Source organism: Geodermatophilus bullaregiensis (genome assembly GCF_016907675.1).
Lineage (GTDB): Bacteria > Actinomycetota > Actinomycetes > Mycobacteriales > Geodermatophilaceae > Geodermatophilus > Geodermatophilus bullaregiensis.
Genome location: NZ_JAFBCJ010000001.1, coordinates 1946160 through 2003830, shown reverse-complemented (window position 1 = coordinate 2003830; position 57671 = coordinate 1946160). Strand labels below are relative to the sequence as shown.

Sequence of the window (57671 nt, the reverse complement as noted above, 5' to 3'; positions counted from 1 at the left end):
TCGGCGTCTTCGCGGTCCTCGTGCTGATGACGCTGTTCGCGATCGTCTTCGAGCGCAAGGTCGTCGCCCGCATGCAGCAGCGCTCCGGCCCCAACCGGGTCGGCCCGCGCGGGTCGCTGCAGAGCCTGGCCGACGGGCTCAAGCTGGCCTTCAAGGAAGACATCATGCCGGCGCTGGCGGACCGGCCGGTCTACTTCCTGGCCCCGGTCCTGGCCACCGTCCCGGCGTTCCTGGCCTTCTCGGTCATCCCGCTGGGCCCGATGGTCAGCATCTTCGGCCAGCGCACCCCGCTGCAGCTGACCGACGCCCCCATCGGTGTCCTCATCGTGCTGGCCTGCTCGGCGATGGGGATCTACGGCATCGTGCTGGGCGGCTGGGCCTCCGGCTCGACCTACCCGCTGCTGGGCTCCCTGCGCAGCGCGGCGCAGATGGTCAGCTACGAGATCGCGATGGGGCTGTCGATCGTCGCGGTGTTCCTCTACGCCGGCTCGATGTCGACGTCGGAGATCGTCGCGGCCCAGGCCGACGGCAACCAGGTGTCCTTCTTCGGCCTGGACTTCACCGGGCCGAGCTGGTTCGCCGTCCTGCTGCCGGTCAGCTTCGTCATCTACGTGATCGCCGTCGTCGGTGAGACCAACCGCGCGCCCTTCGACCTGCCGGAGGCCGAGAGCGAGCTGGTCGGCGGCTTCCACACCGAGTACTCGTCGCTGAAGTTCGCGCTGTTCTTCCTCGCCGAGTACATCAACATGGTCACCGTCTCGGCCCTGGCCGCGACGCTGTTCCTCGGCGGCTGGCGGGCTCCGTGGCCGCTGTCGATCTGGGACGGCGCCAACTCCGGCTGGTGGCCGCTGCTGTGGTTCTTCCTCAAGGTCACCGCCGCGCTGTTCGTCTTCATCTGGCTGCGCGGCACGCTGCCCCGGCTGCGCTACGACCAGTTCATGCGCTTCGGGTGGAAGGTGCTCGTCCCGACGGCGCTGGTCTGGATCGTCGTCGTCGCCACGATGCGCACCGTCTCCCGCGAGGCGGACCTGTCCACCGGGCAGGTGGCGCTGTTCGTCGGCGTGCCGATCGCGCTGCTGGTGCTCGCCGGCCTCGCGATCGCCAGCCGGATGAGCAACCGCGACACCCGGATCATGGCCGAGCAGGCCGCGGCCGGGGCGGTCCGGGCGACCGAGCCGGACGCGGAGGTCCTGCCGCCGGCCGGACCGCGGCGCCGGCCCGCGCAGGGCACCGGCCCGTCGCGCGCCGAGGGCGGCTTCCCGGTGCCGCCCATGGACCTGACCGTGCCTCCCTCACCCCGGCTGCGCCGCGCCGAGCCGGTCGGCGCCCCGGCCGGCCGGCCCGACGGGAGCGGGGTCGTCAGCAGCGGCCGCCGCGGCAGCACCGCCACCCGCGCACAGGAGGACCCCGATGGCTGAGCAGGACCCGACGACGACCGGCCAGGAGAAGGGCCTCGCGCAGGCGTCGAGGGGTGCGGTGGAGCGGGCCGGCGGTGACGTCGCCGCCCCGCCGGCCCGCCGCAGCCTGCTCCCGGCGCCCGGCCAGGGCTTCGGCGTCACCTTCGGCCAGATGTTCAAGAAGGTGACCACCGAGCAGTACCCCGAGACGCCGAAGGTGACCAAGCCGCGCTACCACGGCCGGCACGTGCTCAACCGGCACCCCGACGGGCTGGAGAAGTGCGTCGGCTGCGAGCTGTGCGCCTGGGCCTGCCCGGCCGACGCGATCTACGTCGAGGGCGGCGACAACACCGAGGACGAGCGCTACTCGCCGGGGGAGCGCTACGGGCGCGTCTACCAGATCAACTACCTGCGCTGCATCTTCTGCGGGCTGTGCATCGAGGCCTGCCCGACCCGCTCGCTGACGATGAGCAACGACTTCGAGCTGGCCGACGACAACCGCCAGGACCTGATCTACACCAAGGAGCAGCTCATGGCGCCGCTCCTGCCCGGGATGGAGGCCCCGCCGCACGCGATGCGGCTGGGCGACGACGAGAAGGACTACTACGTGCGCGAGCCGCAGCAGGGCTCCGCGGCGGAGCCCGTCACGGTGGAGCGGGCATGAGCGCGCTGGCCGCGGCCGCCGACACCTCGGTGCAGCTGGGCACCGGGGAGGCCGTCGTCTTCTGGGTCCTCGGGCCGATCGCGCTGGCCGGGGCGCTGGGGATGGTGTTCAGCCGCAACGCCGTCCACTCGGCGCTGTGGCTGGTCAACACGATGCTCGCGCTCGGCGTGTTCTACGTCGTGCAGGAGGCGCCGTTCCTCGGGGCGGTGCAGATCATCGTCTACACCGGTGCGATCATGATCCTGTTCCTCTTCGTCCTCATGCTGGTCGGCCGCGACTCCTCCGACTCGGTGGTGGAGACCCTGCGCGGCCAGCGGGTGGCGGCGATCGTGCTCGGGGTGGGCTTCGCCGGCCTGGTCGGCGCCGGCATCGCCCGCGCCACCCAGGACACGGTGGCCACCGGACTGAGCGGCGCGCAGGGCGAGCAGGGCAACATCGAGGCGATCGCCGAGGTGCTGTTCACCCGCTACCTGCTGGCCTTCGAGGTGACCAGCGCGCTGCTGATCACCGCGGCCGTCGGCGCGATGGTGCTCGCCCACATCGAGCGCGAGCCCGGCACCCGCCGCACCCAGAAGGAGCTGTCCCGGGCGCGCTTCCTCACCGACCGGCCGCAGACGTTCCCGGGCCCCGGCGTGTACGCCCGCGCCAACTCCGTCGCCGCCCCCGCGCTGCTGCCCGACGGCCGCCCGTCGGAGGAGACCGTGGCCACCGGCAGCGAGGCGCAGGAGGTCGACCAGATGCCGCGTCCGACCGGCCGGGCCCAGCTCGGCAGCCCCGACGCGGCGCTCGGCACCACGGGCGGCGTGGAGGACGGTCACCGGTGACGCTGACGTACTACCTGGTGCTGGCCGCGATCCTGTTCACCATCGGCGCGGTCGGGGTGCTGGTCCGGCGCAACGCGATCGTCGTGTTCATGTGCATCGAGCTGATGCTCAACTCGGTGAACCTGACGCTGGTCACCTTCGCCCGGGCCACCGGCACCGTCGACGGCCAGATCATGGCCTTCTTCGTGATGGTCGTGGCCGCCGCCGAGGTCGTGATCGGCCTCGCCATCATCATGTCGATCTACCGGACCCGCCGGTCGGCGTCGGTCGACGACGCCAACCTGCTCAAGTACTGACGGGAGCCGGGGACCATGGACACCGTCGCGGCCGAGGGGCTGCTCAGCTCCGCCTGGCTGGTCGTCGCGCTGCCGCTGGCCGGCGCCGCCGTCCTGCTGCTGGGCGGCCGGCGCACCGACCGCTGGGGCCACCTGCTGGGGACGGCGACCGTCGTCGCCGCCTTCGTCGTCGGGCTGCTGTGCACCGTGCAGCTGGCCGGCACCGGCTCCCGCTCGGTCGACGTCGACCTGTTCACCTTCGTCTCCGCCGGCTCGCTCGACGTGCAGGCCGGCCTGCTGGTCGACCCGCTGTCGGCGACGTTCGTGCTGCTGATCACCGGCGTGGGCGCGCTGATCCACGTCTACTCGATCGGCTACATGGCGCACGATCCGCGCCGGCGCCGGTTCTTCGCCTACCTCAACCTGTTCGTCGCGGCGATGCTGCTGCTGGTCCTCGGCGACAACTACGTGGCCCTCTACGTCGGGTGGGAGGGCGTGGGCCTGGCCTCCTACCTGCTCATCGCCTTCTGGCACGAGCGCCCGGCAGCGGCGACCGCCGCCAAGAAGGCGTTCATCATGAACCGGGTCGGCGACGTCGGCCTGGCACTGGCGATCTTCGTGATGTTCGCCCAGCTCGGCACGGTCAGCTACGAGGGCGTCTTCGGCGGGGTCGGCGCGCTGGCCGGCGGCACGGTCACCGCGATCGGCCTGCTCCTGCTGCTCGGGGCGTGCGGCAAGTCCGGCCAGTTCCCGCTGCAGGCCTGGCTGCCCGACGCCATGGAGGGCCCGACGCCGGTCTCGGCGCTCATCCACGCCGCCACCATGGTGACCGCGGGGGTCTACCTCATCGCGCGGTCCGCGCCGATCTACGACCTGACCCCGACCGCACGCTCCGTCGTCCTCGCCGTCGGCGCGGTCACGCTGCTCATCGGCGCGATCGCCGGCTGCGCGTACGACGACATCAAGAAGGTGCTGGCGTACTCCACGGTCAGCCAGATCGGCTACATGTTCCTGGCCGTGGGCCTCGGCCCGGTCGGCTACGCCGCCGGCATCGCCCACCTGCTCACCCACGGCTTCTTCAAGGCCGGGCTGTTCCTCGGCGCCGGGTCCGTGATGCACGCGATGGACGACCAGGTGGACATGCGCCGCTTCGGCGGGCTGGCGCGCACGCTGCCGGTCACCTTCGTGACCTTCGGGCTGGGCTACCTCGCGCTCATCGGCTTCCCGTTCCTGTCCGGCTACTGGACCAAGGACGCGATCATCGAGGCGGCGTTGGACCGCGGCGGGACGTCGGGCTGGCTGCTGGGCGCGGTCGCGGTCGTCGGCGCCGGGCTGACCGCCTTCTACATGACCCGGCTGATGCTCATGACCTTCCTCGGCCGGCCGCGGTGGACCGACGGCGTGCACCCGCACGAGTCGCCGTCGGTGATGACCGCGCCGATGGTCGTGCTGTCGATCGGCTCGGTGGCCGCGGGCTTCCTGCTGGTCAACGTCTTCCCGCTCGACGAGTGGCTGGCCCCGGTCTTCGGCGCCCCGGAGGAGGCCGCGCACGTGGTCGCGCCGGCCGTCGTCGGGATCGTGGTGACGGCGGTGATGCTGGTCGGCGTCCTCGCCGCGTGGCTGTTCGTCGGCCGCCGCGAGATCCCGGTGGTCGCGCCCTCGCGCGTCTCCCCGGTCACCCGTGCCGCCCGGAAGGCCCTCTACGCCGACACGGTCAACGAGTCGCTGTTCATGCGCCCCGGCCAGTGGCTGACCCGCGCGCTGGTGTGGGTGGACAACCGCGGGGTCGACGGCGCGGTCAACGGCCTGGCCGCCACCCTCGGCGGCTCGTCGTCGCGGCTGGGCCGCGCGCAGACCGGCTTCGTCCGGTCCTACGCACTCGGGATGCTCGGCGGCGCGGTCGTCGTGGCCGGGGCGCTGCTGGCGGTGACGGCCGGGTGAAGCAGCCTGACCAGCGAAGGGGAGAGGACGACGACATGAGGACCGTGGCGTGAGCGACTCCCTGCTCCTGCTCGCGATGCTGGTGGTGCCCGCGGTGGGCGCCGCCGGCGTCGCGGCGCTGCCCCGCGCGAACCCGGCCCTGGCCCGCCAGGTCACCCTGGGCGTGAGCCTGGTGGTGCTGCTGCTGGCCGTGCTGGCCACGGTCGCCTTCGACCCCGGCGGCGAGCGGTTCCAGCTGACCACCTCGACGCCGTGGATCCCCGGCTTCGGCGTCGACTTCGCCCTCGGCGTCGACGGCATCGCCCTGGTGATGCTGCTGCTGGTCGGGGTGCTCGTCCCCGTCGTGGTGCTCGCCTCCTGGCGCGACGTCCCCCCCGGGCGCCGCTCGATGCGCGCCTTCTGGGCCTGGCTGCTGCTGCTCGAGGCGTGCATGGTCGGCGTCTTCGCCGCCACCGACGTCTTCCTCTTCTACGTCTTCTTCGAGGCGATGCTCGTCCCGATGTACTTCATCGTGGGCAGCTTCGGCGGCCCGCGCCGGCAGTACGCCGCGGTGAAGTTCTTCCTCTACAGCCTGGTCGGCGGGTTGATCATGCTCGCCGCCGTGATCGGGCTGTACGTGGTCAGCGAGTCGGCAGGGGAGGGCACCTTCGCCTTCGAGGCGCTGCGCGACATCGACATCGACCCGGGCGTGCAGCGGCTGCTGTTCCTCGGCTTCTTCCTGGCCTTCGCCATCAAGGCACCGCTCGTGCCGTTCCACACCTGGCTGCCCGACGCCGGTGCCGAGGCGCCGATCGGCGGCTCGGTGCTCCTCGTCGGCGTCCTCGACAAGGTGGGCACCTTCGGCTTCCTGCGCTACTGCCTGCCGCTGTTCCCCGACGCCTCCCGCGAGTTCGCGCCGTACGTGCTGGCGCTCGCCGTCGCCGGGGTGCTCTACGCGGCGCTGCTGGCGATGGGGCAGAGCGACATGAAGCGGCTGGTCAGCTACACCTCGATCGCCCACTTCGGCTTCATCGCGCTGGGGATCTTCGCCTTCACCACCGAGGCCGGCACCGGCGCGGTGCTCTACATGGTCAACCACGGCATCGCGACCGGCCTGCTGTTCCTCGTCGTCGGCATGCTCATCGCCCGCGGCGGCTCGCGGCTGGTCGGCGACTACGGCGGTGTGGCCAGCGCCGCACCCAAGCTGGCCGGCGTCTTCCTCGTCGCGGGGCTGGCCTCGCTGGCGCTGCCGGGCACCAACAGCTTCGTCAGCGAGTTCCTCGTGCTCATCGGGTCGTTGCCGACGCGGCCGGTGTTCACGGTGCTGGCCACCGTCGGCATCGTCCTGGCCGCGCTGTACGTGCTGCTGCTCTACCAACGGACGATGCACGGCCCGCCGCGCGGGGTGCTGGCCGAGACCGGGGACGACACCGGGACGCCCGCGGGCGGCGGCCACGGCGCGTCCGCCGCGACCGCCACCGCCACGGCCACCCTCACCGCCCCCGCGCCCGCCCGCGCGGTCCTGCGGGTGCGCGACCTGTCCCGCCGGGAGGTCGCCGTCGTCGCCCCGCTGGTGGCGCTGATCCTCGTGCTCGGCGTCCACCCGCAGCCGCTGATCCGGCTGATCGAGCCGGCCGTCGCCGCCACCATGAGCGACGTCGGCGCCGACCCGGCCGGCACCACCCCCGCCACCTCTCCCGAGGGGACCGACTGATGCCGATCGAGGCCCCCGACCTCTCGCTGGCCGCGCTCGCACCGCTGCTGTTCGTCTTCGGTGCCGCCTGCACCGGAGTGCTGGTGGAGGCGTTCGGCCCCCGCGACCGGCACGCGGTCCAGGTCGCCATCGCCCTCGTCGGCACCGTCGGGGCGCTGGTCAGCACGCTGCTGCTGGCCGGCACCCGCGAGGTCACCGCGGGTGGGGCGCTGGCCGTCGACGGTGCCGGGCTGTTCCTCCAGGCCACCATCGCCGGCCTGGGCGCGCTGTCGGTCCTGCTGTTCGCCGAGCGCAACCTCGACCCGGCCCGCTCGGCGTTCGTCGTCTCCGCGGCCGTGCCGGCCGGCAGCGTCCGCGACCGCGAGCTGCTCACCGTCCAGCGGGTGCAGACCGAGGTCTACCCGCTGGCGGTCTTCGCCATCGGCGGCATGATGCTCTTCGTCACGGCCAACGACCTGCTGGTCATGTTCGTCGCCCTCGAGGTGCTCAGCCTGCCGCTGTACCTGATCAGCGGCCTGGCCCGCCGGCGCCGGCTGCTCTCGCAGGAGGCGGCGGTCAAGTACTTCCTGCTCGGGTCGTTCGCCTCGGCGTTCTTCCTCTACGGCCTGGCGCTGGTCTACGGCGCCACCGGCAGCGTGCGGCTGGCCGACGTCCGCGAGGCCGTGGGCACCGGCGGAGGCGACGTCCTCCTGGTCCTCGGGCTGGCGCTGCTCGTCGTCGGCCTGCTGTTCAAGGCCAGCGTGGCGCCGTTCCACACCTGGACGCCCGACGTGTACCAGGGCGCACCCACCCCGGTGACCGCCTTCATGGCCGCCTGCACCAAGGTCGCCGCCTTCGGTGCCGTCCTGCGGCTGCTCTACGTCGCCTTCGGCACCGACGAGTGGACCTGGCGGCCGCTGGTCTACGGCGTGGCGATCGTGTCGATGGTGGTGGGCGCCGTCCTCGGGCTCACCCAGACCGACCTCAAGCGGATGCTGGCCTACTCGTCGGTGGCGCACGCCGGCTTCCTGCTCACCGGGGTCCTCGGGTTCTCCGTCGCCGGGGACGCCGCGGGCTCCGGGCTGTCGGCGACGATGTTCTACCTGCTCGCCTACGGCCTGACCACGCTGGGCGCGTTCGCCGTCCTCACCCTGGTGCGCAGTGGCGACGGCGAGGCCACCCACCTGTCGCAGTGGGCGGGTCTGGCCCAGCGCTCGCCGCTGACCGCCGCGGTGATGAGCCTGTTCCTGCTCGCCCTGGCCGGGATCCCGCTCACCAGCGGCTTCACCGGCAAGTTCGCCGTCTTCCGGGCCGCGATCGAGGACGGCGCCTGGCCGCTGGCGGTGGTCGCCCTGCTGGCCAGTGCGGTGGCCGCGTTCTTCTACCTGCGGGTCATCGTGCTCATGTACTTCTCCGAGCCCGCGGCCGACGGACCCACCGTCGGCGTGCCCGGTCTGCCCACGACCGTCGTGCTCGCGGTGACGGCGGCGGCCACGCTGGTCCTCGGGATCGTCCCCGGGTCGGTGCTCGGTCTGGCGGACCAGGCGGCTATCTTCGTCGGTTGATGACCGGACCCCGTGCCGCCGTCGACGGGATCGCCCCGGCCGAGGTCTGGCACCGCATCTCCACCCCCGCCTCCACCGTGGGCGCCTGGCTGCCCGACGGGCCGCTCGGGACCTCGCTCACCGACGGCCTGGGCCGGGTGGAGGCGGCGCTGACCACCGCCGTGGCCAGCGAGCACTCGTTCGTCTCCGAGGCGGCCGGGCACCTCATGGCCGCCGGCGGCAAGCGGTTCCGGCCCATGCTGACGCTGCTGGCCGCGCAGCTCGGCGACGCGCAGGCCCCCGACGTCGCGCGGGCGGCCGTCGTCTGCGAGCTCACGCACCTGGCGACGCTGTACCACGACGACGTCATGGACGAGGCCGCGGTGCGCCGCGGAGCACCCAGTGCCAACAGCCGCTGGACCAACAGCGTCGCCATCCTGACCGGCGACTTCCTCTTCGCCCGCGCCTCCGACATCCTCGCCGACCTCGGGCCCGAGGCGGTGCGCATCCAGGCGCGCACGTTCGAGCGCCTGGTGACCGGGCAGATCCGGGAGACCGTGGGCGCGCGCCCCGGCGAGGACCGGGTGGCGCACTACCTCGAGGTGCTCGCCGACAAGACCGGCTCCCTGGTGGCCACCTCGGCCCGTTTCGGCGCCTCCTTCGCCGGCGTCGACCCCGTGCTCGTCGAGGCGCTCACCCGCTTCGGCGAGCTGGTCGGCGTGGCCTTCCAGCTCTCCGACGACCTGCTCGACATCGTCAGCGAGGACGGTGCCTCCGGGAAGTCGCCGGGCACCGACCTGCGCGAGGGCATCGCCACCCTGCCGGCGCTCATCGCCCTGGCCGGCGACGAGCCCGCCGAGGCCCGGCTGCGCGAGCTGGTCGCCCGCCCGCTGTCCGACGACGCCGAGCACGCCGAGGCCCTGACGCTGCTGCGCGGGTCGGCCGCGCTGGCCCGCGCCACCGAGGTGCTGCGCGACTACGCCGACCGCGCCCAGGCGTCCCTCTCGGAGGTCCCCGCCGGCGAGGTCCGCGACGCCCTCTCGGCGCTGTGCGACTACGTGGTGACCCGCACCAGCTAGCGGACGGCGCCGTCCGGCGGCCTCGGGGATGCTCGGCGGGGTGATCGGTTCCCGCGCCCTGCCCGCGCCGCTGGGAGCCCTGGTGCTCCTCGCCGGCTGCAGCGTCGCCCAGGACGACGAGGGAGCTCCGGACGTCCCCCCAGTGACCGGGAGCCCCTCGGTGGCGGTCCCGGCGCTGCGGGTGGAGACCGTCCTCGACGGGCTCGACCACCCCTGGGACGTCGCCCGCGCCCCCGACGGGACCCTGCTCGTCGACGAGCGAGGCGGCGGCTTCACCGCCGTCCTGCCCGACGGCACCGTGCGCGAGGTCGAGGCCGACCTCTCCGACCTGTTCGCCGACGGCGAGACCGGCCTGATGGGACTGGTGCTCGACCCGGCGTTCGCGCAGAACCGGCGCCTCTACACCTGCCAGGGTGTCGAGGAGGACGGCGGCGCGGAGATCCAGGTGCTCGCCTGGACCGTCGACGCCGGCTGGACGGCGGCGACCCGCGTGGACGACCCGTTGCTCGGGGACGTCCCGGTCAACGAGCGCACCGGCCGGCACAGCGGCTGCCGCCTGCGCTTCGACCCCTCGGGCGCGCTGCTCGTGGGCACCGGGGACAACGCCGTCGGCAGCCACGCCCAGGACCTCTCCACTCCGGCGGGCAAGGTGCTGCGCATCGACCCGGCCACCGGCGGCCCGGCGCCGGGCAACCCGTTCGCCGACTCCCCGGACCCGGTCACCCGGCTGGTGCTCAGCTACGGCCACCGCAACGTGCAGGGCATCGCCGTCCGGCCCGGGACGGGGGAGGTCTACACCGTCGAGCAGGGCACCGGCCGCGACGACGAGGTGAACCGGTCGGTGGCGGGCGGCAACTACGGCTACGACCCCGACGGCGCACCCGACGGGCCGGCGGGCCGGTACGACGAGAGCGTCCCGATGACCGACCTCGACATCGACGGCGCCATCCCCGCCGTGTGGTCCTCCGGCGACCCGACCATCGCCACCAGCGGCGGGGAGTTCGTCAGCGGCGCGCAGTGGGGCGGCTACGACGGCGTCCTACTCCTGGGCGTGCAGAAGGACACCGGCGTGCTGGCGCTGCGCCTCGGCGCGGACGGCCGGCTGGTCGAGCAGTTCCGGGTGCCCGAGCTGGAGGACACCCACGGCCGGGTGCGCACGCCCCTGCTCGGTGCCGACGGCGCGCTGTACCTCACCACCGACAACGGCGAGGGCGAGGACCGCCTGCTCCGGGTGACCCCCGCCTAGCCCAGTGCCCGTCCGGCCACCCGCTCGGGGACCGGCGTCCCGGCCGGCAGCAGCGGGTCCGGCTCGGGGGTGCCGACGACGGTGCGCAGCGGCAGGACGCCGGCCCACACCGGCGCGGCCAGGTCCTGCTCGTCGTCGCCGGGCGGGCCCGTGCGGACCTTCACGCTGGCCTCGGCCAGGTCCAGGGCCAGCAGCGCCGTCGCGGCCAGTTCCTTCCGGTCCGGCTGCCGGGTCGCCGTCCAGGAGCCCGGCGCCAGGTGCTCGGTGAGGGCCTCCAGCCCGAGCAGGAGCTCGGCGGGCTCGCTGACCGGCCGCGCGGACCCGTGGACGACGGCGCAGCGGTAGTTCATCGAGTGGTGGAACGCCGACCGGGCGTAGACCACGCCGTCGAGGTGGGTGACGGTGAAGCACACCGGCCCGCCGGCCGCCGCGGCGCGCAGCGTGGCCGCGCCGGTGGAGCCGTGCAGGTACAGGGTGTCCTCCCGCCGCCCGTAGCCGGTGGGCAGCACGACGGGAGCGCCGTCGAGCACGACCCCGAGGTGGCCGACCAGCCCCGCGTCGAGGACGGCGTACAGCTCGGCGCGGTCGGTCCGGGCGCGCTTGGCGCTCCGGCGGACGGTGCTGCGGGCGGTGGGGGAGAGCGGCGGTGCGGTGTCCACACCTCCACCCTGGGGCGCCGGGTGGCCTCCCGGAAGGGCCAGTACGCTGCCGATCGGCCAGGCCACTGGACGACGGAGGTGCCCGTGGACGTCCCGCCCGTCGTGCTGGACCGCGCGTCCGGGCGGCCGCTGTCGGTGCAGCTCGCGGACGCGCTGCGGACGGCGGCCGCCGGCGGGGTGCTGCGCCCGGGCGACCGGCTGCCGTCCACCCGCGAGCTGGCCGTGGCGCTGCAGGTCAGCCGCACCGTCACCTCCGCCGCCTACGACCAGCTCCTGGCCGAGGGCTGGGCGGCCGGACGGCGCGGGGCGGGCACCTTCGTCGTCGGGTCGGCTCCCGGCGGGTCCACCGCGCCGGCACCGCGCCCGCCGTCGCGGTCCCCGGTCCCGCCGTCGGTCGACCTGCGGGCCGGGACGCCCTGTCTCGAGGTGCTCGACCGCGCGGCGTGGCGGCGGGCCTGGCGGGCGGCCGGCGACGTCCCGCCCGACGCCGGCCCGGAGCCGGCCGCGGACGCGGGCTTCCAGCTCGCCGTCACCGAGCACCTGCTGCGGCACCGCGGGCTGCCCGCCGACCCGGCGGACGTGCTGGCCACCGCGGGCACGTCCGCGGCGGTGGCCGAGGTCGCCCGCCTCCTGCCCCGGGGCAGCCGCGTCGGCATCGAGGACCCCGGTTACCAGCGGGCGGCCGGCGCGCTGCGCGCGGCCGGCATCGAGGCGGTGCCGTGTCCGGTGGACGACGACGGGCTGGTCGTCGAGGCGCTCCCGGCGGACCTGACCGCCGTCTACTGCACGCCGGCGCACCAGTTCCCGCTGGGCCGGCGGCTGTCCGCGGCGCGGCGGGTGGCGCTCGTCGCCCGGGCGCGGGCGGAGGGGTGGTGGGTGCTGGAGGACGACTACGACGGCGAGCTGCGCTACGACGTGGCCCCGCTGCCGCTGCTGGCCGCGCTCGGCCCGGACGTCGTGGTGCACCTCGGGACGAGCAGCAAGGTCGTCAGCCCGACGCTCGGCACCGGGTGGCTGGTGGCGCCGGCGTCACTGCGCGCGGAGCTGGTCGCCGCCCGGACCGCCACCGGGACGCGCCCGGCGCGGGCGGGGCAGCGCGTGCTCGCGGCGCTCGCCGCCTCCGGGGACCTGTCCCGGCACCTGCGGCGGCTGCGCCGGGAGCTGGGCGAGCGGCGCGGCCTGGTCCTGGACGCGCTGTGCGCGGCCGGGGTGCCGGTGACCGGTGACCCCGCCGGGGCACACGTGTTCGTCCCGCTGCCGGACCGGGCGGGCGAGCAGGCCGTCGTCGCCGCGGCGGCCGCGACCGGGATCTCCCTCGACGCGCTGGCCCGGCACCTGGCCGGCCCCGGGCCGCACCGGCCGGCCGCCGGCCTGGTGCTCGGCTTCGCGGCCCCACCCCGCGCGGAGCTGGTCCGCGTCCTGCCGGTCCTCGGCGGTGTGCTCCGCGAGGCGCTCGACCGGGCCTGAACGCGGACCGGCCCGCCTCCCGGAAGGGGGGACGGAGGAAGGACCCCGTCCTCCCCACCCTTCGCGCGCTCCGGGTGGGACCCGGGACGGGGCCAGGCCCGGATCGGCCTCAGGCGCTGACGGTCCAGGTGTCGCCGCCGGCGAGCAGCGCCTCCAGGTCGCCGGGGCCCCGGGTGCGGGACTCCTCGAGCTGGTCGGCCATCATCCGGTCGTAGGTGGCCTTGCGCACCGAGCGGAAGACGCCCATCGGGGTGTACCGCAGGTCCTGGCTCGACAGCCGCGACAGCGCGAACGCGTAGGACGGGTCCTCGCGGGTGGCGTCGTGGACGACGATCTCGCCGGCGTCGACCTGGTTGGTCTCGGCGATCCGCAGGCCGCCGGAGTCGTCGCGCACCACGCACGAGGCGCCGTCCGGGCCGAAGACCAGCGGCTGCCCGTGCACCAGCGGGATGGTCCACATCGGGCCGGTGGCCGGGTCCTTGAGCAGGTCGAACGCGCCGTCGTTGAAGATGTTGCAGTTCTGGTAGATCTCCACCAGCGAGGTGCCCTCGTGCTCGGCCGCCTGGCGCAGCACCTCGGTGAGGCCCTTGCGGTCGGAGTCCATGGCGCGCCCGACGAAGGTGGCGTCGGCGCCGATGGCCAGCGACACCGGGTTGAACGGGTGGTCCAGCGAGCCCATCGGGGTGGACTTGGTGACCTTGCCGACCTCGGAGGTGGGGGAGTACTGCCCCTTGGTCAGCCCGTAGATCCGGTTGTTGAACAGCAGGATCGTCATGTTCACGTTGCGGCGCAGCGCGTGGATCAGGTGGTTGCCGCCGATCGACAGCGCGTCGCCGTCGCCGGTCACGACCCACACCGACAGGTCCGGCCGCGAGGCGGCCAGGCCGGTGGCGATGGCCGGGGCCCGGCCGTGGATCGAGTGCATCCCGTAGGTGTTCATGTAGTACGGGAAGCGCGACGAGCAGCCGATGCCCGAGACGATGACCATGTCCTCGCGGGCGATGCCGAGGCTGGGCAGGAAGCTCTGGACGGCGTTGAGGATGACGTAGTCACCGCAGCCGGGGCACCAGCGGACCTCCTGGTCGGTCTTCATGTCCTTGGCCTTGAGCGAGGTCTGCTTCTCGCCCTGGCTGGTGACCGACTCGGCGATGGCCTGCTGGATGTTGGCATCGATCGGCGTCCCCGGCATGCCGAGGTCGTGCACGTGCGGGGAGGTGGTCACTTCGTGCCTCCGGTGGGAGCGGTCGGGGCGGTGCTGTCGGGAGTCGTGGAGTCGATGACGTCCTGCACCACCGCGGCGAGCTCGGCGGCCCGGAAGGGCAGCCCGCGCACCTGCGTGTGGCTCTGGACGTCGACGAGGTACCTGGCGCGCAGCAGCATCGACAGCTGCCCGAGGTTCATCTCGGGGCAGACGACCCGGTCGTAGCGGCGCAGGACCTCACCGAGGTCGGCCGGCATCGGGTTGACGTGCCGCAGGTGGATCTGGGCGACCGAGCGCCCCGAGCGGCGGATCCGCCGGCAGGCCGCGCCGATCGGCCCGTACGTCGACCCCCAGCCGATGACCGCCACGCGGGCGTCGCCGTCGGGGTCCTCGACGGCGGTCGGCGGGATGTCGGCGGCGATGCCGTCGACCTTGGCCTGCCGCAGCCGGGTCATCAGGTCGTGGTTGGCCGGGTCATAGGAGATGTTGCCGGTCTTGTCGGCCTTCTCCAACCCGCCGATGCGGTGCTGCATCCCCGAGGTGCCCGGGACCGCCCACGGCCGGGCCAGCGTCTCGGGGTCGCGCAGGTACGGCAGGAACTCCGGCGTCCCGTCGGCGGCGGCGCCGTTGGGCTCGGTCGCGAAGTCCACCGACAGGTCGGGCAGCTCGTCCACCGACGGGATCGCCCACGGCTCGGCGCCGTTGGCCAGGTAGCCGTCGGAGAGCAGCATGACCGGCGTCCGGTACTTCAGCGCGATCCGCGCCGCCTCGAGGGCGGCGTCGAAGCAGTCGCCGGGGGAGCGGGGCGCGATGACCGGCAGCGGCGCCTCGCCGTTGCGGCCGAACATGGCCTGCAGCAGGTCCGACTGCTCGGTCTTGGTGGGCAGGCCCGTCGAGGGACCACCGCGCTGCACGTCGACGACGATCAGCGGCAGCTCGGTCATCACGGCCAGGCCCAGGGCCTCGGACTTGAGCGAGACGCCGGGGCCCGACGTCGTCGTGATGCCCAGCGCGCCGCCGAACGAGGCGCCCAGCGCGGCGCCGATGCCGGCGATCTCGTCCTCGGCCTGGAAGGTGCGCACGCCGAAGGACTTGTGCCGGGACAGCTCGTGGAGGATGTCCGACGCCGGCGTGATGGGGTAGGCGCCGAGGAACACCGGCAGACCGGACCGCTGCCCGGCGGCGACCAGCCCGAGGGCCAACGCCTGGTTGCCCGAGATGTTGCGGTAGCGGCCCGGGGCCATCGGGGCCGGCTTGATCTCGTAGGAGACCGCGAAGGCCTCCGTCGTCTCGCCGTAGTTGTAGCCGGCGCGGAAGGCGGCGATGTTGGCCGCGGCGATCTCCGGCTTGCGGCGGAACTGCCGCTCGAGGAAGCGGACGGTGCCCTCGGTGGGCCGGTGGTACATCCAGCTGAGCAGGCCGAGGGTGAACATGTTCTTGCTCCGCTCGGCCTCCTTCTTGCCGAGGCCGGACTCCTTGAGCGCCTCGAGCGTCATGCTCGTGAGCGCGACGCTGACGACCTGCCAGCCCTCGAGCGAGCCGTCCTCGAGCGGGTTGGTCGCGTAGCCGACCTTGGCCAGGTTCCGCGGGGTGAACTCGTCGCTGTCGACGATCACCAGCCCGCCGCCGGGCAGGTCGGAGAGGTTGGCCTTGAGAGCCGCGGGGTTCATGGCCACCAGGACGTCCGGGGCGTCACCCGGGGTCATGATGTCGTGGTCGGCGAAGTGCAGCTGGAAGGAGCTGACGCCGGGCAGCGTGCCCGTGGGCGCGCGGATCTCGGCGGGGAAGTTGGGCAGCGTCGACAGGTCGTTGCCGAAGGACGCGGTCTCGCTGGTGAACCGGTTGCCGGTCAGCTGCATGCCGTCGCCGGAGTCCCCGGCGAGCCGGATGACGACGCGGTCGAGCTCGACGACGCTCTTCACGAGCCCACCGGGGGCCGAGCTGCCGGGCGTGGTGGACGGTTCGAGAGCAGTCATCAGGCTGTTACCTCCAACGGCCGAGGTTACGTGGCTGTGTCGTGGCCGGAGGCGTGAGGCGGCTCACGAACTCGGCCGTGGGGACGGCAGTCTGGAGCGTGCAACCCCGTCGGCGGGTCGGGGATTCCGGCCGGTGCCGTCCGGAGCGGTGTCCCGGTCCGCTCCCGGGAACGGCGGTCCGGGGCGTTCCGTTCACGAGGGGTGCAGCGCTGGGGCAACGGGGTGCGGACCGCACTCCTGCTGGGGCTGATGGCCGGCCTCGTCCTCGCCGCCGGCGTCCTGGTCGGGGGCCGCGGGGGGCTGCTGGTGGCCCTCGTCGTCGCACTCGGGGTCAACGGCTGGGCCTGGTACGGCTCCGACCGGCTGGCCCTGCGCGCGATGCGCGCCTTCCCCGTGACGGAGACGCAGGCGCCCGGGCTGTACGCGATGGTCCGCGAGCTGGCCACCGAGGCCCGCCAGCCGATGCCGCGCCTCTACGTCAGCCCCACCGACCAGCCCAACGCCTTCGCCACCGGCCGCACGCCGCGCCGGGCGGCGGTCTGCTGCACGCAGGGGGTGCTCGAGCTGCTCGACCGGCGCGAGCTGCGGGCGGTGCTCGCCCACGAGCTCTCGCACGTCTACAACCGCGACATCCTCATCAGCTCGGTCGCCGGCGCGCTGGCCACCGTGGTCACCCACCTGGCGCACCTGGCCACGTTCGCCTGGCTGTTCGGCGGGCGCTCGGAGGACCGGGGCGGGGCCAACGTGCTCGGCACGCTGCTGCTGGTGGTGCTCGGCCCGCTGGCCGCGGGACTGGTGCAGCTGGCGGTCAGCCGCAGCCGTGAGTACGAGGCCGACGCCGCCGGCGCGCGGCTGTCCGGCGACCCGCTGGCCCTCGCCGGCGCGCTGCGCCGGATCTCGCGCGGGGCGATGGCCCTCCCGCTGCCGCCGGACGACCGCCTGGTGACCCAGAGCCACCTCATGATCGCCGCCCCGTTCCGGCCGGCCGGGCTGGCCGCGCTGTTCGCCACGCACCCGCCGATGGCCGAGCGCATCGCCCGGCTGGAGCGGATGGCTCGCGGGCCACGGGACGGCTGAGCGTCCCGGGGACCCGGTGGCCGGGTCAGGCGGGGACGAGCATGGCCGGCTCGGACCGGCGCCCGGTCAGCAGCAGCTTCACCGCGTCGCCGGGGACCAGCGGGCGGGAGAAGTGGTAGCCCTGGCCGAGCGGGCAGTCCAGCGCGCGGAGGGCCGCGAGCTGCTCTCCGGTCTCCAGCCCCTCGGCCACCACCTCGAGGTGCAGGTCCTGCGCGAGCCGGGTGATGGCCGCGACGACGGCGTGCCCCTCGGGGCTGGTCGTGACCGCGTCGATGAACGACTTGTCGATCTTCAGCGTGTCGATCGGGAAGCGCCGCAGGTAGCCCAGCGACGAGTAGCCGGTGCCGAAGTCGTCGAGGGCCAGACGGACGCCGAGGGCCTTGAGCTGGCCGATCTTGCGGGTCGTCTCCTCGGTGTCGTGCGCGAACAGCGACTCGGTGATCTCGAGGGTGAGCAGCGAGGGGTCCAGGCCCGACTGGCGCAGCGCCTCGGCCACGTCCCCGACCAGGTCGGGGTGGTGGAACTGCCGGACGGAGACGTTGACGCTCATCCGCAGCCGGCCGAGCGGCGAGCGGTGCTGCCAGACGGCGGCCTGCCGGGTGGCCTCCTGCACCACCCAGCGGCCGATCGGCACGATCAGGCCCGTCTCCTCGGCCAGCGGGATGAACTCCACCGGGGACACCAGCCCCCGCACGGGGTGCCGCCACCGGACCAGCGCCTCGAAGCCGACGACGACCTGCGAGGAGACGTCGACGATGGGCTGGTAGTGCAGCTCCAGCTGCTCGGCGTCGAGCGCGCCGGACAGCTCCGCCCGGACGGCGTCGCGCTGCACCTGGGCGGTGTGGTGGCTGGGCTGGAAGACCTCGAGACGGCCCTTGCCGCCGGTCTTGGCGGCGTACATCGCCAGGTCGGCGGCGCGCAGCATGCTGATCCCGCTGGCCGCGCACGCGTCCGACGTCGCCAGGCCGATGCTCAGGCCGGTGCGGACCACGTGCTCGCCGATCCGGGTGGGCGCCCGCAGGGAGTCGAGGACGCGGTGCGCCACCCGCTCGGCCTGGTGGGCGCTGCCCGGGCCGGTGAGCAGGACGGCGAACTCGTCGCCCGAGAGGCGGGCCACCGTGTCGGCCTCGCGGACGCTGCCGACCATGCGCTCGCCGAGGAGCCGGATGAGCGCGTCACCCCCCTCGTGGCCGAGGCTGTCGTTGGCCGCCTTGAGGTTGTCGACGTCGAGGAACAGCACGGCCGACGGCGTGCCCGACTCCCGGCGGGCGACGTCGGCCTCGGCGAGCCGCTCCATGAAGTACGCGCGGTTCGGCAGGCCGGTGAGCGCGTCGTGGAAGGCCTGGTAGCGCAGCCGGTCCTCGAGCTCCTTGCGACCCTCCACCGCGCCCAGGAGGCTGTTGAACGCCCGTCCGGCCTCGCCGATCTGGTCGTCGGAGTCCACGGTGATGCGCTCGAACACCGCCTCGGACCAGTCGCCGGAGTCCGAGGCGGAGGTGATGACGTCGGTCGCCGACCGCAGGTGGCTGCCGAGCACCGCCATCCGGCCGCCGACGACACCGCGGCACAGCGCGTAGTTCATCGCGCCCACGAGGAAGCCGGCCACCAGGCAGGCCGAGCTGAAGACCGGCCGGTGGGCGATGGACTCCGGCACGCCGAGCAGCACGGCGAACGGCGGGAAGACGAAGCCGACGGCCAAGCCGAGACCGACCATGTAGATGGCCATGTCCCAGAAGACGCGGGAGGTCAGCCGGAACGCCCGGCGGGGACGCGGCCGCTTCCCGGCACGCTCGTCGTGCATCGTCATGGAGGGCAGATCGGACCCACCGTGACGTGACTTGAGCGACTACACCCGTCGTGGGGATCTCGGCGCCGTCGTTCAAGTTCCGGGGACGGGCGTCGATCAGGCTGTCATGGAGATGACGCTGTCCTTCACGGCCGGCCAGTACGTGGGTGACGACCTGTGGGTGTCGGTGCTCGACGGGCAGCCCCGCCAGTACGTCGACCTCGACACCGCCGCCACCAGCTCGGCGTCGGTGGTCGTGGCCCGGGCGGTCCAGGAGTTCCTGCCGTGGTACGCGAGCGTGCACCGCGGGGCCGGGATCCGCTCCCAGCTGACCAGCAGGCGCTACGAGGAGGCGCGCGAGACCATCGTGCGCTTCGTCGGCGGCGACCCGGCCACGCACCAGGCGCTGTTCTCCCGGAACACCACCGAGGCGCTCAACCTGCTGGCCTTCCGCCTGGGGCTGACCAGGGACGACGTCGTCGTCACCACGGCCGTCGAGCACCACGCCAACCTGCTGCCGTGGCAGCGGCACGCGCAGCTGCGCGTCGTGGACGTCGACGAGAGCGGCACCTTCGACGTCTCCGCGGTCGAGGCCGCGCTCGACCAGCACCCGCGCCCCCGCGTCCTGGCCGTCACGGGCGGCTCCAACGTCACCGGCTGGCTGCCCGACCTGCGGGCGATCGCGGCCGCCGCCCGCCAGCGCGGCGTGCTGGTGGTCGTCGACGGCGCGCAGCTCGTGCCGCACCGTCCCGTCGACATCACCGCCCTGGGCATCGACGTGATCGCCTTCTCGGGCCACAAGATGTACGCGCCCTTCGGTGTCGGCGCCCTCGTCGTCCCCCGCGCGCTGCTCGCCGGCGGGGAGCCGTTCCTGGTGGGGGGCGGCGCGGTGAAGGCCGTCTCCTTCGACGACGTCGTCTGGGCCGACGGCCCCGACCGGGACGACGCCGGTTCGCCCAACGTGGTCGGGGTCGTGGCCCTCACCGCCGCGGCCGACGAGCTGCGCAGCGACGGGTGGTCGTCGGTGCGGGCGCACGAGGACCACCTGGTGCGCGCCCTGGACTCCGAGCTGCGCTCGGTGCCCGGCCTGCGCCGGCTCGGGCCGGTCACCGGGGACCGGCTGCCGGTCGCCGCCTTCAACCTCGAGGGCGTGCCGCACGGCCTGCTGGCCGCCCGGCTGGCCAACGAGTGGGCGATCGGCACCCGGAGCGGCTGCTTCTGCGCGCACCCCTACATGGGCCGGCTGCTCGGCCTCGACGAGGCCGAGGTCGCGCAGTTCCACGCCGACGTCCGCGCGGGCGCGCGCCACCGGATCCCCGGTGCCGTCCGCGTCAGCGCGAACCGGCAGACCTACCTCACCGACATCCCGCTCCTGGGCCAGGCGCTGCGCGAGATCGCCGCCACCCCCGAGGGCGCGGAGCGCTACGTCCTCGACGCGCGCGGGGAGTTCGCCCCGCGGGTCCGGTCCACGGTGCCGGTGTCCGTGTGACCGGACCCGCCACCCGCCTGCGCGGCGAGGCGGGCGGACGCCGGCCCAGCGGTGGTCGTCGAACCGATCAGTGCCCTCCGGGGCAGCGCACCGGCGCGGTCTGACACCGGCTCGCCGGCCTGCCGCGCCCTGGCGCAGCCACACCTGGGTCGCTCCCATCGGGAGGACGGGTGCACCCGGACGTCGACGCACGCACCTCGACGACATCGACCCGGCCCGTGACGGTGCGGGTTCCCGCTCGGCGAGTCGCGGGGGATCCCCGCGAGGCCTCGGCAGTGCGTTGACACCCGTCCGGGTGCCGACGGACCCTCAGGGGCACCGTAGCCGAGTGCACGGGGTGATGAGGATGTCGCTTGCCCGCGCGACGCGTGTCCTGCTCGTGACCGCTCTGGTCATCGGCGGCCTGGCCGCCCTGCCGGCTCCCACCGCCCGAGCGGCCGTGGTGAACGCGACGCTGGTCAAGACCACGTGGACCGGGGGGCCCAACTCGAGTTGGACCCACCCCAGCCCCGATCCCTCGGGCGTCACCTACAACGCGCGGTCCGGCCAGCTCGTCATCAGCGACGGCGAGGTGGAGGAGACGGGGACCGCGTACCCGAAGAACGTGTGGCGGGGCACGAACCTCTTCGTCGCCAGCCTCAGCGGCGCTGTGGTGGAGACCGGCGGGAACACCCTGGCGTACTCGGCCGAGCCGACGGGTGTGGGCTTCCGGCCCGCCCTCTCCCCGTCCTTCCCCGAGCGGCTCTTCGTGTCCGACGACGACCAGGCCCGCATCTTCGAGGTCGATCGCGGCGGTGACGGTCGCTACGGAACGGCTGACGACTCGCAGACGTCCTCCTCCGTCGCCTTCCTCGACCTCGGTCCGCGCAACGACGCGGAAGACCTGGCCGTCGACCTGGAGCCCACGCGGAACGGGCAGCTGCTGCTCGTCGACGGCAAGGGCAAGCGGGTCTTCGTCTACGACCCGGGCCCGGACCGCGTGTTCAACGGGACCGGCGACACCGTCGTGCGGCAGTTCGACGTCGGGAACATGGGCGCGGGCGACCCCGAGGGCATCGCCTACAACGCGTTCCGGGACACCCTGTTCGTGCTGGACGACCCGAGCAACCAGATCTACGAGGTCGACCTGGCCGGCGGTCTGCTCAACATCGTCAAGCTCCCCTTCACGATGAAGAGCGGAGCGGGCATCGCCCTGGCCCCGCCGAGCAACGGCTCGAGCGGCCAGAACGCCTACGTCGTCGACCGTGGCGTCGACAACGACACCAACCAGGACACCTTCAACGACGGCCGGCTGTACGAGATCGCCATCCCCGGGCTCACCGGCAGTGGTGGTGGCACCCCGCCGCCGAACACCCCGCCGACCGTGAGCGCCGGCCCCGACCGCGCTGTCACGCTGCCCGCACCGGCCTCCCTGGACGGGACGATCACGGACCCGGAGGGTGCGGCCGTGACGGCGGCGTGGTCGAGGGTGAGCGGCCCGGGCACCGTGACCTTCGGGAACGCGGCCGCGCAGGACACGACCGCGACCTTCTCGGCGGCCGGGACCCACGTCCTCCGGCTGACGGGGAGCGACGGGCAGCTCACGGCCTCCGACGACGTGACCGTCACCGTGACGGCGTCGTCCGGCGGCGGCGGTGGCCCCGGGGTGCTCGACGTCCCCGTCCGGGCCGGCGCCGACGACGCCGAGGAGCGGACCTCGACCGGCGCGGTGGTCCTCACCAGCGGTGACCTGAACCTCGGCCAGGACGGCACGGCGGCGCAGACCTCGGCGATGCGGTTCACCGGGGTCACCGTGCCCAGGGGGGCGACCATCACCAACGCGTGGGTGCAGTTCCAGGTCGACGAGGCCTCCACCGCGGCAGCCACCCTCACCGTGGCGGGGGAGGCGGCGGACGACGCCGCGGCGTTCACCACCACGGCGCGCAGCATCTCCTCGCGGGTCAGGACCAGCGCCACCGTGACGTGGACGCCGGCGTCGTGGCCGACGGTGGGCGCCCGCGCGGCCGAGCAGCGGACGCCGAGCCTGGCGCCGATCGTGCAGGAGATCACGGCGCGCGCCGGCTGGGCGAGCGGTCACGCGCTCGTGCTGGTCGTCACCGGCAGCGGCACGCGGGTGGCCGAGTCGTTCGACGGCGGAGCGGCTCGCGCACCGGTCCTGCACGTCGAGTACACGACGGCCTGACCGGCGGCGACGCCCTGACCTGCAGGACAGGCCAGGTCAGCGGTAGTTGTCGAATTGGTCACTAGTCATTGGTTGCCTATGGCAAGTGTTGGAAACCGGCGTCGACCTGCGCATTTTCGGTTTCGTGGGGTCGGCAGATGACGGTCGAAGGTGGCCAAATTGCGGACTTTCTGCGGACTCTGCGGACTGTGCGCGGACTGAGGGGGGCGCGTTTCGCGGTCCGGGGCGCCCGGCCTGACGCGCCTGTGAGCGACCTCCGGATCAAGGCCGGGATGTCACCGGGTCGGCCGTTGTAAGGAGCACCACATCGCGGCCTGTGAGGTTCTTTGTCCACAGATTCAGGAGCAGGGCGCCTCGAGCCCAGATCAGGCGGCCAGGGTCTCCGCTGTCGGGCCCACCGTCCGACACCCTCCTGAGTGGAGATGCATCGTGCGCTTCCAGTTCCCGGCCGCCGGCTTCGGCCCGGTCGACATCGAAAAGGCCCTGCTGCGCACCGCTGCCGGCGATCACGGAGCCGAGGCGGGCATGCTCTTACCCATGAGCTGCGGGATTGGCTGCCCAGCTGAGCGAGGCTGGTCTCATCGCCGTGGACATCTGCTTGGACGGCTGCTGCGGGGACGGCCCGACAGCCAAGATCAACTGGGCCGGCGTGGACGAAGCACTGTCCCGAGGCGATCTCAGGGGGAGGCGGAGCGAAGTGGCGTGCTGCAGGCGGCAGTCAGCCTCGCCGGCGCTCGTGCGGTCATCCTGCGCGAGCTCGCTGCCGGGCTGGACCGCCGGGCCGTCGGCCCTGTTCAGGCGGCATTCGCCTTCGCCACCTACGACGCCGAGGTCCGTCGCACCATCGCCGGTGGCTCCTGACGGAGGGCGCCGCACCACCGCCGCCATCGAGTGGCGCACCGACCGATGCGTCCGTCGCGGCGTGACGGTGAGCAGTCGGGCTCTGTGCAGTCGGAGCTCATCCGCGCTGCCGATCGGGCCGGCCTGAGTGGGCCGTCGGACCGCTCCCCAGCCGGCCGAGGCTGCCGGCTGCAGCGGCTCGCCGGAAGGGCGCTGCGCGTCCCTACGGGATGGGCCTTCGGCCCACCCTTCCCCCGACCCGCTGCAGCCGGGTGAAGCCGGTTGTGGGGAGCGGCCAGGACTCTGAGCAGGCGCCACAGGCTGCGTCGCTCCCGTCCGCTACGACGCTGGGCCCGCTCGACGGTGGCGAGGCCGCCGCCGCGCGCAGCGACGTGCCTCCAGTTGTCCTCCGGTGAGCCTGCCGCCGTCTCCTGCAGGTCTTCGTCGGCGAACTGGAGAACGGCGGATGATCGCGCCCTGATCAGTGCCGGCCATCGTCGCCCTGCGCGAGCCAGCGGACTCACGACCCGGGAAGCACTGGAGACTCGCCGAGAACCTGGTGACCGGATGAGGCAGCGGCGAGTAGGTGGCATCCCCGCGCCGCCACCGCGGCGGCTTCGTCCATCGCGTTTCTGAAAGTGCCCCCGGAGGTGGCTGACCGTGACCGACGACGACATCCCGACCGCGGTGGCGGAACTGTTGACCCTCGAGGAGGTGGCGGCCGTTCTTCGTGCCCCGTTGGCCACGCTGCGGTACTGGCGGCATCTCGGTGTCGGGCCGGACGGCTTCCGCCTCGGTCGCCGTGTCGTCTACCGGCGTGTGGACGTGGACCGCTGGGTGGCTGAACAGCAGCAGGCGCAGGCCCCGCGGCGATAGTCGACATCCATGGCACGTGGCCGCGGCCAGCGGCTGGGATGCCTCCGCCGAGTCCTGCTGGCGCCAGCAGCCGGTGGGGGCTGGAGGTTCGGCAAGCCGGACGCGCTGGGCCCGAGTGCGAGCGGCTGCATGGTCATCACGCACGCCACTGCGAGCAGCATGGTCATGGGACCCCAGAGCACGAGCTCGTCGGGGGAAGCCCATCCGAGCGCGATCGGGCCCGCCAGCAGCAGGGCCGGGGCGCCGGCCACGGCGCCGACTGTGCTGGACGGCAAGTGGCGACGATGCAGCCAGGCAGCGGCGGCCAGGGACCATCCGGTTACGGCAGCCGCGACGGCCGGCCAGGTGCCGCCGTCGAGCCACGTCCAGCCGAGCTCCAGCGCGACCAGACCGGCCAGTAGTGGCACCAGCGTCCCGCCGTAGCCGACGAGGAATGCCGAACCGCCGTGGCGCCGACGGCTGTCGGCGGCCTGACCGCGTCGACGCGGCGGCCGGCGGAGGCGGTCCCGGTGGTCATCGGACCGTTGCAGCGGCCGGGCGGCGGCCGCGCCCGGTCGACGTCTCGCGGGCATCGGTCGCGATGCGGTGCGACAGCGTGGCCGCGTCGGCCCCGACGAAGCCCAGGAGTGCCGAGCCGCGGCAGGTCTGCCAGGACAGGCCGAGGAAGTGCAGGCCCGGCACCTCGGTGACCCCGGCGGTGTGGCGTACCTGCCCGTCGATAACGACGCCGGGCACGTCCAGCCAGGAGTGGTCGCTGCGGTAGCCGGTGGCCCACACGACCGCGTCGACCTCGCGGCTGCTGCCGTCGGCGAAGACGGCGCGGCGGCCGGCGAAGCCGGTCAGCCGCGGCCGGAACTCGACGCCCGTCCGGCGGAGCCGGCTGCAGCGGCTGCCGATCACCAGATCTCCGCGGGCGCGCAGCCGCCGGGCGATCCGCGAGTCCGTGGGCACGGTGAAGAAACCCGACCGCGTCAGCCAGGTGAACAGGTCACGGCCGGCGATGCGCTGAGGCAGCTGGAGGGGCATGGACCCGACCGCAACGGTGACCGGCTGGGTGGCGGCCAGCTCGGCGGCGATCTGCAGGCCGGAGTTGGCGGCCCCGACGACGAGCGCGCGGCCGTCGCCAGGGACCTGCGTGGGGTTGCGGTACCCAGCGCTGTGCAAGTGCGTCACCGTCGGGTCCAGCTGTGCCGCGACGGCCGGGACGTGCGGGGTCTGGAACGGGCCGGTGGCGACCACGACCTGGTGCGCGCGGACGGTGCCGTCGGGTGTCATCGCTGCGAAGGACCCGTCGGGCTCCCGGTACAGGCGCGACACCGGCGAGGAGAGTCGGATCGGCAGCTCGAAGCGGGCAGCGTAGGCGGCGAGGTAGTCGGCGACGTCGTCCTTGCTGGGATGGGTGTCGGCCGGTGCGGGGAACGGCATGCCCGGCAGCGAGTCGTACTGGGCGGGGCTGAACAACCGCAGGGAGTCCCAGCGGTCGCGCCAGCTGTGCCCGACCTCGGGGCCGGCGTCCAGCAGCAGGAAGTCCACGTCGCTGCGGGCGAGGGAGTGGCCGAGAGCGAGGCCGGCCTGGCCGGCGCCGATCACGAGGACGTCGTGCTGCGGGCGGTCAACGGTGCGGAGGATGCGGGACACGGGATCTCCTTCGTCGGTGCGAGATGCAGCACGTGGGAGCCGGCGCAGGCCTGGAGTCCGACGTCGTACGCGGGCTGAAAGGTCCCCCGGGACGACAGTGGTCTTGGATGGTGGTGGCTCGGCGGCCGACCGGGTGCGGGTGCGGTCGGCCGCCGGAAGCTCGTGCTGTAGGTCAGCGGGCGTCGACGGTGAACGGCACCGTGAGCACGTCGCCGTCTGCGGTGCGGAACTGGCCCCACAGCTGGTAGGTGCCGGCGGTGTCGAACTGCGCGTGCACGTCCAGCTCCGGCCCGAACGTGGTGCCGGGCATCGCCATCACGGGCCGGCCGCTGCTGTCCTCGACCTCGGCGTGTTCGTGGGCGAAAGTCGTCCCGTCGGCCCGCATGACCACGACGTGCCCGGCCGCGGCGAGGAACGGCTGCAGGTCGTCGATCGGCTCGCCGGTGGTCGCGTCGGTGAACTCGAAGTGCAGGTCGCTGCGCTCGCCGACGACGGCGTTCCCGCCGAGTTCGACCCGGACGCCGTCGACGCCGACCTCCCGCGGGCTCTCGGTGAGGACGACCGGCGCCGGGGCGTCGCCGGTGACGGTGACGTACTGGCGCTGGTGCACGTCGCTCATCTGGCCCTGCTGCCGGAACTCGGTGTTGACGATGTACCGGCCGGCGGTCGGGAAGGTGATGTCGACGGCGAGCTCGCCGGCGTTGCCGGTCGGTTCGGGGTGGACGTGGGCGAACGTGCCGAGGTCGTCGCGGGTGGCGATGAGGTGCATCCACGCCTCGTGGCTGCGGGTGATGTCCTCGACCGGCTCGCCGGTCCCGGCGTCGACGACCGTGGCCGTGATGCGGGTCGGGACGCCGGGCCGCGTGCTGTCGGGCACGTCGAGCTGCACGTCCATGCCAGCGTCCTCGGCGCTGGCTGGGTCGATCTCGGCGGGCATCATGACGCTCATCGCCGGCCGCATCGGCATGCCGGTGGTCTGCATCCAGGCGAGCGTGCCGTTCATGCCGCGCTCGGCGAAGTCCATCCGCGACACGGCGGTCAGGGCGGTGCCGATCGCGACCGCGACGACGGCGATGCCGGTCAGGTAGGCGTACTGCCCGATCCGCTGCCGCAGCGGCGGGTACTCGATCTCGTGGACCGTCTCCGGGCGGCGGAACCGGCGCAGCCGCAGGGCGTTGGTCAGCACGCTGACCGAGCTCATGGCCATCGCCGCGGATGCCAGCACAGGGTCCAGCAGCAGCTCGTCGAAGGCGTACAGCGCGCCGGCGGCGACCGGGATGAGCAGCACGTTGTAGGCGAAGGCGAACGCGAGCCCTTGCCGCATGACGCTGACGGTCCGGCGGGACAGGGCGATGGCCGAGACGATGCTGCGCAGGTCGCCGCCGACGAGGGTGATGTCGGAGGCGGCGATGGCGACGTCGGCGCCGGTGCCGATGGCGATGCCGAGGTCGGCCTGGGCGAGCGCGGCGGCGTCGTTGACGCCGTCACCGGACATGGCGACGACGTGGCCCTGCGCCTGCAGGTCGGCGACCTTGGCGGCCTTGTCGGCGGGGAGGACGTCGGCGAGAACGTTGTCGATGCCGACCTGGGAGGCGACGGCGTGGGCGGTCGCGGCGTTGTCGCCGGTGATCATCCACACCTGCAGGCCGAGGGCCTTGAGCTGGGCGATCGCCTCGGGGCTCTCAGGCTTGATGGTGTCGGCGACGGTGATCAGGCCGGCGGCGCGCCCGTCGACGGCGACGTACATCGGCGTGCCGCCCTGCTGGGCCTGTGTGAGCGCGGTCGCGCCGAGAGGGCTGATGTCGATGGCGGCGCGCTGCATCAGGGCGGCATTGCCGATCCGCAGCTCTTGGCCGCCGACGGTGGCGACGAGGCCGTGGCCGGGGACGGAGTCGAAGCTGTCGACGTCGGGCAGGGTGAGGCCGCGGTCGCGGGCGGCGGTGACCACCGCCTGCGCGACCGGGTGCTCGCTGCCCGTCTCGGCCGCGGCGACCAGGCGCAGCAACTCGTCGGAGGTCCAGCCGTCGACCACGGTGACGTCGGTCAGTGCCGGCTTCCCCTGAGTGATGGTGCCGGTCTTGTCCAGGACGACGGCGGTGAGCCGGCGGGCCTGCTCGAGCGCCTCCCCGTTGCTGATGAGGATCCCGAGCTCCGCGGCACGGCCGGTGCCCACCATCACTGCCGTCGGCGTCGCGAGCCCCAGCGCGCACGGGCAGGCGATGATCAGGACGGCGATCGACGTGGTGACGGCCATCGTCAGGCTCTCGCCGTCGGGGCCGAACACCGCCCAGGCCACGGCGGTGAGCAGCGCGGCCAGGATGACGGCCGGGACGAAGACGGACGAGACCTTGTCCGCCAGGCGCTGCATCGGGACCTTGCTGCCCTGCGCGTCCTCGACGAGCCGGACGATCTGCGCGAGCGCCGTGTCATCGCCGACGGCAGTGGTGCGCATGAGCACTGTGCCGGTGGTGTTGAGGGTGGCGCCGATGAGCTGGTCCCCCTCGGCCTTGTCGACCGGCAGGCTCTCGCCGGTCAGCATGCTCTCGTCGACCGTGGTGCTGCCGCTGGCGACGACGCCGTCCACGGGGACCTTCTCGCCGGGCCGGATCCGGACGATGTCGCCGACGGCGACCTGCTCGACCGGGATGTCCACCTCGAACCCGTCCCGCACGATGCGGGCGGTCTTCGGGGCCAGTCCGACGAGAGCGGTGACGGCAGCCGCGGTGGCCTTCTTGGCGCGCGCTTCCATCCACTTCCCGGCCAGGACCAGCGCCACGATGATCAGGCTGGTCTCGTAGTACACGTGCAGCGGCAGGCCGAGCCGCTCGGCTTGTGCGGGCCACAGGGTGACGAACGTGCTGTACGTCCAGGCGACGCCGGTGCCGAGCGCCACGAGCGTGGTCATGTTGGTGCTGCGGTGCTTGGCGGCCTGCCAGGCGCTGGCATAGATGGGTTTGCCGGCCCAGTACTGGACGACGGTGGCGACGACGAAGATCGCCGGCATCAGCCAGTCCATCGTGTCGATGTACAGGGGCACGTACATGAGGCCCATGAGGCCCAGGCCGGTGGCGAGCGCGATCTGCCACGTGCGCTTCATCCGGTGGAGCTCGCGGTCGCGCTCGGCGGTGTCCTCGCCGCCGCTGGTCGCGGCCGGTGGTGCGCCAGGGCCGGTGCTCTTGTTCGACTCCTGCCGCGGCGTGGCGCCGTATCCGGCGGCGGTGACAGCGCCGATCAGCTCGTCGAGTCCGACCGTGTTCGGGTCGTAAGTGACGGTGGCGACCTCGGTGGCGAGGTTGACCTGGGCGCCCGCGACACCGTCGACCTTGGTGAGGCTCTTCTCGATCCGGCGGACGCACGAGGCGCACGTCATGCCGGTGATCTCCAGATTGCACACGGCCGCCGCGGTGTCGTTGCTGCGCCCGGTGTCGTGGATGTGCTCGGCGGTGGTGGTCATCGGTACTCCTGGGTCGGTCGGGCGCCACGGGGTGCGGGGGTTCGGTGGTGCGGCTGCTCAGCGGCGCCGCCCCGTTGCTGTCCGGATGGTGGTGCGCCGGCTGGTCTCGGCCCGGTGCTGGCGGGTGGCGGGTGGCGGTTCAGCGGGTGCGACGGACCCGGACGGGGATGAGGTCGCGCTCGGCCTGGGTGTTGCGATCGCCGCCGGCCGAGGCGGTCGTGCCGCTGCGCCCGTGCTGGGCGGGGGTGTCCTGCACGGCGTCGGCTGTGTCGTCGTAGCCGGCGAGCTGGAGGCTGGCCCTGAGGCAGAACTCGAGGGTGAACAGCCGGGCGGTGATGCGGAAGAACGGGATGTCGCGGGCGTCGTCCCAGATCGCCGGAACGGTCTCGACTGCGGCGGTGGTCATGGCGTCCTCCTGAGGGCGTCTGGTCGGTGAGTGACTGTGGCGTTGCGGGCGCCGGCTTCGCCCCGGCGATATGGCCGGGTTGTCCACCGGGGCGCGAAGCAGGCCGTGTGGGCTCCGCCGGAGTGCGGCGTTCAGGACGCGAGGGTGTAGCCGGCCTCCTCGACTGCCTCGCGGATCTTGTCGGTGTCGACGGGCTGCTCGCTGATGACGGTGACCTTGCCGGTGGCCAGGTCGACGTCGACGTCAGTGACGCCGGCGACGGCGCTGACTTCGGCGCTGACCGAGCGGCTGCAGTGGTCGCAGGTCATCCCGGTGACGGTGTAGCTCTCGGTGCTCATGGGTGACTCCTCCTTCGGGTGCCGGCGGCGTGCCGGTCGGTGATGTCACAGTCGCGGTTGGGTCTGTCGCCGCGCTGTCTGCCGACGGCCGGATGCGGCGGTTGTGGACAGCGTTCGGACAGAGGTGTCCCGTTCGCTGTACGAGGGAGGTCGCCGGAGGCAGACTCACGGACGCCCGTTGGGGGGTGCGCCGTGACCGAGGTCGAGTTCCGCCTGCTCGGCGCCATGCAGCTGCGCGTCAAGGGTCAGCCCGCGAGGTTGCCCGGGGCGGCCGAGCGCGGCTTGCTCGCGCTGCTGCTGCTCTCACCGGGCCGGACTGTCGCCGCCAGTTCGCTCATCGACCGGTTGTGGTCGGAGTCCGCCCTGCCGGCCGATCCTCTGAACGCCCTGCAGTTGCGGGTGTCGAAGCTGCGTCGTGCGCTCGCCGCGCACGACGTGGACCTCATCGTCCGGGAGGCATCCGGATACCGCGCCGCCGTCGACCCCGACCGCGTCGACCTGCACCGGTTCGTGGGCTTGGTGCAGGCCGCGCGCATTGCCGGGCGCAGGTCCGCTGCTGGTGACGCGCTGGCTCGGTACGACGAGGCGCTGGCGCTGTGGCGTGGTGATCCGCTGGCCGACTTCGCCGGCGAGGGTTGGGCGACCGTCGAGGCCGCCCGGTTGGATCAGCTGCACCGCGCTGCGCTGACCGAGCGGGCCGAGGCGGCCCTGCTGGCGGGCCGGCATGTCGAGATCGCCGCCGACCTCGAGCCGATCGTCGCGGAAGACCCCGGGCAGGAGGCACTCGCCGGCCTGCTGATGACGGCCCTGTACCGCGCCGGGCGGCAGGCGGAGGCGCTCGAGGTGTTCGCCCGCACCCGCCGTCACCTCGACGACGAGCTCGGGCTGCAGCCCTCTGCTGCGCTCCGCAGACTGCACCAGCGCATTCTCGAGCAGGACGATGCGCTGACAGCCGTGCCTGCACAGCCCGGTTCGGCTGGTGCGGCTGCGGCCAAGGCCGGACCGGCCGCGCCAGCAGCTCAGACTCCGGCGGTCGGCCAGGAAGCCGACACCAGACCGAGGCGGACCCTGCCGATCCCTACGTTGCGGTTGATCGGACGCGACGGCGAGCTCGCGCAGCTGGGCGACGCCCTCCGCCGTCAGCGCATCGTCACGTTGATCGGCCCCGGCGGCGCCGGGAAGACGTCACTGGCCCTGGCGTCTGCGCACCAGCTCGCCGACCACTTCGAGCAGCATGTCCATCTGGCGCGTCTGGCGGCGGTGAGCAACCCCGCCGACGTGCCATTGGCGGTCGCGGACGCCCTCGGCGTGCCGCTCGACGGTGCCGATCCGAACGCGGCGGTGCGCGCCCGCCTGCTCGCCTACCTCACGAACCGGCGGCTGCTGCTCGTGCTGGACAACTGCGAGCACCTCATCGACGCGGTCGCGACACTCGTCGACTCCGTCGTCGGCGCGGCCGCGCAGGTCACCGTGCTCGCGACCAGCCGGGAAGCCCTCGCCGTGCCCGGCGAGGTGCAGATCAGCGTCGGGCCCCTCACGGTGCCGCCCGAGGGGACACCCGCCGAGCAGGTGCTGCGGTTCCCAGCCGCTGCTCTGTTCGTCGAGCGGGCGTCGGCTGTCCGCGCGAGCCTGCACCTGTCGGAGCCGGACCTGCTGGCGCTGGCGCAGGTGTGCCGGCAGCTCGATGGCATGCCGCTGGCGCTGGAACTCGCCGCGGCACGCATGTCGTCGCTGTCGCTGCCGGACCTGGCGAACCGACTGGGTGACCGCTTCGGTCTGCTCACGAGCGGACCGCGCACCGCAGAGGCCCGGCAGCGGACGTTGCGCGCCACCGTCGAGTGGAGCCACGCACTGCTGTCGCCGCCCGAGCAGCAGGCGTTCCGCCGCCTGGCCGTCTTCCACGGTGGCTGGACGCTCGAGGCAGCCGAGGCCGTCGTCGCGGCCGAGGACATCCCCGCCGGTGACGTGTTCGACGTGCTCGACCACCTGGTCAACCGGTCGATGGTCGTGCACGAGCCCGGCTCGCCGTCGCGGTACCGCATGCTCGAGACACTGCGGCAGTACGCAGTCGAACAGCTCGACGCCTCCCGGGAGCGAGACGACGCGGCAGCCCGGCACGCGACGTTCTTTCGCCACTTCGCCGAGCAGGCGGAGCAGAGCCTGCGCGGCCACGGACAGCGGGCGGCGCTGCAGCGGCTACGCCATGAGCACCCCAACCTGCGTGCAGCGTTGGCGTGGCTGTCGGCCGACCCGGGCCGGGTCGAAGACGGGCTCCGACTGGCCGGCTCGCTCGCCCTGTTCTGGCACCTGGGGCGGCACGTGGAAGGTCGCGAGGTCTTGTCGAAGCTCATCGCCACTTCCGGCGCGAGCCAGCAGGCACGAGCACGGGCGCTGCAGGCGGTGTCGATCGTCGAGCGTCCACGGGCCTGCCTGGTGCATCCGAACCCGCGGTGTGCGCAGACGGCGCTCGAGAGCCTGCAGCTGTTCGAGGCCGAGGGTGATGCGCACCGCGCCGCCCTGTCGAAGGTGCTGCTCGCCGTCGAGCTGCTCAACGGCTCGGACCCCGGCCGCTTCGCGCAGCTGCTGGCCGAAGCCGAGGAGCAGTTCACCGCCCAGGGTGATGACTGGGGTCATGCGGTCGTCGCCTTCGTCCGCCTGCAGAACTTCATCCGCCGGGGCGACGAGCCGCGGTCGCGGGCGATGGGCCGGACCGCGTCGGAGGCGTTCCGCCGGCTCGACGACGCCTGGGGCCTGTCAGCCGTGCTCTACCACCTGGGCTGGGGGCTGAAGGAGTTCGGCCGGTACGCCGAGGCGATACCCGTCCTCGAGCAGGCCATCGAGGTGTCGAGCTCGGCGGGGGTGTTCAACACCGCGCAATGGGCGCTGTCCGACCTCGGCGTCGCGCTGCTGGCTCTCGGCGAGCGCGCGGCGGCATCGGCCGCGTTCGACCGAGCTGCGTCCGCGTCCGAGGAGGTCGGTGACGCGGCAGGTGTCGTCCTCGCCGGGCTGGGACGGGCGCAGATCGCACAGATCGATGGAGATTCGGCGACGGCCCGGCCCCTGTTCGAGGAGGCGGTGCGTGGCCTGACCCGACTGGGCACCCCGCTGTGGGGCGGGCACGCACTCGCCGGTGTCGCATGGTGTGACTGGCGCGACGGGCTACTGGACGACGCCGCCGAGCGGTACACGCAGGTGCACGCAGCCGGGGAGCGGTACGGCGAACCGACCTTGCTCGCGACCGGCCTGGAGGGCCTGGCGCGCGTCGCCGCCTCTGCGGGGCAGCGGGACGAGGCGCAGGCGCGGCTGATCGAGGCCATCGGGATCCGGCAGGCGTCGGCGCGCCCGGCGCCACCGCACGAGCAGGCCGAGCTCGACAACCTGTGGGCTCAGATCGACGAGGCGGCCGTCCGGCCGGGTGCTCCTCGAGCGTCCGTCGACGTGGTGAGGTCCGGGCAGCTCACGTCGAACTAGCCGGCGCTGCATCCACCACCCGCGGGTCGTAGTCGGAGCCGGTGAACACGGCCAGGACGTCGGCGATGGTCATCGTGCCGCCGAGGACCACCGTGCCGGTCGTCGCGTCTGCCGTGATCGTCTCCACGCCGACGACGTCACGGAGCCAGCCGGTCACCTCACGCACACAGTGCCTGCAGTGCATCGAGCCGACCGAGAGCCTGACCTCGGGCATCGCGCTCACCTTCATCCAGCGGGCGTTCACCTGACGCCGGCCACGGTGCCTCGCGGCGCTGTCCGTCCACTGTCCACCGACCCGACCCTGGGACGGCCGCAGCTGTCGCGGATGCGGCGGCGAGGTCGACAGAGCGAGGACAGCGGCAGGACAGGAGGACTCACCAACCTGCGTCTCGACAGCCACCGCCGGCTGTCCATCGCAGACGACAGGAACCGTCATGACAAGCACCGCGCCCGCGGCGAGTTCGACAACCAGCCGGCGCTGGCTGGCTCTCGCGCTCATTGCCGCCGCTCAGTTCATGGTCATCATGGACACCTCGATCATCGGGGTCGCCCTGCCGAAGATGCAGGCGGAACTCGGCTTCGACCCGCACGAACTCAGCTGGGTCTTCAACGCCTACGTCGTCGCCTTCGGCGGGCTGCTGCTGCTCGGCGGGCGGCTGTCCGACCTGTTCGGCGCCCGGCGCATCTTCAGCACCGGCTGGGTGGTCCTCGCCGTCGGCTCGCTCGTCGCCGGCCTGGCCAACGGGGTCGCCGTCGAGCTGGCCGGTCGAGCGATCCAGGGGGCCGGGTCGGCCCTCATCGCCCCCGCCGCGCTCGCCCTGTTGTTCCAGGTGTTCGGCGGCAGCAAGGAGCTCCCGAAGGCCCTCGCCCTGTACGGCGCGGCCGCACCCGCCGGCGGCACCGCCGGCGTCTTCCTCGGCGGCGTCCTGACCGAGTACGCGTCGTGGCCGTGGGTGTTCTTCATCAACATCCCGGTCGCAGCTGCCGTCCTGCTGCTGACCCGTTCGGTCATGCCGGCCGGGACGACCGGCCGCGGCTCGCTCGATCTCGCCGGTGCCATCACCGCCACGCTCGGCCTCGGCGCCGTCGTCTTCGCGATCGTCCGTGCCCCCGAGGCCGGCTGGACGTCCGGCAGCACGCTCCTCGCCGGACTCGGCGGCCTCGCACTCCTGGGTGCGTTCGTCGCGCTGCAGGCCAGGCTCCGTCAGCCGCTGATGCGCCTGGGCATCTTCCGCGCACCGAACCTCGCTGCAGCCAACGTGGCGCAGCTGCTGCTCGGTGCCGCCTGGATCCCGATGTTCTTCTTCGTGAACCTGTACCTGCAGCAGATCCTCGGTCTGGGCGCGTTCGCGTCCGGCGCTGCGCTGCTGCCTCTGACGGTCACGATCATGATCGGGATGGTCGCGGTCGCCCCGAAGCTCATCGCCCGTTTCGGCCCGAACGCGATGACCGTCGCAGGCCTCGCGACGCTGGCCGCTGGTCTGGTGTGGCTCTCGCTCATCGACGCCGACGGCAGCTTCGTCGTGGACGTCCTGCCTGCGTCGCTGGTGACCGCGGCCGGTATGGCGATGGCTTTCATCCCCTCGCTCGGCACCGCGCTGTCGTCTGCGGCGCCAGAGGAGGGCGGCCTGGCCGCTGGGATCGTCAACACCAGCTACCAGATCGGCTCCGCGCTGGGCCTGGCCGCGATGACCGCGGTTGCGGCTGCGTTCGGCGCCAGCGAGGTCGGCGACCCAGCTGAGCTCACCAACGGGTTCTCCGCCGCGCTGCTCGGCGCGGCAGGCATCGCCGCGGTTGGTGCGGTGCTCACCGCCGTGTTGCTGAAGAAGCCGGCGGACAGCCCGTCCGGTGACGGCGCCGACACCGAGCTCGTTGCCGCCTAGCACCACCGAACGCCCTGCGCACGCCCCGGCTGGCGCGGTCACTCCTGCGGCCGCGCCAGCCGACCCCCCCTCCCCAGCTTTTCGGATCGGAGAAGTCATGACCACCACGCGCGTGCTCGCCGAGCTCGGTGAGCGCATCGCCGAGGAGGGCCCCGCCGCCCACGACCGGCTCCTGCAGCACCTGTCGCACCTCGTCGCTGACTCCGCACCGGGCAGCGCCGCCGCCCTGGCCGACCGCAACGCCCCTGACGTCGTCCGCCAGCGGGCGCTGGCCGTCGCCAGCGCCGTGCTCTTGCGTCGGCCGGCCGCAAACCTTGTCGCCGTCGGCCTCGCGGCCTGACCACCGGCCACGGTGACCGCACGTTTCAACGACGCCGTTCTTCGCCGACGTCCCACCGCTCGCCCGCAATCCTGGCGCTTCAGCCGGGGCGAGCACGGCCCTGCCTGGCCACTGTGACGTCGCCGGGCACAACCAGATCCGCTGCCTGCTGCAGCAGCTGAGGAGGGACCCTCATGAGCGGCAATACCACCCGCCTCGGGAGCATCGCCTGGTGCGAGCGGACCGGCGGAAGGCTCAGCGGTGCGGAGACGCGGCAGTTGCTCGCCCCGCTCGCTCGCGCTCACGCCGTCAACGCTGTCGGCCGCACCGCGATGGCGCTGCACTTGCACTCCGGACGTCGGGCGCAGGTGCCCGAGCCGGCGCTGCGCACTCCGCCGTCGGCACTAAGCAGCGTCGCCGAGCAGGTCGCTCACCAACGATTGACGCCGGCCGTGCTCAACCACTCCCACCGCTGCTATAGCTACGGCGTCGCGATCGCCGCACTCGAGGACATCGACGTCGATCGTGAGCTGCTCTTCGCTGCCGCGATGCTTCACGACACTGGGCTGTCAGCGCCCGTACCGGGCGTGGACTTCACCCTGGCCAGCGCTCGCATCGCGCAAGAGGTCGCCGAGACCGTCGGACTGTCCATCTCCGATACCGAGACGATGCGGACGGCGATCACGCTGCACTACAGCCCCGACGTAACCCTCGCCGACGGACCCGAGGCGAACCTGCTGTCGGCAGCAGCTTCCGTCGACGTCATCGGGCTGGGCCGCTGGAAGCTGCCCGACTCGGTAGTAGCGGCCGTGCTTGCTGAGCGGCCACGGCGGGGCTTCAAGAACGAGTTCCGGGCCCGCTGGGCCGCCGAGGCCGCCGCCGTCCCGCAGGGCCGCGCCCGCTTCCTGCGCCGTTGCGGCGCGTTCGACCTCGCCATCCGGCTCGCGCCCTACAGCGACTGAGGGCACGGTCATCCCGGTCGTCCTGCCGGGGCGAGCGCAGCTGGACGACCCCAGGCTCGACCACCCGACACGACCCCCAATTGAGGTAGCCGTTGCGACGGCCTTCGTGTTGTCGCCGCCGCCGCGGTCTCCGCTTCACCGTGGCTGCTCGTGGCCGGCCTAGCGGCCCACGGCTTGAAGGACTTGTGGCAGCACCGCACGAGATTTCGTCAACGGCACGAGATGGTGGCCGCCGTTCTGCGCCGCCGTCGACGCGGTCGCCGCCGCACTCATCGCTCTGGCGATCACCACCGGGTTGCCGCTCGCGCTCTGAGCACGCACCGACCCGGTGCACTCCTTCGAAGCTCGGCCTCGAGAGAACGGGCAGCAGTAATTCCCATCAGCGTCCATGCATTTGCGGAGAAACGGCACGCATGCTACCAATGGTGGTAGTTCGGGCCCCGCTTCGCGGGGCCCCTCGCTGTTTCTAGGGGTGGCGTGTTGGACGTTGTTGGGAGGCGTCGAGAATTGCGTGGCGGAATGAAGGTGTATGTCGGCGCCCCGGCGGGCGCCCGCCACCACCTCGAGGCGGATCGGGTGCGAGCGGATGACTACTACTTGGCCGAGGGCAGCCGCGTAGCGCGGCGCTTCACGGCACAGGCCGGGCGACTGACCGAGCGCGAACCGTTGGCCGGGGACCGGTACGAGACGTGGGTGGCCGGCCGGGACCCGGAGATCGGCACGCCGTGGGGTCGGCTGCGGACCGACGACCGGGCGGTGCGCTTCGTCGAGGTGGTGGTCAACGGGCCGAAGCCCTGGTCGCGGGCCGCGGCCCTACATCCGGGGATCGCAGCGGCGTAGGACGCGGCGCAGGACCGTGCCGCCGCGCAGATCATCGGCTGGCTCGCCGAGCACGCCACCACGCGCGTGGGCCGCCATCGCTCGCTACGCCCGCCGCCTCGCGTAGCAGTTCCACCCCGAACACGCACAGCTCGCCGCCATCGGAGACGCCACCCGAGTTGCGCACGACCGCGCCCGACGCGACCTGACCGATGCCCGCCGTCAGTACGAGAACTGGATCGACGGCCTCGGTGAGGCCGCCCAGCCTCTGGCCGCAGCCGCCGAGCTGGCCGCAACTGACCGCGAGATCGCCGCCATCCGATCCGAGCTCACCGCCGCGCGCAGCCGGATCGAACAACTCCGGACCGAGTCCGCGCTGCTCAGCCAGCCGGGCCAGCTGCCTGCCCTTGAGCGGGACCATTGGCGCGCCCGCGACGACCTCGAGCGGAAGGCGGCCCCGCGGGCCAGCCGCACGCCGGCCCGGACTACTCCGAGGACCGATCAGCGGCCACCAGAGCCACAGATGACGCCAGACGGCGCACCGCACCCAGCCTGGGGATATCGCGGTGAATCCCGAATGAGGTGGACGCAAAGCCCGGACCGGCGCCCGAGGTGCGAGCGTCCGCCTGGGCGACTGCCCGGAGTGAGTTGGTCGAGGCACGACGATGAGGGAGCGATGAGCCATGGCATCGATCGCGAGACGGCCTGACGGCACCTACCGACCGCGGTACCGGGACGAGCACGGTAAGGAGCACGCCCGCCACTTCAAGCGAAAGGTTGACGCGCAGCGGTGGCTCGACGAGGTCACTGCTGCCATGGTCACCGGCGACTACGTTGACCCCGCCGCGGGGAAGATCACCTTCGCGGCCTGGTTCGCGGAGTGGTCGGGCCGGCAGGTGTGGGAACGTGGGACCACGCTCGCGGCTCGGCAAGCGGCCGACTCCGTGACGTTCGCCGACGTTCGCATGCGCCAAATTCGAACCTCTCACGTCCAGCAGTGGGTCAAGGCCATGTCCCAGCCCGCCCGCGGCCGGGGATCCGGGCTCGCGCCCAGCACCATCCGTACTCGGTACAACTACGTCCACATGGCCATGCGAGCCGCCGTCGTGGACCGGATCATCAAGGCGGATCCCTCGGCCGGCGTACCGCTGCCCAGGGCCCGCAAGGCCGCCGCGGCCATGACGATCCCCGCCGCCGAGGAGGTCGGTCGAGCGCTCGACGTCGCCCCGACCTGGTTCCGGCCGTTCATCGCGGTATGCGCCTTCGCCGGCCTGCGGCTGGGGGAGGCGGCCGGGCTGCGGCTGGAGGACGTCGACTTCCTGCGGCGCACCATCGCCGTCCGCCATCAGCTACAGGGGGAGACCAACTCGACAACCGAGCTCGTGGCACCCAAGTTCGGGTCCGAGCGGGTCGTCTACGTCCCAGCCGAGCTCGTCGCCCTCCTCGCCGAGCACGTCCGGCGCACGGGTCTCCAGCAGGGTCACTGGTTGCTCTCCAACGGCGCGCTGCCGCTGAACCGGAACTCCGCGGGCCACCAGTGGCGGCAGGTCCGGAAGGCTGCCGGGCTCGAGGAGTACACGCTGCACGACCTGAGGCACTTCTACGCCAGCGGCCTGATCGCTTCCGGCTGCGACGTGGTGACCGTGCAGAGGGCGCTGGGGCACTCCTCGGCGACGATCACGCTCAGCGTCTATTCGCACCTGTGGCCCACGGCCGAGGACCGCACGCGCGCCGCAGCGGGCGACCTGATGGCCGCCGCGCTGGGCACGACGTGCGGATTTCTGCGGACCGTGGCTCCGCAGTACCGCTCTGAGCTGTGGGTATGTCCTCAGTCAGCGGTAGTTGTCGAACTGCAGGGCGACGTCGAGGTCCTTGCCGCGCAGCAGCTGCTGGACCGACTGCAGGTCGTCGCGCTTCTTTCCGCTGACCCGCAGCTGGTCGCCCTGGATCTGCGCCTGCACGCCCTTCGGGCCCTCGTCGCGGATGATCTTGGCGATCTTCTTGGCGGTGTCGGACTCGATGCCCTGCTTGATGCGCGCCGAGATCTTGTACGTGCGGCCCGAGGACTGCGGCTCGTCGGCGTCCAGCGACTTCAGCGATATCCCCCGCTTGACGAGCTTCTCCCTGAAGACGTCGAGCGCGGCGACCACCCGCTCCTCGGTGTCGGCGGTGAGGGTGACGCCCTCCTCGCCGGCCCACGCGATGGCGGCGTTCGTGCCGCGGAAGTCGAAGCGCTGGGACAACTCCTTGCCTGCCTGGTTGAGCGCGTTGTCGACCTCCTGGCGGTCGACCTTGCTCACGACGTCGAAGGACGCGTCGGCCATCTCTGCTCCTCTCCTCGCGCGCGGGAGACCCGCGGCGGGACCCGTCGGGCCGTCGCCGGCCCGTCTTGTACGCTCTCCCCGTGGGACCACGGCGGGTTGCCCGAGTGGCCAATGGGAGCGGACTGTAAATCCGTCGGCTTAGCCTACGAAGGTTCGAATCCTTCACCCGCCACCCCCGTACAGCGGCCCCCGACCGGCAGGTCGGGGGTCGCTGCCGTGTCCCGGGGCCGTCAGGGCAGCGTCGGGGCCCGCGCGCTCGCGACGGCGGTGACCTCCAGTGGCCGGCCGCCGAGGAACAGCCAGCCGAACGCGATCTCGACCGAGCGCGCGCAGCGCACGGTGACCTCCGCGCCGTCGGTCTCGGCCGACCAGGCGTCCAGCACCGTGCCCCCGTCGGCGAGGTGGTCGGCGACCGCGGTCCGCGCCGTCTCGCCGGTCAGCGGCAGCGTGCCGCCGACCCCGGTCGCGTAGACGCGGCCCTCGTCGGTGCGGTTGGCCCCGGCGAGGGCGGCGCCGTCGCAGACGGCCTGGAGGTCCTGGTGCTCGAGGAAGGCGTCGGACGCCGCGATCGCGCCCAGGGCCATGGCGGCCGCGACCAGCCAGCAGACGAGTACGAAAGGGAGCGCCGAGCCCCGCTCGCGGAGGTCTGCTGCCCTCGTCCCGGCTGACACGCCGCGCAGCGTAGGGCGCGGATCCCCCGAGGGGTGCCCCTCCACAGGGGGGTTAGTCCTCGCGTCCCGTCCACCACCTATCCCGGTGACACCCCGAAGAGCTACAGGACACGCACCGTAAGATTATCACGGCGTGTCACTTTCTCGTCATTGTCTGTGGTTGCCACGCGCGAGGGAGTGGCAGCAATGTCCTATATGCGGTCCGTACACGAATGACGCTCTGCCCCCGCGCCTGGGTGACAGCCCGCATGTGAAGAGCTGTCCTTCCATGCCTGAGGAGGCGTCATGAACACCACCGTCCCGACCGCCGAGCGCATCTCCCGCTGGGGCCGCATCTCCCGCTGGGGCTGATCCACCCGGCCCGGCAGGGTCCCTCCGCCGTGTGCTGGGCAGCCGCCCGACCGGGTGGCTGCCCCCTACGGGTGAGGACCGGGTGCGAGGGGCTCGCGGCGGGTGCGTCCGCTGTTAGCCTCTGCCGACGCCGCCTCCCCGAACAGACAGGGTCCCGTTGGCCGAGCACCCGGCTCTCCCCTCAGAGCCTCCTGCGCCGCCGGCCATGTCCGCCGGATGGCGGCATCCCGCACTGCGCCGCCCCGAGGCCATGGCCCTCGCCGCGGCGCCCCTCGCCTGCCTGGTCGGCGCCTTGGTCCTGCCGGGGGAGTACCGGCCGGCCGCCCCGCTGGTGCTCCTGACCATCCTGGCCGCCTTCCTGCTCACCGAGTCGGTGCAGCTCGACCTGGACCTGCGTCGGCAGACCTACATCCTCACCACGACCGAGCTGGTCCTCGTCATGGGGCTCGTGGAGGTCGGCGGCTTCTGGACCGCGCTGATGCACAGCCTCGCGCTGGTCCTCATCCAGGCGTACCAGCGCTACCCGCTGGCCAAGTCGATCTTCAACGTCGCCTCGGCGATCCTGACGACGGCCGCCGCCGTCCTCGTGCTCTCCGCCTTCCCGCCCCTGGACCTCTCCTCACCGCTCACCTGGCTCGGTCTGGTCGTCGCCATCGCGGTCGCCGACCTCGTCTCCCTGCTGTGCGTGGCGACGGCGATCTCGCTGACCGGCGGTCGTCCCGACTGGTCCTTCTGGTTCGGGGCCCTCGGTCCGCAGGTCGTCATCGGCCCGCTCAGCGTCGCCGCCGCGGTCGCGTCGCTGCTGCTGGTGGGCGACATCCCGTGGGCCTGGCTGCTCGTGCTGCCCGTCCTCGTCGCCATAGTGGCCGCCTTCCGGCTGACGGCGTCCGCGTCGCGCGAGCGCCGCAGCATCCAGCAGGTCTACGACTTCGCGCGGCAGGTGGAAGGCGTCAGCCCCGACGACGCGGGCACGCGTCAGATGGTGGCCGCCGTGCGCGAGCTGCTCAACGCCGACAAGGTCGCGCTGTGGCTGCCGCCCTACCTGGACGAGGCCCCGCGCCTCGTCGTGGTCGGAGACGGGCAGACGGCCTACTACGACGGGCCCGGCGACCCGGACGACGTCCTGCGCCGCCGCGCGCTGCAGCCCGGCGCCGGCGGTCCGGTCCTGGTCACCGCCGGGCGGGCCACCCCCGAGGAGGCCGCCGCCCTCGCCCGGCGCGGCGCCGAGGAGGTGCTCGGGGCGCCGGTCACCACGGCGGCCGGCGAGCCGGGCTACCTCGAGGTGTGCGACCGGCGCAGTGACGTCGTCTCGTTCTCCGAGGGTGACCGCTCGGCCCTGGACTCGATGCTCACGCACGTCAACGCGGCCATCCGCCAGCAGCAGCTGCTGACCCAGATCCGCTACGACGCCGACCACGACCGGCTCACCGGTCTGCCCAACCGGCAGCGCCTGGCCGCCGAGATCGACCACCTGCTGACCGCCGACCCGGTCGGCGCGCGGGCGGGCCTGGTGCTGGCCGCGCTCGACAACCACACCGAGATCGTCGACACCCTCGGCCACGCCGCGGCCGACGAGCTCCTGCTGGTCACCGCGGGCCTGCTGCGCGAGCACGCGCCGCCCGACGCCCTGGTCGCGCGCATGGAGGGCGAGCAGTTCGCCGTGCTGCTGCCCGGGCTGTCGCTGGCGGCGGCCGAGCGGGCCGCCCGCCGACTGCGCGAGGCCACCTCCACCCGCGCCCGCGTGGCCGGGCTGGACCTGGAGGTCACGCTGACCATCGGTGTCGCCGCGGCGCCCGTGCACGGCACCGACGCGGGCACGCTCATGCAGCGGGCCGACGTCGCGCTGCTGGCCGCCTCCGACGGCGGCGGCGGCCGCGTGGCCAGCTACCACCAGGTCCTCGACCAGCAGAGCCTGCGCCGGCTGCAGCTGGGCACCGAGCTCGAGCACGCGATGGCCGACGGGCAGATCAGCGTGGTCTTCCAGCCGATTATCGACGCCCGGACCTCCGACATCGTGTCGGTGGAGACGCTGGTCCGCTGGGCGCACCCGCGCTTCGGCGCGATCCCGCCGGACGACTTCATCCACCTCGCCGAGCAGATCGGCCGGATCGGCCCGCTCACCGACCACGTGCTCGACCTGGCGCTGGCCCGCTGCCGCCGCTGGCTCGACCAGGACATCGCCCTGTCGGTCGCGGTCAACCTCTCCGCCCGGTGCCTCACCGAGCCCGACCTCGTCGAGCGGGTGCAGCGCGCGTTGCGCCGCCACGGCGTCCCGGGCGAGCTGCTCATCCTCGAGCTCACCGAGGGCAGCGTCGTCGACGACTCCGTGCGCTCCAGCAACGTCCTGGCCGAGCTGCACGCCCTGGGCCTGCGGCTGTCCATGGACGACTTCGGCACCGGCTACTCGTCGCTGTCCCAGCTCCGGCAGCTGCCGATCGACGAGGTGAAGATCGACAAGTCCTTCGTGCTGGGGATGTCCACCAGCCAGGGCGAGTCGTTCATCGCCCGCTCGATCATCGAGCTGGCGCACAACCTGGGTCTGCGCGTCGTGGCCGAGGGCGTCGAGGACGAGCTGACCCGCAAGCTGCTCACCGAGATGGGCTGCGACAAGCTGCAGGGCTTCCTGGTCAGCCGGCCGCTGCCCGACGAGCGCCTGGAGAGCTGGCTGCTCGCCCGCACCGGGGTCCGGTCCGCCGCCCCGGGCGCCCAGCACCGCCGGCTGTTCGTCCGCACCTGACGCGGGGCCGTTCCCGCACGTCGCCGGGCTCGCGGCGGGCCTCTGCAGGAGGCCGGAGGGCGTCGGGTATAGTCCTCGATGGCTCTTCGAGCACGCCCCTTTAGCTCAGTCGGCAGAGCGTCTCCATGGTAAGGAGAAGGTCTACGGTTCGATTCCGTAAAGGGGCTCCGACCAGCCGGTCCTGTCGTGAGACCGGGCCGCGCGGTCGTCCGGCGGTGTAGCTCAGCCTGGTAGAGCAAGCGGCTCATAATCGCTGTGTCACCGGTTCAAGTCCGGTCACCGCTACCCCAGACGGACCCCGGTCGCCCGGGGTCCGTCGCCGTGTCGGCGCCCGCCGCCACGGATGCCCGGCCCGCAGCGGGCCGGTCCCGACAAGGCGAGGAGTGCCTCCGTGGCAGCCACCGACGTCCGTCCGAAGATCACCCTGGCCTGCCAGGAGTGCAAGAACCGCAACTACATCACCCGCAAGAACCGTCGGAACGACCCCGACCGGCTCGAGCTGAAGAAGTACTGCCCCACGGACAAGAAGCACACGGTCCACCGCGAGACCCGCTGACGCCGGTCGACCAGGGGCGAGGGAGGGCGGGAGTGGCGCTGGACGCAGGACTGGTCGGGCGCGGCTACCCGCCCTCCGCCGTCTACGAGGTCGGCCGCGCGAAGATCGCCGAGTTCGCCGCCGCCGTCGGCGCGGCGGACCCGGCCCACACCGACACCGAGGCCGCCCGCGCGCTGGGCCACCCGGACGTCGTCGCCCCGCCGACCTTCGCCATCGTCGTTACCCTGGGCGCGGCCGACGTCGTGCTGGCCGACCCGGAGGTGGCGCTCGACTACAGCCGCGTCGTGCACGGCGAGCAGCGCTTCACCCACCACCGCCCGATCCGGGCCGGTGACCGGCTGGTCAGCACCACGACGATCGAGGCCGTGCGCAGCGTGGCCGGCAACGACCTGCTCACCACGCGGGTCGACGTCGCCACCGAGGACGGCGAGGCCGTCTGCACCGCGACCTCGATGCTCGTGGCCCGGGGGACGGCGTGAGCGCCCGGCTGGAGGCGGCCGGCGTCGCCGTCGGCACCGAGCTGCCCGAGCAGACGCACCGCGTGACCCGCGCCGACCTGGTCCGCTACGCCGGCGCGTCGGGGGACCTCAACCCCATCCACTGGAGCGACCGGGTGGCCACCGGCGTCGGCCTGCCCGGCGTCATCGCCCACGGCATGCTCACCATGGGCCTGGCCGTCCGCGCGGTCACCGACTGGGCCGGCGACCCCGGCGCGGTCGTGGAGTACCAGGTCCGCTTCGGCCGGCCGGTCGTCGTCCCCGACGACGACACCGGCGCCGAGGTCACCGTCCGCGGCAGGGTCGGGCAGGTCCTCGACGGCGGCCGGGTGCGCGTCGACCTCACGGTCACCAGCGGAGGGGAGAAGGTCCTCTCGCTGGCCCGCGCCACCGTCGCACTGGCATGACCCCGCGGCGGGCGCTGCCGACCGCGGCCGCGCTGCTCCTGCTCGCCGGCTGCACGTCCTTCGCCGAGACCCTCGCCGCCGAGCACGGCGCCGCCGGTCAGGACACCGCCGACCAGGGCACCGTTGACCAGGACACCGCCGCCCCGTCGTCCCCGGCTCCCGGCGGACAGGAGAGCTGTCCCGCCGAGCGGGCCGGGCCCGACCCCGACCGCCCCGTCGTCGACCTGGACTTCCGGCTCTCCGACGACCTGCGCACGGTCACCGGCACCGAGACCGTCGTCTTCACCCCGGACGTCGCCACCGACGAGCTGGTCTTCCGGCTGGTGCCCAACGGTCCCGGCGCGGCCGGGCTGGGCAACCGGATCACCGTCGACGGGGCCCGCGGCGACGACGTCGACCGGACCGGGTACGAGGACGCCGGCGCGGAGGCGCCCGGCGGCCTCTACGTGCTGCGGCTCGACGGCGAGCTCGAGCCGGGGGACTCCACCGAGGTCGAGCTGGACTTCACCGTCTCCCTCGGCGAGGGCGGCTTCGAGCGGCTCGGCGCGGTCGAGGACGTCTCGTGGTGGGCCAGCGGCTTCCCGCTCCTGGCGTGGGAGCCCGGCGTCGGCTGGGCCCGCGACCCGTTCGTCGACGTCCTCGGCGAGACCGCGACCAGCCCGGCCGCCGACACCACGGTCAGCGTCTCCGCGCCCGGGGAGCTGACCGTGCTGATGACCGGCGACCAGGACGAGCCGTCCGCCGCCGACGACGGCCGGCGGACCTGGACCGCGCACGAGCCGGTCGCCCGCGACGTCAGCGTCGCCGCCGGGCGGTTCCGCACCGCCACCCTCACCACGGACGGCGGGGTGGAGATCACCGCCGGGGTGCTGCCGGGCGCCGGGGTGGGACCCGGCGAGCTCGCCGACCAGGCCGCCGAGGAGGTCACCGCGCTGGCCGAGCGCTTCGGCGCCTTCCCGTACGACACCCTCACCGTGCCGCTGCTGCCCGACGCCGGCGGCGGCATCGAGTACCCGAGCTCCGTCCTGCTGGCCGGCGCCAGCCGGGTGGTCCTCGAGCACGAGGTCGCGCACATGTGGTTCTACGGGATGGTCGGCAACTCACAGTTCCGCGACCCGTGGCTGGACGAGGCCCTGGCCACCTACGCCGAGTCCTCGGTCGGCGAGAGGGGATCGCCGGGGCCGCTGGACCGGGCGCTGGCCGTCCCGGGCGACGTCGGCGCGGCGATGGACGGGTTCGAGGACACCGGCACGTACGTCGACGTCGTCTACGGCAAGGGCGGCGCCGCCCTGCTGGCCGCCCGCGAGGCCGCCGGTGCGGAGGCCTTCGACGCGGCGCTGCGCTGCTACGTGCGGGCCAACGCCTGGACGGTCGCCACCCCCGACGACCTCGCCGCCGCGCTGGCCGGCCTCCCGGCCGCCACCGACGTCCTGGTGGCGGCCGGCGCCCTCGACTGAGGCCCCGTCCCGGGGCTCGCGCCGAGCGCGCGAGGCAGGAGGGGGACGGGGTCCTCCCGCCGCTCGGTCAGCCCGCCGAGCCGAGCAGGCGCTGCATGCGGCTGACGCCCTCGACCAGGTCGTCGTCACCGAGCGCGTAGGACATCCGCAGGTAGCCGGGGGTGCCGAAGGCCTCGCCCGGGACGACGGCGACCTCGGCCTCCTCGAGGACGATCTCGGCCAGCTCGACGCTGGTCGACGCCGTCCGCCCGTTGATCGGCCGGCCGAGCAGGGCCTTCACCGACGGGTAGACGTAGAAGGCGCCCTGCGGCTCGGGGCAGGCGACGCCCGGGATCTCCCGCAGCATCGACACGATGGTCTTCCGCCGCCGGTCGAACGCCGTCCGCATCTCGTCGACCGCCGACAGGTCACCGGTCAGCGCGGCCACCGCGGCGGCCTGCGACACGTTGGCGACGTTCGAGGTGGCGTGCGACTGCAGGTTGGTGGCGGCCTTGACGACGTCGGCCGGGCCGGCCATCCAGCCCACCCGCCAGCCGGTCATCGCGTAGGTCTTGGCCACGCCGTTGACGACGACGCAGCGGTCGGCCAGCTCGGGCACGACGACCGGCATCGACGGCGCGGTGGCCCCGCCGTAGGTGAGGTGCTCGTAGATCTCGTCGGTGAGCACCCACAGGCCGGCCTCCAGTGCCCACCGGCCGATGGCCTCCACCTGGTCGGGCGGGTGGACGGCGCCGGTCGGGTTGGACGGCGACACGAACAGCAGCACCTTGGTGCGCTCGGTGCGGGCGGCCTCGAGCTGGGCCACGGAGACGAGGTAGCCGCTCTCCTCGTCGGCCACCACGGGCACCGGCACGCCACCGGCCAGTGCGATGGCCTCGGGGTAGGTGGTCCAGTAGGGCGTCGGCACGAGCACCTCGTCGCCGGGGTCGAGCAGCGTGGCGAAGGCCTCGTAGACCGCCTGCTTGCCGCCGTTGGTCACCAGCACCTGCGCCGGGGTGAGCGCCAGGCCCGAGTCCCGGGCGGTCTTGGCGACGATCGCCTCCTTGAGCGCCGGCAGGCCCCCGGCCGGGGTGTAGCGGTGCATCGCCGGCCGGCTGCAGGCGGCGACGGCGGCCTCGACGACGTAGTCCGGCGTCGGGAAGTCCGGCTCGCCGGCACCGAAGCCGATGACCGGCTTGCCCGCCGCCTTCAGCGCCTTGGCCTTGGCGTCGACCGCCAGCGTCGCGGACTCGGTGATGGCCCCGATGCGCCGCGAGACGCGGCGCTCGGCGGAAGAGGGGGCGGCGGACTCCGACGGGGAGGCGGCGGTCATGGCCCCCATCATGTCGGAGGACGTGCGGCCGGGGCTCCCCGCGGGCTCGGCCGCCGGCCCTCCTCGCCCTGGTCCGGCCCGGCCGCGGAGCCGTCCGGCGGGATCGACGGGGCGTGGGCGTCGGCCCGGTCCCGAGCGCGGTCACGGGCGCCGGTCGCGGTCCCGTACACTCGCAGTCCTGGGGCGATCGACCCCGCCACCGGCGTGCCCCGGATCCCCCCGGGACGGCGCCGGACCGGCGGGCCGGGCCGCCCCGGGAGTGCGCGGGGCCACCGGCCCCGGGCGCTAGGGGTGTAGCTCAATTGGCAGAGCAGCGGTCTCCAAAACCGCAGGCTGCAGGTTCAAGTCCTGTCACCCCTGCCCGTGCCGCCGGCCCGTGCCGGCGGGCAGCACGACCCGGCGCCGACCGCGCACCCGCCGCGCGGGTGCGGGCGGCACCTCCCGGGACAGCACCACGGCACGGGGCGCACCAGACCACAGGGCCCGCCGACGGCGGCCACCACCACGACGCGAGCGAGGCGCAGTGAGCGACGAGAAGCCGGGCCGCGGGGAGGACCCCCGCACCCCCTCGGACGCCGAGCTGACCGACGAGCAGCTCGACCGGGAGGCCCCGGGCGTCGAGGACGCCGCCGAGCTCGAGGCCGCCGAGGACGAGCTCGCCGCCGAGGCCGAGGCCGACGAGGACAAGGTCGTCCCCGCGCCCACCCGCCGCCGCGGAGGCCGGATCACCGCCGGTGACGACGACGAGGACGACGCGCCGGCCGCGTCGGGCACCCGCCGCGCCGCCCGCGGCGGGAGCACCGCGGCCGGCCGCCCCGCCGGTCGCGCGGCCGAGGGCGCCGGCACCCGCTCGCGGGCCGCCGCCCAGCGCGCCCGGGCCGACGAGGTCCGCCAGCGCCGCAGCCTGCGCCGCTTCCTCCGCGAGGTGGTCGCCGAGCTGCGCAAGGTCATCTGGCCGGGTCGCCGCGAGCTGATCACGTACACGGCCGTCGTGATCGTCTTCGTGGCCTTCATCGTCGCGCTGGTCGCGGGCCTGGACATCCTCTTCGCGCAGGGCGTGCTCGCCGTCTTCGGCTGACCCGCCCCCGCGCCTGCCCGCACCCCGACAAGGAAGAGAACCCCGTGACCGACCCCCGCGAACCCCTCGACACCGACAGCGACGTCGAGGCCATCGACCTCGACGACCAGCGGATGGACGTGCGCGGGAGCAGCGACCTCGAGACCGGCGCCGGCGAGCCCGGCTCGGCCGAGGGCTCCCTCGACACCAGCGGCCAGGACACCGCCACCGGCGTCGCCGACGTGACCCCGGTGGTGGAGAGCGGCGGCCGCGACAGCCTCGTCGGTGACCCGCTCGCCGAGCCCGCCCCCGACCACGACCCGATCGTCACCGAGGCGCTGGCCGAGGCGGAGGCCGAGGACGAGGACCCGCGGGAGACGCTCAAGCGCACCCTGCGGACCCAGTTCGGCGACTGGTACGTCATCCACTCCTACGCGGGCTACGAGAACAAGGTGAAGACCAACCTCGAGTCCCGCATCCAGTCGCTGGACATGGAGGACTACATCTTCCAGATCGAGGTGCCCACCGAGGAGGTCACCGAGATCAAGAACGGCAAGCGCACCCAGGTCAACCGGAAGAAGCTGCCCGGCTACCTGCTCGTCCGCATGGACCTCAACGACGAGTCCTGGGGCGCGGTCCGCAACACCCCCGGCGTCACCGGCTTCGTCGGCGCCACCTCGCGGCCCTCGCCGCTGTCGATCGACGAGGTCGTCAACCTGCTTGTCCCCGCGACCCCGCCGCAGGCCGCGAAGGTCGCCGAGGCCGCCTCGCCGGCCGCCGCCGCCGCGCCGACGACCCTCGTCGACTTCGAGATCGGCGAGTCGGTGACCGTCATGGACGGCCCCTTCGCCACCCTCCCGGCCACCATCAACGAGATCAACGCCGAGCAGCAGAAGCTGCAGGTCCTCGTCTCCATCTTCGGCCGGGAGACGCCGGTCGAGCTCTCGTTCACCCAGGTCGCCAAGATCTGAAGCAGGACCTCGTCGCCCCCCGCCGCTCGTAGACTCGCGGCGGGACCCTGCGACGCGGCCGTTCCATCCCGTCACGAAGAAGGAAGTCATGCCCCCCAGGAAGCGGTTGACCGCGGTCATCAAGCTCCAGATCAAGGCCGGTGCGGCCACCCCCGCGCCGCCCGTGGGTCCGGCGCTGGGCCAGCACGGCGTCAACATCATGGAGTTCTGCAAGGCGTACAACGCCGCGACCGAGTCGCAGCGCGGCGACGTCGTGCCCGTCGAGATCTCGGTGTTCGAGGACCGCTCGTTCACCTTCGTCACCAAGACCCCGCCGGCCGCGCGCATGCTGCTCAAGGCCGCCGGCGTCGAGAAGGGCTCGGGCGAGCCGCACAAGACCAAGGTCGCCACCGTCACGCGCGACCAGGTCCGTGAGATCGCCCAGACCAAGATGGTCGACCTCAACGCCAACTCCCTCGACGAGGCCGAGAAGATCATCGCCGGCACCGCCCGGTCGATGGGCATCACCGTCCAGTAAGGGGCGACAGCCCCGCCGGCCCTCCTGCAGGGTGCCGCCGCGAGCGAGCGAGCGGTGGAGGCAGGAGGGTCCTTCCACAGTGGGAGGGCCTCGCCAGGCCCGCGCACCACGAGATCCCCGCACACGCGGCGGGGGAGAGGAACCACCATGGCGAAGCACGGCAAGAAGTACCGCGAGGCCGCGGCCAAGGTCGACCGCGAGTCGCTCTACAGCCCGCTGCAGGCCGCCGGTCTGGCGAAGGAGACCTCGCCGACCACCTACGACGCCACCGTCGAGGTGGCCATGCGGCTGGGCGTCGACCCGCGCAAGGCCGACCAGATGGTCCGCGGCACGGTCAACCTGCCCCACGGCACCGGCAAGACCGCCCGCGTCATCGTCTTCGCGACCGGTGACCGCGCGGCCGAGGCCGAGGCCGCCGGTGCCGACGTCGTCGGCTCCGACGACCTGATCGCGCGCATCCAGGAGGGCTTCCTGGACTTCGACGCGGCGATCGCGACCCCCGACCAGATGGCGAAGGTCGGCCGGATCGCCCGCATCCTCGGCCCCCGCGGCCTGATGCCGAACCCGAAGACCGGCACCGTGACCCCCGACGTCACCAAGGCCGTCGCCGACATCAAGGGCGGGAAGATCAACTTCCGCGTCGACAAGCAGGCCAACCTGCACCTGGTGATCGGCAAGACCTCCTTCGACGAGACCAGGCTCGTGGAGAACTACGCCGCGGCCCTCGACGAGGTCCTGCGCGCCAAGCCCGCCGCGGCCAAGGGCCGGTACCTGAGGAAGGTCACCATCTCCACCACCATGGGCCCCGGCATCCCGGTGGACCCGAACCGCACGCGCAACCTGACGGTGGACGAGCCCACCGCCTGAGGGAGGACCTCGTCCTCCCCACCCTTCGCAGGCTCCGGGTGGGACCCGGGACGAGGCCGCACTCGCACGGTGCCCGGGGCCCCGTCGCGCACGCGCGCGGCGGGGCCTCCGGAGTCCCCGGACGGGGTCGCTGCTGGCGGACGGCGGCGGCGGAGGGCTACGGTCGCCGCCGTGCCGCACCGGTAGCGGCTCCTCGACCCACTGCGCCCGCGTCCGGGCGCTCGGCTCCGGAGCCGCCCCGTGCCCGTCCCCGACGTCCGTCCCCTCCGCCGCACCGACCGCGACCAGCTGACCGCACTGGTCAACGCGCACGTCTGCACCGTCGTCCCGGGGTGGGCGGTGTCGACCGCCGCCCTCCTCGCGCAGATCGAGCGCGACCCCGCCCAGTACGTCACCGACCCCTGGGTGCAGGCCCGGGTCACCCTCGTCGCCGAGGTCGACTCCCGCCTCGTCGCGGCCGCGCACCTGCGGCGCTACCGCGACGACGCGGACGTCGGTCCCGACTGGCGCGGTGCGGGGGAGATCGCCTGGCTGGTCTGCTGGCCGGCGCACGAGGAGGCGGGCGCACGGCTCGCGGCCGCCTGCACCGCGGTGCTCGGGAGCTGGCGGGTCCGCCGGCAGTACGCCGACGGCGACCTGCCCACCCCGGCGACCTACGGTGTCCCCGACTCCTGGCCGCACGTGGCCCGGGTGCTGACCGGCGCGGGCTTCGACCCCGCGTCGGCCCGGACCGAGGTGACGCTCGCCGGCACCCTGGACGACGTGCCGCCGCCCCGGCCGCCCGCGCTCCCCGGCCTCGACCTGCAGCGGGTGGTCGGCACCTTCGCCGCCCGCTTCGTCGCGACCCGGCACGGCGAGGTCGTCGGCTTCGTGGAGGCGCAGGACGACCACACGCGCGGCGGCAGCCTCTCCCGCCTGCACGGCTGGGCCGACCTGGCCGAGCTGCACGTCGCCGAGAGCGCACGCGGCGCGGGTGTCGGCACCTGGCTGGTCGCGCACCTGGCCGAGTGGCTGCGGCTCGGCGGGACGCGACGGTTCCTCGTCGCCCTGGGCCAGGACGACCTGCCCCTCGAGCCCTGGTTCGCCCGGTTCGGCTGGCGGCGGATTGGGCGCACCCGGCGCGGCTGGGAGCGCTGCCCCGAGGCCGGCTGATCGAGGCGCTCACCCCGTGTACGCTGGTCGACGTTCCCCCCACGACCGCTGGTCGTCGCACGTCCGCGTGCGATCGAAGGTCCCGGATCCCCGGGCGGCCCGCGCAGGAGGACGGTTCGATCGACGCGGTGCCCCGTGCCCGCGTCCCTCGCCCCGTGCGCCCTGCGCCGGGGCGTTCGTCGTCTCCGGGCCGGGATCGCCCGCTCCCGCACGACGCACCAGCGGTCGCCCGTCAGACGAGAGGAGGCCCATGCCCACGCAGGCGAAGGCCGCGGTGATCGACGAGATCACCGACCGGTTCCAGAAGTCCAGCGCGGCCGTGCTCACCGAGTACCGCGGGCTGACCGTGGCGCAGCTGACCCAGCTGCGCCGTTCCCTCGGTGCGGGCAGCAGCTACGCCGTCGTCAAGAACACCCTGACGAAGCGGGCGGCGGACGAGGTCGGCCACTCCGACCTGGCCCCGCTGCTCAACGGCCCCACCGCGATCGCCTTCATCGAGGGCGACGTCGTCGAGGCCGCCAAGGCCATCCGCGACTTCGCGCGCGCCCACCCGCTGCTCGTCGTCAAGGGCGGCGTCGTCGAGGGCCGCACCGTCGGCCCCGCCGAGGTCACCGCTCTGGCCGACGTCGAGCCGCGCGAGGTGCTCCTGGCCAAGCTGGCCGGCGCGATGAAGGGCAACCTGACCAAGGCCGCCGGCCTGTTCCAGGCCCCGCTGTCGCAGGTCGCCCGTCTGGCCGCCGCGCTGCAGGAGAAGAAGCCCGCCGAGGGTGCCGACTCCGACGCCGGCACCACCGCCGACACGGCTGCCGACACGACTGCTGCCGACACCACCACCGACACCGCTGACGCCGCGGACGCCGCGGCCGGCACCGACTGACCCAGAAGGAGAGATCATGGCCAAGCTGTCCACCACGGAGCTGCTCGACGCGTTCAAGGAGATGACGCTGCTCGAGCTGTCCGACTTCGTGAAGCAGTTCGAGGAGACCTTCGAGGTCACCGCTACCGCCCCCGTCGCCGTCGCGGCTGCCCCGGCCGCCGGCGGTGCCGGCGACGGCGGTGCCCCCGCCGCCGAGGAGCAGGACGAGTTCGACGTCATCCTCGAGGCTGCCGGCGACAAGAAGATCCAGGTCATCAAGGAGGTGCGCGGCCTGACCTCGCTCGGCCTCAAGGAGGCCAAGGACCTGGTCGACGGCGCGCCGAAGCCGGTCCTGGAGAAGGTCGCCAAGGACGCCGCCGAGAAGGCCAAGGCCGCTCTCGAGGGCGCCGGCGCCACCGTCACCGTCAAGTGACGTCCCGCCCGGCCCCCCGCACGGCCGGGCACGTCACCGTCCGGTGACACCCGCCCGGCCCCGCGAGGGCCGGGCCGCACCACGGAGCACGCCCCAGGGGCCGCTCTCCTCCGGGAGGGCGGCTCCTGTCGCGTCCGGGCGGTGGTCCCCTCCGGCCGTCCAGGGCGCCGCTGCGAGCCCGCGAGCGGTAGGCGGACGGGCCCTTTCCCGCGGTCCTCCTGGGCGTGGCGGAGACACCGGGCCCCTCGGACTGGCATCATTGCCGCGCGGAACCGCCCCGACGGGAGTCACTGTCCTTCCCGGGGGGTGTGGCGCTGGTCGCGCCCACCCTCCGACGTGGACAGCGTGCGTCATCAGGGGTAGGGTTCCCTGTTGCGCTGCCCCCTGACTGCCTGCCCGCCGAGACGGGTCGCCTGGGGTGCCCGGGGTCCCCTGGCACACCGTCGACCGAGCGGGCCGGACGCCGCGGGCGGCGCCGCCATCACCGACGACGACCCAGGACGAACCCGCACCCACCGCCCGCACGTCGTGAGGTCCTTGGAAGGACGCATCTTGGCAGGCTCTCGCCCCACCAGCATCTCCGCCAGCACCACCCCGTCCGGCACCACCCAGAACACCCCGCAGGCCCCCCAGTCCGGCCCCCGCACCGGCGAGGCCGACCAGCAGAAGATCCCCGGCGCCCCGCTGCGCGTCTCGTTCGCGAAGATCTCCGAGCCCCTCGAGGTGCCGGACCTGCTGGCACTGCAGACCGCCTCCTTCGACTGGCTGGTCGGCAGCCCCGAGTGGAAGGCCACCCTGGCGCCCGAGGAGCAGGCCGCCGCCGTCGGCGGCCTGGCCGAGATCCTCGAGGAGATCTCCCCGATCGAGGACTTCAGCGGCTCGATGTCGCTGTCCTTCTCCAACCCGCGCTTCGAGGACGTCAAGGCGTCCCTCGAGGAGTGCAAGGACAAGGACATGACCTACGCGGCGCCGCTGTTCGTCACCGCCGAGTTCATGAACAACACCACCGGCGAGATCAAGAGCCAGACGGTGTTCATGGGCGACTTCCCGATCATGACGAACAAGGGCACGTTCGTCATCAACGGGACCGAGCGCGTCGTCGTCTCGCAGCTGGTCCGCAGCCCGGGCGTCTACTTCGACAAGACCCTGGACAAGACGTCGGACAAGGACGTCTTCACCGCCAAGGTCATCCCCAGCCGCGGTGCGTGGCTGGAGTTCGACGTCGACAAGCGCGACACCGTCGGCGTGCGCATCGACCGCAAGCGCCGCCAGCCGGTCACCGTGCTGCTCAAGGCGCTGGGCTGGACCGAGGACCGCATCCGCGAGCACTTCCAGTGGTCGCCCACCGTCCTCGCCACCCTGGAGAAGGACCACGTCGCCGGTCAGGACGAGGCCCTGCTCGACATCTACCGCAAGCTGCGGCCGGGCGAGCCGCCGACGCGGGAGAGCGCCCAGGCGCTGCTGGAGAACCTCTTCTTCAACCCCAAGCGCTACGACCTGGCCAAGGTCGGCCGGTACAAGGTCAACAAGAAGCTCGGCGTCGAGGTGCCCCAGCCGACCTCCACGCTGACCGAGGACGACATCGTCGCCACCATCGAGTACGTCGTGCGGCTGCACGCCGGCGAGCCCGACCACGGTGTGGACGACATCGACCACTTCGGCAACCGCCGTCTGCGCACCGTCGGCGAGCTGATCCAGAACCAGATCCGGGTCGGCCTGTCCCGCATGGAGCGCGTCGTCCGCGAGCGGATGACGACCCAGGACGTCGAGGCGATCACGCCGCAGACCCTGATCAACATCCGGCCGGTCGTCGCCTCCATCAAGGAGTTCTTCGGCACCAGCCAGCTCTCGCAGTTCATGGACCAGACCAACCCCCTCGCGGGCCTGACCCACAAGCGCCGCCTGTCGGCGCTGGGCCCCGGCGGTCTGTCCCGTGAGCGGGCCGGCATGGAGGTCCGCGACGTGCACCCGAGCCACTACGGCCGGATGTGCCCGATCGAGACCCCCGAGGGTCCGAACATCGGCCTGATCGGCTCCCTGTCGGCCTACGGCCGGGTCAACCCGTTCGGCTTCATCGAGACCCCGTACCGCCGGGTCCAGAACGGTGTGGTCACCGACCAGATCGACTACCTGACCGCCGACGAGGAGGACCGCTTCGTCGTCGCCCAGGCCAACTCGCCGCTGGACGCCAACGGCCGGTTCGCCGAGGACCGCGTCCTGGTCCGCACCCGGGGCAGTGAGGTCGACTACCTCGCCCCCGAGGCCGTGGACTACATGGACGTCTCGCCGCGGCAGATGACCTCGGTGGCGACGGCGATGATCCCGTTCCTCGAGCACGACGACGCCAACCGCGCGCTCATGGGTGCGAACATGCAGCGCCAGGCCGTCCCGCTGCTGCGCAGCGAGGCGCCGCTGGTCGGCACCGGCATGGAGCTGCGGGCCGCCGTCGACGCCGGCGACGTCGTCGTGGCGGAGAAGGCCGGCGTGGTCGAGGACTCCACCGCCGACTACGTCACCGTGATGGCCGACGACGGCACCCGGCAGACCTACCGGCTGCTGAAGTTCCGCCGCTCGAACCAGGGCACCTCGATCAACCAGACCCCCGTCGTCGACGAGGGCCAGCGGGTCGAGGTCGGCCAGGTCATCGCCGATGGCCCCTGCACCGACCAGGGCGAGATGGCACTGGGCAAGAACCTGCTCGTCGCCTTCATGCCGTGGGAGGGCCACAACTACGAGGACGCGATCATCCTGTCGCAGCGCCTCGTGCAGGACGATGTCCTGTCCTCGATCCACATCGAGGAGTTCGAGGTCGACGCGCGGGACACCAAGCTCGGCGCCGAGGAGATCACCCGGGACATCCCGAACGTCTCCGAGGAGGTCCTCGCCGACCTCGACGAGCGCGGCATCATCCGCATCGGCGCCGAGGTCGTCCCCGGCGACATCCTCGTCGGCAAGGTCACGCCCAAGGGCGAGACCGAGCTGACCCCCGAGGAGCGGCTGCTGCGGGCGATCTTCGGTGAGAAGGCCCGCGAGGTCCGCGACACCAGCCTCAAGGTCAAGCACGGTGAGTCCGGCAAGGTCATCGGCGTCCGCGTGTTCTCGCGCGAGGACGGCGACGAGCTGCCCGCCGGCGTCAACGAGCTGATCCGGGTCTACGTCGCCCAGATGCGCAAGATCTCCGACGGCGACAAGCTCGCCGGCCGCCACGGCAACAAGGGCGTCATCGCGAAGATCCTGCCGCAGGAGGACATGCCGTTCCTCGAGGACGGCACCCCGGTGGACATCGTCCTCAACCCGCTCGGCGTCCCCGGCCGGATGAACGTCGGCCAGGTCCTGGAGACCCACCTCGGGTGGGTCGCCAAGCAGGGCTGGCAGGTCGAGGGCACGCCGGAGTGGGCGGCCAACCTGCCGGAGGCCGCCAAGTCGGCCGCCCCGGACACCCGGACGGCGACGCCGGTGTTCGACGGCGCCAAGGAGGACGAGATCGTCGGCCTGCTCGGCGCGACGACCCCGAACCGCGACGGCGACCGGATGGTCGCGCCGACCGGCAAGGCGCGGCTCTTCGACGGCCGCTCCGGGGAGCCCTTCCCCGAGGCGATCTCGGTGGGCTACGTCTACATCCTCAAGCTGCTGCACCTGGTCGACGACAAGATCCACGCCCGGTCGACCGGCCCCTACTCGATGATCACGCAGCAGCCGCTGGGTGGTAAGGCGCAGTTCGGTGGCCAGCGCTTCGGTGAGATGGAGTGCTGGGCGATGCAGGCCTACGGCGCGGCCTACGCGCTGCAGGAGCTGCTGACCATCAAGTCCGACGACATCCTCGGCCGCGTCAAGGTCTACGAGGCCATCGTCAAGGGCGAGAACATCCCCGAGCCGGGCATCCCCGAGTCGTTCAAGGTGTTGCTTAAGGAGCTGCAGTCGCTCTGCCTCAACGTCGAGGTGCTGTCCGGTGACGGGCAGGCGATCGAGCTGCGCGACACCGACGACGAGGTGTTCCGGGCCGCGGAGGAGCTGGGCATCG

General features: G+C 73.0%; 45 protein-coding genes, 4 tRNA genes and 2 pseudogenes (2 of these 51 cut by a window edge). 38 read left to right on the top strand and 13 right to left on the bottom strand.

Annotated elements, in window-relative coordinates; translation table 11 throughout:
• The 9 genes in view from nuoH to JOD57_RS09365 are tightly spaced (at most 49 nt apart) and all read left to right on the top strand, a layout consistent with a single transcriptional unit that may run on beyond the window.
• A protein-coding gene (gene nuoH, locus JOD57_RS09405; protein ID WP_307824578.1) for an NADH-quinone oxidoreductase subunit NuoH crosses the window boundary here: on the top strand, positions 1-1418 show its 3' portion. It extends 85 nt beyond the left edge of the window; only the last 1418 of its 1503 coding nucleotides appear in the window; its start codon lies beyond the left edge, outside the window; the stop codon is at positions 1416-1418.
• A complete protein-coding gene (gene nuoI, locus JOD57_RS09400; RefSeq protein WP_275582072.1) occupies positions 1411-2061 on the top strand; it encodes an NADH-quinone oxidoreductase subunit NuoI in 651 nt (216 codons plus the stop codon). Before nuoH ends, nuoI begins: the two co-directional genes overlap by 8 nt.
• On the top strand, positions 2058-2885 hold the full coding sequence (locus JOD57_RS09395; RefSeq protein ID WP_204691789.1) for an NADH-quinone oxidoreductase subunit J: 828 nt from the start codon (positions 2058-2060) through the stop codon (positions 2883-2885). The genes nuoI and JOD57_RS09395 overlap by 4 nt, the downstream gene beginning before the upstream one ends.
• The gene (nuoK, locus tag JOD57_RS09390; protein ID WP_204691788.1) at positions 2882-3181 is read left to right on the top strand and encodes an NADH-quinone oxidoreductase subunit NuoK; all 300 of its coding nucleotides are present in this window, start codon (positions 2882-2884) and stop codon (positions 3179-3181) included. The genes JOD57_RS09395 and nuoK overlap by 4 nt, the downstream gene beginning before the upstream one ends.
• 15 nt (positions 3182-3196) lie before the next feature.
• Complete coding sequence (gene nuoL, locus JOD57_RS09385; RefSeq protein ID WP_204691787.1) at positions 3197-5101, top strand: NADH-quinone oxidoreductase subunit L; 1905 nt, start codon at positions 3197-3199, stop codon at positions 5099-5101.
• A gap of 49 nt (positions 5102-5150) precedes the next feature.
• On the top strand, positions 5151-6794 hold the full coding sequence (locus JOD57_RS09380; RefSeq protein WP_204691786.1) for an NADH-quinone oxidoreductase subunit M: 1644 nt from the start codon (positions 5151-5153) through the stop codon (positions 6792-6794).
• Positions 6794-8338 carry an NADH-quinone oxidoreductase subunit NuoN gene (gene nuoN / locus JOD57_RS09375; protein WP_204691785.1) on the top strand — a complete coding sequence of 515 codons (1545 nt, stop codon included), beginning with the start codon at positions 6794-6796 and terminating at the stop codon, positions 8336-8338. Before JOD57_RS09380 ends, nuoN begins: the two co-directional genes overlap by 1 nt.
• Complete coding sequence (locus JOD57_RS09370) at positions 8338-9396, top strand: polyprenyl synthetase family protein (protein WP_204691784.1); 1059 nt, start codon at positions 8338-8340, stop codon at positions 9394-9396. Before nuoN ends, JOD57_RS09370 begins: the two co-directional genes overlap by 1 nt.
• A gap of 40 nt (positions 9397-9436) precedes the next feature.
• The gene (locus JOD57_RS09365; protein ID WP_307824577.1) at positions 9437-10642 is read left to right on the top strand and encodes a PQQ-dependent sugar dehydrogenase; all 1206 of its coding nucleotides are present in this window, start codon (positions 9437-9439) and stop codon (positions 10640-10642) included.
• On the opposite strand, the gene JOD57_RS09360 is transcribed toward JOD57_RS09365, so the two are convergent.
• Positions 10639-11301, bottom strand: coding sequence for a pyridoxamine 5'-phosphate oxidase family protein (locus JOD57_RS09360; RefSeq protein WP_204691782.1), 663 nt, complete (start codon positions 11299-11301; stop codon positions 10639-10641). The genes JOD57_RS09365 and JOD57_RS09360 overlap by 4 nt on opposite strands.
• Before the next feature lie 84 nt (positions 11302-11385).
• On the opposite strand from JOD57_RS09360, the gene pdxR reads away from it, so the two are divergent.
• Positions 11386-12768 carry a MocR-like pyridoxine biosynthesis transcription factor PdxR gene (gene pdxR, locus JOD57_RS09355; protein ID WP_204691781.1) on the top strand — a complete coding sequence of 461 codons (1383 nt, stop codon included), beginning with the start codon at positions 11386-11388 and terminating at the stop codon, positions 12766-12768.
• A 109-nt stretch (positions 12769-12877) separates the two neighbouring features.
• Here pdxR and JOD57_RS09350 read toward each other — a convergent pair whose 3' ends face one another.
• Both JOD57_RS09350 and JOD57_RS09345 read right to left on the bottom strand, forming a co-directional pair.
• Complete coding sequence (locus tag JOD57_RS09350; protein ID WP_204691780.1) at positions 12878-13990, bottom strand: 2-oxoacid:ferredoxin oxidoreductase subunit beta; 1113 nt, start codon at positions 13988-13990, stop codon at positions 12878-12880.
• Positions 13987-15945 carry a 2-oxoacid:acceptor oxidoreductase subunit alpha gene (locus tag JOD57_RS09345; protein ID WP_204691779.1) on the bottom strand — a complete coding sequence of 653 codons (1959 nt, stop codon included), beginning with the start codon at positions 15943-15945 and terminating at the stop codon, positions 13987-13989. The genes JOD57_RS09350 and JOD57_RS09345 overlap by 4 nt, the downstream gene beginning before the upstream one ends.
• Positions 15946-16146: 201 nt before the next feature.
• Here JOD57_RS09345 and htpX point away from each other — a divergent pair, with 201 nt between their 5' ends.
• Positions 16147-17022, top strand: coding sequence for a zinc metalloprotease HtpX (gene htpX, locus JOD57_RS09340; protein ID WP_204691778.1), 876 nt, complete (start codon positions 16147-16149; stop codon positions 17020-17022).
• Between the two features lie 25 nt (positions 17023-17047).
• Here the strand turns inward: htpX and JOD57_RS09335 are convergent, their stop codons facing one another.
• The gene (locus tag JOD57_RS09335) at positions 17048-18829 is read right to left on the bottom strand and encodes a putative bifunctional diguanylate cyclase/phosphodiesterase (protein ID WP_204691777.1); all 1782 of its coding nucleotides are present in this window, start codon (positions 18827-18829) and stop codon (positions 17048-17050) included.
• A 112-nt stretch (positions 18830-18941) separates the two neighbouring features.
• On the opposite strand from JOD57_RS09335, the gene JOD57_RS09330 reads away from it, so the two are divergent.
• From JOD57_RS09330 to JOD57_RS09315, 4 genes are all read left to right on the top strand, one after another.
• Positions 18942-20297, top strand: a complete 1356-nt coding sequence (locus JOD57_RS09330) for an aminotransferase class V-fold PLP-dependent enzyme (RefSeq protein ID WP_204691776.1) — start codon at positions 18942-18944, stop codon at positions 20295-20297.
• A 379-nt stretch (positions 20298-20676) separates the two neighbouring features.
• On the top strand, positions 20677-22479 hold the full coding sequence (locus JOD57_RS09325) for a PKD domain-containing protein (protein WP_204691775.1): 1803 nt from the start codon (positions 20677-20679) through the stop codon (positions 22477-22479).
• 429 nt (positions 22480-22908) lie between these two features.
• Positions 22909-23340 carry a hypothetical protein gene (locus tag JOD57_RS09320; protein WP_204691774.1) on the top strand — a complete coding sequence of 144 codons (432 nt, stop codon included), beginning with the start codon at positions 22909-22911 and terminating at the stop codon, positions 23338-23340.
• Between the two features lie 639 nt (positions 23341-23979).
• Positions 23980-24195, top strand: a complete 216-nt coding sequence (locus JOD57_RS09315; RefSeq protein WP_307824576.1) for a helix-turn-helix domain-containing protein — start codon at positions 23980-23982, stop codon at positions 24193-24195.
• A gap of 513 nt (positions 24196-24708) precedes the next feature.
• On the opposite strand, the gene JOD57_RS09310 is transcribed toward JOD57_RS09315, so the two are convergent.
• From JOD57_RS09310 to JOD57_RS09295, 4 genes are all read right to left on the bottom strand, one after another.
• Positions 24709-25833 carry a flavin-containing monooxygenase gene (locus JOD57_RS09310; RefSeq protein WP_204691773.1) on the bottom strand — a complete coding sequence of 375 codons (1125 nt, stop codon included), beginning with the start codon at positions 25831-25833 and terminating at the stop codon, positions 24709-24711.
• Positions 25834-26005: 172 nt separating this feature from the next.
• The gene (locus JOD57_RS09305) at positions 26006-29287 is read right to left on the bottom strand and encodes a heavy metal translocating P-type ATPase (RefSeq protein ID WP_204691772.1); all 3282 of its coding nucleotides are present in this window, start codon (positions 29285-29287) and stop codon (positions 26006-26008) included.
• Positions 29288-29426: 139 nt separating this feature from the next.
• Positions 29427-29693: a hypothetical protein gene (locus JOD57_RS09300; RefSeq protein WP_204691771.1), complete on the bottom strand. Its 267-nt coding sequence runs from the start codon at positions 29691-29693 to the stop codon at positions 29427-29429.
• Positions 29694-29824: 131 nt separating this feature from the next.
• Complete coding sequence (locus JOD57_RS09295) at positions 29825-30031, bottom strand: heavy-metal-associated domain-containing protein (protein ID WP_204691770.1); 207 nt, start codon at positions 30029-30031, stop codon at positions 29825-29827.
• Positions 30032-30223: 192 nt separating this feature from the next.
• Here JOD57_RS09295 and JOD57_RS09290 point away from each other — a divergent pair, with 192 nt between their 5' ends.
• The gene (locus tag JOD57_RS09290; RefSeq protein WP_204691769.1) at positions 30224-33502 is read left to right on the top strand and encodes an AfsR/SARP family transcriptional regulator; all 3279 of its coding nucleotides are present in this window, start codon (positions 30224-30226) and stop codon (positions 33500-33502) included.
• On the opposite strand, the gene JOD57_RS09285 is transcribed toward JOD57_RS09290, so the two are convergent.
• The gene (locus tag JOD57_RS09285) at positions 33489-33938 is read right to left on the bottom strand and encodes a heavy-metal-associated domain-containing protein (RefSeq protein WP_204691768.1); all 450 of its coding nucleotides are present in this window, start codon (positions 33936-33938) and stop codon (positions 33489-33491) included. The genes JOD57_RS09290 and JOD57_RS09285 overlap by 14 nt on opposite strands.
• Between JOD57_RS09285 and JOD57_RS09280 the strand changes: the two genes are divergently transcribed.
• The 4 genes and pseudogenes from JOD57_RS09280 to JOD57_RS09265 form a co-directional block, all read left to right on the top strand.
• Entirely contained in the window at positions 33937-35385 is a 1449-nt protein-coding gene (locus JOD57_RS09280; protein ID WP_204691767.1) for an MFS transporter, read from the top strand. The two genes, JOD57_RS09285 and JOD57_RS09280, sit on opposite strands and share 2 nt — an antisense overlap.
• Before the next feature lie 97 nt (positions 35386-35482).
• The gene (locus tag JOD57_RS09275; RefSeq protein ID WP_204691766.1) at positions 35483-35725 is read left to right on the top strand and encodes a hypothetical protein; all 243 of its coding nucleotides are present in this window, start codon (positions 35483-35485) and stop codon (positions 35723-35725) included.
• A 173-nt stretch (positions 35726-35898) separates the two neighbouring features.
• Positions 35899-36666 carry an HD domain-containing protein gene (locus JOD57_RS09270; protein WP_204691765.1) on the top strand — a complete coding sequence of 256 codons (768 nt, stop codon included), beginning with the start codon at positions 35899-35901 and terminating at the stop codon, positions 36664-36666.
• A gap of 519 nt (positions 36667-37185) precedes the next feature.
• Positions 37186-37578: pseudogene (locus JOD57_RS09265) on the top strand (relaxase domain-containing protein); the annotation flags it as partial.
• Here JOD57_RS09265 and JOD57_RS25305 read toward each other — a convergent pair.
• Entirely contained in the window at positions 37538-37906 is a 369-nt protein-coding gene (locus JOD57_RS25305; protein ID WP_239573221.1) for a hypothetical protein, read from the bottom strand. The pseudogene JOD57_RS09265 and the gene JOD57_RS25305 sit on opposite strands and share 41 nt — an antisense overlap.
• Positions 37907-38168: 262 nt before the next feature.
• On the opposite strand from JOD57_RS25305, the pseudogene JOD57_RS26790 reads away from it, so the two are divergent.
• Positions 38169-39176: pseudogene (locus tag JOD57_RS26790) on the top strand (tyrosine-type recombinase/integrase); the annotation flags it as partial.
• 141 nt (positions 39177-39317) lie between these two features.
• Here JOD57_RS26790 and JOD57_RS09255 read toward each other — a convergent pair.
• Positions 39318-39809, bottom strand: coding sequence for a YajQ family cyclic di-GMP-binding protein (locus JOD57_RS09255; RefSeq protein WP_204691764.1), 492 nt, complete (start codon positions 39807-39809; stop codon positions 39318-39320).
• Positions 39810-39899: 90 nt separating this feature from the next.
• Here JOD57_RS09255 and JOD57_RS09250 point away from each other — a divergent pair.
• A tRNA-Tyr gene (locus JOD57_RS09250) sits at positions 39900-39981 on the top strand.
• A 58-nt stretch (positions 39982-40039) separates the two neighbouring features.
• Here the strand turns inward: JOD57_RS09250 and JOD57_RS09245 are convergent.
• Positions 40040-40480 (bottom strand): pilus assembly protein TadG-related protein, encoded by a 441-nt coding sequence (locus tag JOD57_RS09245; RefSeq protein ID WP_204691763.1) that lies wholly within the window; start codon positions 40478-40480, stop codon positions 40040-40042.
• Between the two features lie 556 nt (positions 40481-41036).
• On the opposite strand from JOD57_RS09245, the gene JOD57_RS09240 reads away from it, so the two are divergent.
• The 7 genes from JOD57_RS09240 to JOD57_RS09210 all read left to right on the top strand — a co-directional run bounded on the left by JOD57_RS09240 (position 41037) and on the right by JOD57_RS09210 (position 46485).
• Entirely contained in the window at positions 41037-43568 is a 2532-nt protein-coding gene (locus JOD57_RS09240) for a putative bifunctional diguanylate cyclase/phosphodiesterase (protein WP_204691762.1), read from the top strand.
• 94 nt (positions 43569-43662) lie between these two features.
• Positions 43663-43735 (top strand) — tRNA-Thr (locus tag JOD57_RS09235).
• Between the two features lie 44 nt (positions 43736-43779).
• Positions 43780-43853: transfer RNA gene (locus JOD57_RS09230), tRNA-Met, on the top strand.
• A 106-nt stretch (positions 43854-43959) separates the two neighbouring features.
• Positions 43960-44124: a 50S ribosomal protein L33 gene (rpmG, locus tag JOD57_RS09225; RefSeq protein ID WP_055764573.1), complete on the top strand. Its 165-nt coding sequence runs from the start codon at positions 43960-43962 to the stop codon at positions 44122-44124.
• A 32-nt stretch (positions 44125-44156) separates the two neighbouring features.
• A complete protein-coding gene (locus tag JOD57_RS09220; protein WP_204691760.1) occupies positions 44157-44603 on the top strand; it encodes an FAS1-like dehydratase domain-containing protein in 447 nt (148 codons plus the stop codon).
• Positions 44600-45028 (top strand): MaoC family dehydratase, encoded by a 429-nt coding sequence (locus JOD57_RS09215; RefSeq protein ID WP_204691759.1) that lies wholly within the window; start codon positions 44600-44602, stop codon positions 45026-45028. The genes JOD57_RS09220 and JOD57_RS09215 overlap by 4 nt, the downstream gene beginning before the upstream one ends.
• The gene (locus JOD57_RS09210) at positions 45025-46485 is read left to right on the top strand and encodes a gluzincin family metallopeptidase (protein WP_204691758.1); all 1461 of its coding nucleotides are present in this window, start codon (positions 45025-45027) and stop codon (positions 46483-46485) included. Before JOD57_RS09215 ends, JOD57_RS09210 begins: the two co-directional genes overlap by 4 nt.
• Before the next feature lie 67 nt (positions 46486-46552).
• On the opposite strand, the gene JOD57_RS09205 is transcribed toward JOD57_RS09210, so the two are convergent.
• The gene (locus tag JOD57_RS09205; RefSeq protein ID WP_204691757.1) at positions 46553-47797 is read right to left on the bottom strand and encodes a pyridoxal phosphate-dependent aminotransferase; all 1245 of its coding nucleotides are present in this window, start codon (positions 47795-47797) and stop codon (positions 46553-46555) included.
• Between the two features lie 287 nt (positions 47798-48084).
• Between JOD57_RS09205 and JOD57_RS09200 the strand changes: the two genes are divergently transcribed.
• The 9 genes from JOD57_RS09200 to rpoB form a co-directional block, all read left to right on the top strand.
• Positions 48085-48157, top strand: a tRNA-Trp gene (locus JOD57_RS09200).
• A gap of 163 nt (positions 48158-48320) precedes the next feature.
• The gene (secE, locus tag JOD57_RS09195; RefSeq protein ID WP_204691756.1) at positions 48321-48875 is read left to right on the top strand and encodes a preprotein translocase subunit SecE; all 555 of its coding nucleotides are present in this window, start codon (positions 48321-48323) and stop codon (positions 48873-48875) included.
• A 44-nt stretch (positions 48876-48919) separates the two neighbouring features.
• Positions 48920-49825, top strand: a complete 906-nt coding sequence (nusG, locus tag JOD57_RS09190) for a transcription termination/antitermination protein NusG (RefSeq protein WP_307824575.1) — start codon at positions 48920-48922, stop codon at positions 49823-49825.
• Positions 49826-49913: 88 nt separating this feature from the next.
• A complete protein-coding gene (rplK, locus tag JOD57_RS09185) occupies positions 49914-50342 on the top strand; it encodes a 50S ribosomal protein L11 (RefSeq protein WP_204691755.1) in 429 nt (142 codons plus the stop codon).
• 147 nt (positions 50343-50489) lie between these two features.
• Complete coding sequence (gene rplA / locus JOD57_RS09180) at positions 50490-51209, top strand: 50S ribosomal protein L1 (protein ID WP_204691754.1); 720 nt, start codon at positions 50490-50492, stop codon at positions 51207-51209.
• A 240-nt stretch (positions 51210-51449) separates the two neighbouring features.
• Entirely contained in the window at positions 51450-52361 is a 912-nt protein-coding gene (locus tag JOD57_RS26785; protein ID WP_204691753.1) for a GNAT family N-acetyltransferase, read from the top strand.
• A gap of 250 nt (positions 52362-52611) precedes the next feature.
• A complete protein-coding gene (gene rplJ, locus JOD57_RS09170; RefSeq protein WP_204691752.1) occupies positions 52612-53238 on the top strand; it encodes a 50S ribosomal protein L10 in 627 nt (208 codons plus the stop codon).
• A gap of 16 nt (positions 53239-53254) precedes the next feature.
• Positions 53255-53650: a 50S ribosomal protein L7/L12 gene (gene rplL / locus JOD57_RS09165; RefSeq protein ID WP_204691751.1), complete on the top strand. Its 396-nt coding sequence runs from the start codon at positions 53255-53257 to the stop codon at positions 53648-53650.
• A gap of 552 nt (positions 53651-54202) precedes the next feature.
• Positions 54203-57671: the 5' portion of a DNA-directed RNA polymerase subunit beta gene (gene rpoB / locus JOD57_RS09160; protein WP_239568289.1), read on the top strand. The gene runs 41 nt beyond the window's last position; the window shows 3469 of its 3510 coding nt (coding positions 1-3469); the start codon lies at positions 54203-54205; its stop codon lies beyond the right edge, outside the window.

Coding starts and splice junctions, on each gene's coding strand:
- nuoI (WP_275582072.1), top strand. CDS start 1,411: ATGGCTGAGCAGGACCCGACGACGACCGGCCAGGAGAAGGGCCTCGCG.
- rplA (WP_204691754.1), top strand. CDS start 50,490: ATGGCGAAGCACGGCAAGAAGTACCGCGAGGCCGCGGCCAAGGTCGAC.
- JOD57_RS09280 (WP_204691767.1), top strand. CDS start 33,937: ATGACAAGCACCGCGCCCGCGGCGAGTTCGACAACCAGCCGGCGCTGG.
- JOD57_RS09305 (WP_204691772.1), bottom strand. CDS start 29,287: ATGACCACCACCGCCGAGCACATCCACGACACCGGGCGCAGCAACGAC.
- JOD57_RS09240 (WP_204691762.1), top strand. CDS start 41,037: ATGTCCGCCGGATGGCGGCATCCCGCACTGCGCCGCCCCGAGGCCATG.
- JOD57_RS09330 (WP_204691776.1), top strand. CDS start 18,942: ATGACGCTGTCCTTCACGGCCGGCCAGTACGTGGGTGACGACCTGTGG.
- rplL (WP_204691751.1), top strand. CDS start 53,255: ATGGCCAAGCTGTCCACCACGGAGCTGCTCGACGCGTTCAAGGAGATG.
- JOD57_RS09335 (WP_204691777.1), bottom strand. CDS start 18,829: ATGACGATGCACGACGAGCGTGCCGGGAAGCGGCCGCGTCCCCGCCGG.
- JOD57_RS25305 (WP_239573221.1), bottom strand. CDS start 37,906: ATGGTCCCGCTCAAGGGCAGGCAGCTGGCCCGGCTGGCTGAGCAGCGC.
- nuoN (WP_204691785.1), top strand. CDS start 6,794: ATGCCGATCGAGGCCCCCGACCTCTCGCTGGCCGCGCTCGCACCGCTG.
- JOD57_RS09395 (WP_204691789.1), top strand. CDS start 2,058: ATGAGCGCGCTGGCCGCGGCCGCCGACACCTCGGTGCAGCTGGGCACC.
- JOD57_RS09370 (WP_204691784.1), top strand. CDS start 8,338: ATGACCGGACCCCGTGCCGCCGTCGACGGGATCGCCCCGGCCGAGGTC.
- JOD57_RS09255 (WP_204691764.1), bottom strand. CDS start 39,809: ATGGCCGACGCGTCCTTCGACGTCGTGAGCAAGGTCGACCGCCAGGAG.
- JOD57_RS09285 (WP_204691768.1), bottom strand. CDS start 33,938: ATGACGGTTCCTGTCGTCTGCGATGGACAGCCGGCGGTGGCTGTCGAG.
- rplK (WP_204691755.1), top strand. CDS start 49,914: ATGCCCCCCAGGAAGCGGTTGACCGCGGTCATCAAGCTCCAGATCAAG.
- JOD57_RS09345 (WP_204691779.1), bottom strand. CDS start 15,945: ATGACTGCTCTCGAACCGTCCACCACGCCCGGCAGCTCGGCCCCCGGT.
- JOD57_RS09270 (WP_204691765.1), top strand. CDS start 35,899: ATGAGCGGCAATACCACCCGCCTCGGGAGCATCGCCTGGTGCGAGCGG.
- JOD57_RS09210 (WP_204691758.1), top strand. CDS start 45,025: ATGACCCCGCGGCGGGCGCTGCCGACCGCGGCCGCGCTGCTCCTGCTC.
- JOD57_RS09295 (WP_204691770.1), bottom strand. CDS start 30,031: ATGAGCACCGAGAGCTACACCGTCACCGGGATGACCTGCGACCACTGC.
- JOD57_RS09300 (WP_204691771.1), bottom strand. CDS start 29,693: ATGACCACCGCCGCAGTCGAGACCGTTCCGGCGATCTGGGACGACGCC.
- JOD57_RS09275 (WP_204691766.1), top strand. CDS start 35,483: ATGACCACCACGCGCGTGCTCGCCGAGCTCGGTGAGCGCATCGCCGAG.
- nuoL (WP_204691787.1), top strand. CDS start 3,197: ATGGACACCGTCGCGGCCGAGGGGCTGCTCAGCTCCGCCTGGCTGGTC.
- rplJ (WP_204691752.1), top strand. CDS start 52,612: ATGCCCACGCAGGCGAAGGCCGCGGTGATCGACGAGATCACCGACCGG.
- JOD57_RS09205 (WP_204691757.1), bottom strand. CDS start 47,797: ATGACCGCCGCCTCCCCGTCGGAGTCCGCCGCCCCCTCTTCCGCCGAG.